The 56,271-nt window shown below is 63.6% G+C and carries 50 protein-coding genes, 2 tRNA genes, 1 pseudogene and 1 riboswitch (1 of these 54 only partly in view); of the genes and pseudogenes, 27 read left to right on the forward strand and 26 right to left on the reverse strand.

Features of this window, described 5'->3' with window-relative positions; genetic code table 11:
* The first annotated feature begins 298 nt into the window (after window positions 1–298).
* Window positions 299–1,141 carry a methyltransferase domain-containing protein gene (locus tag ABVK50_RS01655; protein ID WP_353643094.1) on the forward strand — a complete coding sequence of 281 codons (843 nt, stop codon included), beginning with the start codon at window positions 299–301 and terminating at the stop codon, window positions 1,139–1,141.
* A 449-nt stretch (window positions 1,142–1,590) separates the two neighbouring features.
* Here ABVK50_RS01655 and ABVK50_RS01660 read toward each other — a convergent pair whose 3' ends face one another.
* Both ABVK50_RS01660 and ABVK50_RS01665 read right to left on the reverse strand, forming a co-directional pair.
* Window positions 1,591–2,226 carry a hypothetical protein gene (locus ABVK50_RS01660; RefSeq protein ID WP_353643093.1) on the reverse strand — a complete coding sequence of 212 codons (636 nt, stop codon included), beginning with the start codon at window positions 2,224–2,226 and terminating at the stop codon, window positions 1,591–1,593.
* A 631-nt stretch (window positions 2,227–2,857) separates the two neighbouring features.
* Window positions 2,858–2,933 (reverse strand) — tRNA-Thr (locus ABVK50_RS01665).
* Between the two features lie 253 nt (window positions 2,934–3,186).
* On the opposite strand from ABVK50_RS01665, the gene ABVK50_RS01670 reads away from it, so the two are divergent.
* On the forward strand, window positions 3,187–4,404 hold the full coding sequence (locus ABVK50_RS01670) for a hypothetical protein (protein WP_353643092.1): 1,218 nt from the start codon (window positions 3,187–3,189) through the stop codon (window positions 4,402–4,404).
* Between the two features lie 184 nt (window positions 4,405–4,588).
* Here ABVK50_RS01670 and ABVK50_RS01675 read toward each other — a convergent pair whose 3' ends face one another.
* From ABVK50_RS01675 to ABVK50_RS01685, 3 genes are all read right to left on the reverse strand, one after another.
* Entirely contained in the window at window positions 4,589–6,190 is a 1,602-nt protein-coding gene (locus ABVK50_RS01675) for a cisplatin damage response ATP-dependent DNA ligase (protein ID WP_353643091.1), read from the reverse strand.
* Window positions 6,191–6,239: 49 nt separating this feature from the next.
* Complete coding sequence (locus tag ABVK50_RS01680; protein ID WP_353643090.1) at window positions 6,240–7,250, reverse strand: ligase-associated DNA damage response exonuclease; 1,011 nt, start codon at window positions 7,248–7,250, stop codon at window positions 6,240–6,242.
* Window positions 7,251–7,341: 91 nt separating this feature from the next.
* Complete coding sequence (locus ABVK50_RS01685) at window positions 7,342–8,412, reverse strand: IS630 family transposase (RefSeq protein WP_353643089.1); 1,071 nt, start codon at window positions 8,410–8,412, stop codon at window positions 7,342–7,344.
* Between the two features lie 165 nt (window positions 8,413–8,577).
* Between ABVK50_RS01685 and ABVK50_RS01690 the strand changes: the two genes are divergently transcribed.
* The 3 genes from ABVK50_RS01690 (at window position 8,578) to pdeM (ending at window position 12,794) form a co-directional block, all read left to right on the forward strand.
* A complete protein-coding gene (locus ABVK50_RS01690) occupies window positions 8,578–9,489 on the forward strand; it encodes a methyltransferase domain-containing protein (RefSeq protein WP_353643088.1) in 912 nt (303 codons plus the stop codon).
* 94 nt (window positions 9,490–9,583) lie between these two features.
* Complete coding sequence (locus ABVK50_RS01695) at window positions 9,584–12,079, forward strand: ligase-associated DNA damage response DEXH box helicase (protein WP_353643087.1); 2,496 nt, start codon at window positions 9,584–9,586, stop codon at window positions 12,077–12,079.
* A gap of 1 nt (window position 12,080) precedes the next feature.
* Complete coding sequence (pdeM, locus tag ABVK50_RS01700; RefSeq protein ID WP_353643086.1) at window positions 12,081–12,794, forward strand: ligase-associated DNA damage response endonuclease PdeM; 714 nt, start codon at window positions 12,081–12,083, stop codon at window positions 12,792–12,794.
* A 54-nt stretch (window positions 12,795–12,848) separates the two neighbouring features.
* On the opposite strand, the gene ABVK50_RS01705 is transcribed toward pdeM, so the two are convergent.
* From ABVK50_RS01705 to ABVK50_RS01715, 3 genes are all read right to left on the reverse strand, one after another.
* Window positions 12,849–13,640 carry a TIGR02186 family protein gene (locus ABVK50_RS01705; protein ID WP_353643085.1) on the reverse strand — a complete coding sequence of 264 codons (792 nt, stop codon included), beginning with the start codon at window positions 13,638–13,640 and terminating at the stop codon, window positions 12,849–12,851.
* Window positions 13,637–14,563, reverse strand: a complete 927-nt coding sequence (locus ABVK50_RS01710) for a sulfite exporter TauE/SafE family protein (protein ID WP_353643084.1) — start codon at window positions 14,561–14,563, stop codon at window positions 13,637–13,639. The genes ABVK50_RS01705 and ABVK50_RS01710 overlap by 4 nt, the downstream gene beginning before the upstream one ends.
* 180 nt (window positions 14,564–14,743) lie before the next feature.
* On the reverse strand, window positions 14,744–18,514 hold the full coding sequence (locus ABVK50_RS01715; protein ID WP_353646050.1) for a peptidoglycan-binding protein: 3,771 nt from the start codon (window positions 18,512–18,514) through the stop codon (window positions 14,744–14,746).
* A 446-nt stretch (window positions 18,515–18,960) separates the two neighbouring features.
* On the opposite strand from ABVK50_RS01715, the gene ABVK50_RS01720 reads away from it, so the two are divergent.
* From ABVK50_RS01720 to ABVK50_RS01755, 8 genes are all read left to right on the forward strand, one after another.
* Window positions 18,961–19,437 (forward strand): MerR family DNA-binding transcriptional regulator, encoded by a 477-nt coding sequence (locus ABVK50_RS01720; RefSeq protein WP_353643083.1) that lies wholly within the window; start codon window positions 18,961–18,963, stop codon window positions 19,435–19,437.
* Window positions 19,438–19,844: 407 nt separating this feature from the next.
* Entirely contained in the window at window positions 19,845–21,638 is a 1,794-nt protein-coding gene (locus ABVK50_RS01725) for an acyl-CoA dehydrogenase C-terminal domain-containing protein (RefSeq protein WP_353643082.1), read from the forward strand.
* Between the two features lie 31 nt (window positions 21,639–21,669).
* Window positions 21,670–22,839 (forward strand): acyl-CoA dehydrogenase family protein, encoded by a 1,170-nt coding sequence (locus tag ABVK50_RS01730; protein ID WP_353643081.1) that lies wholly within the window; start codon window positions 21,670–21,672, stop codon window positions 22,837–22,839.
* 30 nt (window positions 22,840–22,869) lie between these two features.
* The gene (locus ABVK50_RS01735) at window positions 22,870–24,078 is read left to right on the forward strand and encodes an acetyl-CoA C-acetyltransferase (protein ID WP_353643080.1); all 1,209 of its coding nucleotides are present in this window, start codon (window positions 22,870–22,872) and stop codon (window positions 24,076–24,078) included.
* Window positions 24,079–24,094: 16 nt separating this feature from the next.
* Window positions 24,095–26,314: a 3-hydroxyacyl-CoA dehydrogenase NAD-binding domain-containing protein gene (locus ABVK50_RS01740; protein WP_353643079.1), complete on the forward strand. Its 2,220-nt coding sequence runs from the start codon at window positions 24,095–24,097 to the stop codon at window positions 26,312–26,314.
* A 13-nt stretch (window positions 26,315–26,327) separates the two neighbouring features.
* The gene (locus ABVK50_RS01745) at window positions 26,328–26,870 is read left to right on the forward strand and encodes a thioesterase family protein (protein ID WP_353643078.1); all 543 of its coding nucleotides are present in this window, start codon (window positions 26,328–26,330) and stop codon (window positions 26,868–26,870) included.
* Between the two features lie 117 nt (window positions 26,871–26,987).
* Window positions 26,988–27,638, forward strand: a complete 651-nt coding sequence (locus ABVK50_RS01750) for a helix-turn-helix transcriptional regulator (protein ID WP_353643077.1) — start codon at window positions 26,988–26,990, stop codon at window positions 27,636–27,638.
* Window positions 27,605–28,408, forward strand: coding sequence for a thermonuclease family protein (locus ABVK50_RS01755; RefSeq protein ID WP_353643076.1), 804 nt, complete (start codon window positions 27,605–27,607; stop codon window positions 28,406–28,408). Before ABVK50_RS01750 ends, ABVK50_RS01755 begins: the two co-directional genes overlap by 34 nt.
* On the opposite strand, the gene ABVK50_RS01760 is transcribed toward ABVK50_RS01755, so the two are convergent.
* Entirely contained in the window at window positions 28,371–30,023 is a 1,653-nt protein-coding gene (locus ABVK50_RS01760) for a lysine--tRNA ligase (RefSeq protein ID WP_353643075.1), read from the reverse strand. The genes ABVK50_RS01755 and ABVK50_RS01760 overlap by 38 nt on opposite strands.
* A gap of 217 nt (window positions 30,024–30,240) precedes the next feature.
* Here ABVK50_RS01760 and ABVK50_RS01765 point away from each other — a divergent pair, with 217 nt between their 5' ends.
* Window positions 30,241–30,654, forward strand: coding sequence for a tellurite resistance TerB family protein (locus ABVK50_RS01765; protein WP_353643074.1), 414 nt, complete (start codon window positions 30,241–30,243; stop codon window positions 30,652–30,654).
* Window positions 30,655–30,660: 6 nt separating this feature from the next.
* Entirely contained in the window at window positions 30,661–31,503 is an 843-nt protein-coding gene (locus ABVK50_RS01770; protein ID WP_353643073.1) for a sterol desaturase family protein, read from the forward strand.
* Here ABVK50_RS01770 and ABVK50_RS01775 read toward each other — a convergent pair.
* Entirely contained in the window at window positions 31,490–32,332 is an 843-nt protein-coding gene (locus ABVK50_RS01775) for a transporter substrate-binding domain-containing protein (RefSeq protein WP_353643072.1), read from the reverse strand. The two genes, ABVK50_RS01770 and ABVK50_RS01775, sit on opposite strands and share 14 nt — an antisense overlap.
* A 379-nt stretch (window positions 32,333–32,711) precedes the next feature.
* Between ABVK50_RS01775 and ABVK50_RS01780 the strand changes: the two genes are divergently transcribed.
* Window positions 32,712–34,763, forward strand: a complete 2,052-nt coding sequence (locus tag ABVK50_RS01780; RefSeq protein ID WP_353643071.1) for a glycosyltransferase family 2 protein — start codon at window positions 32,712–32,714, stop codon at window positions 34,761–34,763.
* On the opposite strand, the pseudogene ABVK50_RS01785 reads toward ABVK50_RS01780, so the two are convergent.
* Window positions 34,735–35,081 (reverse strand): annotated as a pseudogene (locus ABVK50_RS01785) (VOC family protein). The gene ABVK50_RS01780 and the pseudogene ABVK50_RS01785 sit on opposite strands and share 29 nt — an antisense overlap.
* On the opposite strand from ABVK50_RS01785, the gene ABVK50_RS01790 reads away from it, so the two are divergent.
* Window positions 34,983–35,186, forward strand: coding sequence for a hypothetical protein (locus tag ABVK50_RS01790; protein WP_353647056.1), 204 nt, complete (start codon window positions 34,983–34,985; stop codon window positions 35,184–35,186). The pseudogene ABVK50_RS01785 and the gene ABVK50_RS01790 overlap by 99 nt on opposite strands.
* Window positions 35,187–35,267: 81 nt before the next feature.
* On the opposite strand, the gene ABVK50_RS01795 is transcribed toward ABVK50_RS01790, so the two are convergent.
* The 3 genes from ABVK50_RS01795 to ppk2 all read right to left on the reverse strand — a co-directional run bounded on the left by ABVK50_RS01795 (window position 35,268) and on the right by ppk2 (window position 37,909).
* Window positions 35,268–36,548, reverse strand: coding sequence for an RNA polymerase sigma factor (locus ABVK50_RS01795; protein WP_353643070.1), 1,281 nt, complete (start codon window positions 36,546–36,548; stop codon window positions 35,268–35,270).
* Window positions 36,545–36,910 carry a YciI family protein gene (locus ABVK50_RS01800; protein ID WP_165031950.1) on the reverse strand — a complete coding sequence of 122 codons (366 nt, stop codon included), beginning with the start codon at window positions 36,908–36,910 and terminating at the stop codon, window positions 36,545–36,547. The genes ABVK50_RS01795 and ABVK50_RS01800 overlap by 4 nt, the downstream gene beginning before the upstream one ends.
* 72 nt (window positions 36,911–36,982) lie before the next feature.
* Complete coding sequence (gene ppk2 / locus ABVK50_RS01805) at window positions 36,983–37,909, reverse strand: polyphosphate kinase 2 (RefSeq protein WP_353643069.1); 927 nt, start codon at window positions 37,907–37,909, stop codon at window positions 36,983–36,985.
* Window positions 37,910–37,992: 83 nt separating this feature from the next.
* Here ppk2 and ABVK50_RS01810 point away from each other — a divergent pair, with 83 nt between their 5' ends.
* Together ABVK50_RS01810 and phoU are read left to right on the forward strand one after the other, a co-directional pair.
* A complete protein-coding gene (locus tag ABVK50_RS01810; protein ID WP_353643068.1) occupies window positions 37,993–39,270 on the forward strand; it encodes an ATP-binding protein in 1,278 nt (425 codons plus the stop codon).
* 145 nt (window positions 39,271–39,415) lie between these two features.
* The gene (gene phoU, locus ABVK50_RS01815) at window positions 39,416–40,138 is read left to right on the forward strand and encodes a phosphate signaling complex protein PhoU (RefSeq protein WP_353643067.1); all 723 of its coding nucleotides are present in this window, start codon (window positions 39,416–39,418) and stop codon (window positions 40,136–40,138) included.
* A 35-nt stretch (window positions 40,139–40,173) separates the two neighbouring features.
* Here the strand turns inward: phoU and ABVK50_RS01820 are convergent, their stop codons facing one another.
* Window positions 40,174–40,692: a GcrA family cell cycle regulator gene (locus tag ABVK50_RS01820; RefSeq protein ID WP_353643066.1), complete on the reverse strand. Its 519-nt coding sequence runs from the start codon at window positions 40,690–40,692 to the stop codon at window positions 40,174–40,176.
* A 341-nt stretch (window positions 40,693–41,033) separates the two neighbouring features.
* Here ABVK50_RS01820 and ABVK50_RS01825 point away from each other — a divergent pair, with 341 nt between their 5' ends.
* The 3 genes from ABVK50_RS01825 (at window position 41,034) to ABVK50_RS01835 (ending at window position 44,267) form a co-directional block, all read left to right on the forward strand.
* On the forward strand, window positions 41,034–42,230 hold the full coding sequence (locus ABVK50_RS01825) for an aspartate aminotransferase family protein (RefSeq protein WP_353643065.1): 1,197 nt from the start codon (window positions 41,034–41,036) through the stop codon (window positions 42,228–42,230).
* A 17-nt stretch (window positions 42,231–42,247) separates the two neighbouring features.
* Window positions 42,248–43,159, forward strand: coding sequence for an ornithine carbamoyltransferase (gene argF, locus ABVK50_RS01830; RefSeq protein ID WP_353643064.1), 912 nt, complete (start codon window positions 42,248–42,250; stop codon window positions 43,157–43,159).
* 115 nt (window positions 43,160–43,274) lie between these two features.
* Window positions 43,275–44,267, forward strand: a complete 993-nt coding sequence (locus ABVK50_RS01835) for an Hsp33 family molecular chaperone (protein WP_353643063.1) — start codon at window positions 43,275–43,277, stop codon at window positions 44,265–44,267.
* A gap of 65 nt (window positions 44,268–44,332) precedes the next feature.
* On the opposite strand, the gene apaG is transcribed toward ABVK50_RS01835, so the two are convergent.
* Window positions 44,333–44,722: a Co2+/Mg2+ efflux protein ApaG gene (gene apaG / locus ABVK50_RS01840; RefSeq protein WP_353643062.1), complete on the reverse strand. Its 390-nt coding sequence runs from the start codon at window positions 44,720–44,722 to the stop codon at window positions 44,333–44,335.
* Window positions 44,723–44,863: 141 nt separating this feature from the next.
* On the opposite strand from apaG, the gene ABVK50_RS01845 reads away from it, so the two are divergent.
* The 3 genes from ABVK50_RS01845 to ABVK50_RS01855 all read left to right on the forward strand — a co-directional run bounded on the left by ABVK50_RS01845 (window position 44,864) and on the right by ABVK50_RS01855 (window position 46,724).
* Complete coding sequence (locus tag ABVK50_RS01845; protein WP_353643061.1) at window positions 44,864–45,475, forward strand: CDP-alcohol phosphatidyltransferase family protein; 612 nt, start codon at window positions 44,864–44,866, stop codon at window positions 45,473–45,475.
* Window positions 45,451–45,807, forward strand: coding sequence for an MmcQ/YjbR family DNA-binding protein (locus tag ABVK50_RS01850; RefSeq protein ID WP_353643060.1), 357 nt, complete (start codon window positions 45,451–45,453; stop codon window positions 45,805–45,807). Before ABVK50_RS01845 ends, ABVK50_RS01850 begins: the two co-directional genes overlap by 25 nt.
* 71 nt (window positions 45,808–45,878) lie before the next feature.
* Window positions 45,879–46,724 (forward strand): histone deacetylase, encoded by an 846-nt coding sequence (locus ABVK50_RS01855; protein WP_353646049.1) that lies wholly within the window; start codon window positions 45,879–45,881, stop codon window positions 46,722–46,724.
* On the opposite strand, the gene ABVK50_RS01860 is transcribed toward ABVK50_RS01855, so the two are convergent.
* Window positions 46,708–46,971 carry a DUF6460 domain-containing protein gene (locus tag ABVK50_RS01860; protein WP_008835770.1) on the reverse strand — a complete coding sequence of 88 codons (264 nt, stop codon included), beginning with the start codon at window positions 46,969–46,971 and terminating at the stop codon, window positions 46,708–46,710. The genes ABVK50_RS01855 and ABVK50_RS01860 overlap by 17 nt on opposite strands.
* Window positions 46,972–47,097: 126 nt before the next feature.
* Here ABVK50_RS01860 and ABVK50_RS01865 point away from each other — a divergent pair.
* Window positions 47,098–47,171, forward strand: a tRNA-Gly gene (locus tag ABVK50_RS01865).
* Window positions 47,172–47,218: 47 nt separating this feature from the next.
* Here ABVK50_RS01865 and ABVK50_RS01870 read toward each other — a convergent pair.
* From ABVK50_RS01870 to ABVK50_RS01905, 8 genes are read right to left on the reverse strand one after another with little or no spacing between them, the layout of a single operon-like run.
* Window positions 47,219–48,103: an amidohydrolase family protein gene (locus tag ABVK50_RS01870; protein WP_353643059.1), complete on the reverse strand. Its 885-nt coding sequence runs from the start codon at window positions 48,101–48,103 to the stop codon at window positions 47,219–47,221.
* The gene (locus ABVK50_RS01875) at window positions 48,100–49,272 is read right to left on the reverse strand and encodes a VWA domain-containing protein (RefSeq protein ID WP_353643058.1); all 1,173 of its coding nucleotides are present in this window, start codon (window positions 49,270–49,272) and stop codon (window positions 48,100–48,102) included. Before ABVK50_RS01875 ends, ABVK50_RS01870 begins: the two co-directional genes overlap by 4 nt.
* A complete protein-coding gene (locus tag ABVK50_RS01880; RefSeq protein ID WP_353643057.1) occupies window positions 49,272–50,126 on the reverse strand; it encodes a MoxR family ATPase in 855 nt (284 codons plus the stop codon). The genes ABVK50_RS01875 and ABVK50_RS01880 overlap by 1 nt, the downstream gene beginning before the upstream one ends.
* 13 nt (window positions 50,127–50,139) lie before the next feature.
* A complete protein-coding gene (locus ABVK50_RS01885) occupies window positions 50,140–50,448 on the reverse strand; it encodes an EthD family reductase (protein ID WP_353643056.1) in 309 nt (102 codons plus the stop codon).
* Between the two features lie 19 nt (window positions 50,449–50,467).
* On the reverse strand, window positions 50,468–51,478 hold the full coding sequence (locus ABVK50_RS01890; RefSeq protein WP_353643055.1) for a molybdopterin cofactor-binding domain-containing protein: 1,011 nt from the start codon (window positions 51,476–51,478) through the stop codon (window positions 50,468–50,470).
* Window positions 51,465–52,841, reverse strand: a complete 1,377-nt coding sequence (locus ABVK50_RS01895; RefSeq protein WP_353643054.1) for a molybdopterin cofactor-binding domain-containing protein — start codon at window positions 52,839–52,841, stop codon at window positions 51,465–51,467. The genes ABVK50_RS01890 and ABVK50_RS01895 overlap by 14 nt, the downstream gene beginning before the upstream one ends.
* 9 nt (window positions 52,842–52,850) lie before the next feature.
* A complete protein-coding gene (locus tag ABVK50_RS01900; protein WP_353643053.1) occupies window positions 52,851–53,345 on the reverse strand; it encodes a (2Fe-2S)-binding protein in 495 nt (164 codons plus the stop codon).
* A 34-nt stretch (window positions 53,346–53,379) separates the two neighbouring features.
* Entirely contained in the window at window positions 53,380–54,189 is an 810-nt protein-coding gene (locus ABVK50_RS01905) for an FAD binding domain-containing protein (RefSeq protein WP_353643052.1), read from the reverse strand.
* A 157-nt stretch (window positions 54,190–54,346) separates the two neighbouring features.
* Between ABVK50_RS01905 and ABVK50_RS01910 the strand changes: the two genes are divergently transcribed.
* On the forward strand, window positions 54,347–55,036 hold the full coding sequence (locus tag ABVK50_RS01910; RefSeq protein ID WP_353643051.1) for a GntR family transcriptional regulator: 690 nt from the start codon (window positions 54,347–54,349) through the stop codon (window positions 55,034–55,036).
* Window positions 55,037–55,051: 15 nt separating this feature from the next.
* On the opposite strand, the gene ABVK50_RS01915 is transcribed toward ABVK50_RS01910, so the two are convergent.
* Window positions 55,052–56,149 (reverse strand): 2'-deoxycytidine 5'-triphosphate deaminase, encoded by a 1,098-nt coding sequence (locus ABVK50_RS01915; protein WP_353643050.1) that lies wholly within the window; start codon window positions 56,147–56,149, stop codon window positions 55,052–55,054.
* Between the two features lie 79 nt (window positions 56,150–56,228).
* Window positions 56,229–56,271: riboswitch (SAM riboswitch) on the forward strand; it runs 35 nt beyond the window's last position.

Here is a 56,271-nt window from a genome sequence, read left to right on the forward strand (position 1 = left end):
CCGGCATCGACCGCATCACAGGGATTAAGCGAACGTCTGCCCATCGAACGAATTAATCGCTCGTTAAAGTCCGACGGGGTCTCGAGCGCTGGCTGAGTCCAAAGTCGGCTTTCGGAAGGAAAATCGGTCCGGGAAGGTCAGGAATGGGTCAGGTCACGACGATGCCCAAGCCGACCCGAATGTCCGCAATCAAAGATCTGCGGCCGGGAGCTGCCAGTCCGCTAGCGGCCGCCCAACGGACGGACGGCAAACGCTTCAAGGCGCAAGCCGCAACCAGAGTGACATTCGGGAGCCTCTGTTGCAGGATGATGTCGGCTCCAGCGATGGGACGAGTTTTGCAATGCCTGTGCAGGATCGAAAACTCTGGGGTGCAAGCGACGCCTATGAACGTTACATGGGCCGATGGAGCCGCCGGATCGCTCGCATCTTTACCGAGTGGCTCGATGTTGGTCCTGGCGAACGGTGGCTCGATGTGGGCTGCGGGACGGGTGTTTTAAGCTCCGCCATCCTGGCTCGAAGCGAACCAGCCGAGATCGTCGGCATCGACAGTTCCGAAACGTTCCTGAATTCCGCTCGCACAATGCTTTCAGATGAGCGCGTCCGTCTCATGCAAGGTGACGCGCAGGCGCTCCCTCAACCTGACAACAGCTTCGACGCTGCCGTATGCGGCCTCGTGCTCAACTTTGTACCGAACAAGGAGGCAGCCCTCCGGGAGATGGTCCGCGTCGTCCGGCGCGGCGGCATCACAGGCCTGTATGTGTGGGACTACGCTGGGCACATGCAGGTGATGCGGACGTTCTTCGACGTCGCCACACGCCTCGATCCAGGAGCCTCGGAGTACGATGACGGCGTCAAGGCGCCAATCTGCCGCCCTGGACCGCTGCAACAGCTGTTTGAACGTGCTGAATTGGATGAGGTCGAGGTGCGGGCAATCGACATCCCGGCTGCATTCCAAGACTTCGATGACTATTGGTCGCCATTCCTCGGCGGCACCGGCTCTGCGCCGAAATACTGCCTCTCGCTTGACAGCGACACACGAGAGCGGCTCCGGGACGAGCTTGAGCGGCGACTTCCGACGGGACCTGACGGAGAGATCCTGCTGGCGATAAGAGCCTGGGGCGTCAAGGGACGCGTTCGGTAGAGCCTTGGCGGTACGCCTTGGGGAGCAACGTCCTTTGACCGCATGATCGATGTCAAAGCAGTCAATCCGGTAGCGGCCCTCGTTCTGGCGTACAAGCCAAACTGAACGAACAGCAAGTTTCGGGCGTTGGGGGGGAAGTATCCGGAATGGCCAATAAGGGGTCGCTTGCTGCCCGACCCGTCTCGGGTCGGCGACGGCCGGGAATGGTGGTATCCCGCCCGACGGCTTCTGGGCGGCGAAGCTGGGAAAGCGGCTGTTCAGGTGGCCCGCCGCATTTCGACGGCAACGCGCCTCATGTCGGTCGTTCAGGCCGTCATCAGCATTCTCTGAAAGCAGAGACCGACGATGCTTGCGGGTCGGCTGGACAGTTGATGCAGTTGATGTCCTTACCACGAGCTGTGACAGGCCGTTTTGGCCCTGTAGTGCCCCCCGTTTCGCCGGACACCCGGCTACTGGGTTTGGGCTCGGATGAACTCCCGTGGGGAGCGCATTCGGAGCGCTGAGTGAGGATGGATCTCGTTGTACAACTCAACGACGGAACGCCCACGGGACCGGCCAACGCGAGCTTCTTTATCCATGGCCTCCTTGGGCGGGTTGACGAAGTCCTTGAGGTCTTCCTGATTAAGGTCTCGAAGTCCTTTTAGTGAATATGTCGAAATTCGTCCCCGTACGATATCGCGTATGTATTCTTGAGAGGCGGTATCCGTTGATATGCGTTGATACTCTTTTACCGAAATTATAAAAGAGGCAATAAGTGTCTCAATATCTTCCATTCCAAAACTGACAATCTCCTTAGAGTTAATGTCCTCGCGCGCTGTGATCTGGGTCTCTTGGATGCGAGTTCTAAAGCGTTCCTCAATGTCGGGAAAGATTGAGTGAATGTCCTTTTCGATACGGCGATATGTGGGCATATATAAGACGCGGCCAAGGCCCAAAGACTTAAGCATATTGTCGACGGATAAGGCATTCGAGCTTAATCCGATCTCGCGGCTGAGTAGCCTCTTAAAATGCGCCACGTCAGTAGACGGAATGCTCAGAACCTCCGAAATTACATCCCGATCCAGCTTCGTGAGTGTGGGTTTCAAAAGGCGATCTAGTTCATTGCGCTCGGACAACAGACTGAAGTAAGGTACGCAACCTTGGAGTTGAGCGGGGCAAGGCGTCTAAGGAGTTGATGTCCGAGCGCGTTACAGAGAGTTCGCCAAAGTCATAGACTAGGGTGAGCCGTATGAAGTCATACTCTGCCAGACGACTCCATTGGCGGCTAAGAAAAAGATAAAATAGACTTAGAAAAGTGCTCTTGCCGGTCCCATTTGGGCAGACGATGATCGAGGCCATCTGGCTGATGTCAAGGTGATAGGTTGTACCGCCCAATATTCCCTCGGCCCTAAAAGCTCGAAGTCGCGGCGGTTCGTTTTCAGCCATTTCGTTTGCCCCCTAGTTCGACATGAATGGGGGCTCCGGCACTGCCATGTCAAGGCATGTGTTTGTCGGGGGGTCGACGCTTTATCCCTCACGGGGAGGACAGTGTGGTGCAGCATCGCATGTCAACCAATTCTTGCGGTTCTGTTCGAATGGGTAAAAAGCTGTTCGAATGAGCCCTGTTCGAACAGATTTTCGTCATTCTGCGTAAGCTGATGTATGTCGCAGTAAGGTCTATTTAGGAGCGTAGTCCTAGACCGTTTCGGCTAAACCATTGATTTCTTGGAGATTTTTTGGTGCCGCTTGCGTGACTCGAACACGCGACCCCATCATTACGAATGATGTGCTCTACCAACTGAGCTAAAGCGGCAGCCGTGGTCGCGACTTGGCGGCGCGGCCGAATGTGCGCCTGATAGCTTCATTGCGCGGCGAATTCAAGCCGCGTCGCGGCGAAATCGCAGGCATTGGTTTACGGAAGCGCGGGCCCACAAGTCGCAGGCATTGGTTTCCCGGAACTGCGTGGGCTGTGCCGGCCGCGCCGAATGTCGGATGCTGGCTGTTGATTGATGCCGCCGCTGCGGCTAACGATCATGAAATGCTGGCCGCATCAAGGGGATAACGGATTGGACGCGATTGAAAAGGCGATCCGTAACGCCTTCGAGAAAGGGAATGCCGAGGACCGGGCGTTCCGCGAGAAAGTCTATCGCTCGGCATTCGCCGCGCTCGACCGCGCCCTTCAGGCCAATCCGAGCCTGACGGTCGAGGCGGCGATCAATCGCCGCAAGGCCATGCAAGCCAAGATCACCGAGATCGAATCCGAATTCCAGCCGGCGGCCGCCGCCCGTGCCGCGCCCGAGCCCTCGGCCGGCGTTGCTCCTGAAGTTGCGGCGGACGGCAGTGTCGCGCCGGAGCCCAGGATCGACGGCGCGCCGGACCGTGCCGCAAGAACTGACTCGGAACCGATAGCGGTCGCTAAGCCTGGCGGCGAACCGAGATTCGACGTCAGCGTCGAGCCGGAGCGCCGCGGGGCGGCCGAGCCCTCGGCCAGAGCGCCCGAAGTGTCGTTCGATCGGCGCGCGGAGCCGCGGGTTTCCGCGCCCACGCCCGACATCGGCGGGGCGCGCTCGCCGACGCTTCCCGGCGACGCCGCCGCCGAGGTGGCGCCCGACCGCGACGAGCGGCGCGCTCGCAGGCGCCGCCTGCCTTTCGCCCAAATGTTTCTTGCAGCGACGGTGCTGGCGGCCATCGGCATAGGCGGCTGGTGGGCGTTCCAGACCGGTCTTTTGAAAACGCCGGCCGAACGCGACACGACCGTGCCAAACCCGCCGGCGACGGTCGAGAGCGAGGATTTCATTCCCGAGGCGGAAGCGCCGCCGCTACTGCCCGGCCAGGCCGACGCTGAGCGCGACTGGATCACGGTGTTCTCGCCGGAAAACGCCTCGCAGGTTGCGGCGCCGGCCGACACCAGCGCCGAGGTGATGGAAGACGATTCCGGCAGTTTCCTGCGCATCCGGTCGGGCGAATCCGGCTCGGCGATCGTGTTCGACGTTGGTCAGGGCATTCTCGAACAAATCGCCGGCAAAAAGGCGACTTTCGACATCGTCGCCCGCGCCGAGGAAGGCCAGGAGACGGAAATGTCGGTAGACTGCAATTTCGGCGAGCTGGGCGATTGCGGCCGCAGGCGCTATGCCGTGGGCTACCAGCGCGGCGACTATCTGTTCGAACTCGATTTTCCGAACGCCAGTCCGGGGTCCGGCGGCACCATCGCCATCAACTCGGATTTTTCGAACCAGGGCAAGGCCGTCGACATCTACGCGATCCGGGTGTCGGTTGCGGAGTAGGCGTGCGTCCTTCGACAGGCTCAGGATGAGGACCGCGGGTGGTGACGTCAGCCAGTTAAGTTGGCGCTACCTGCAGCTGTTGCCCCAACGATTGATCTGTCGTTTGAGGTCGCACAAACCGTCCTCATCCTGAGCCTGTCGAAATCCTGAGCCTGTCGACGGGCGCACCAGGCATCGGCAGCGCTCAGTCCAGCAACGCCTGCAATGTCTCGATCCGGTCGGCCTCGTGGGTGGGTTTGTCCCAGCGCAGCCGCGAAATGCGCGGGAAGCGCATCGCCACGCCGGATTTGTGGCGCGTCGAGCGGTTCAGCCCCTCGAAGGCGATTTCGAGCACCAGGCCGTGGTTGCGGTCGGCGCGCACCGAGCGCACCGGACCGAAACGCTCGATCGTGTTGTCGCGCACGAATTTGTCGATCTGCTTGAGCTCCTCGTCGGTGAAGCCGAAATAGGCCTTGCCGACCGGCACCAGCTCCTCGGCGCCCTCCGGTCCCGACCAGACGCCGAACGTATAATCGGAATAGAAGCTCGAGCGCTTGCCGTGGCCGCGCTGCGCATACATCAGCACCGCGTCGACCGTGTGCGGATCGCGCTTCCATTTGAACCACGGACCTTTCGGCCGCCCGGCGAGATAGGGGGAATCGCGGCGCTTCAGCATCACGCCTTCGATCACCGGATGCGGCGGATGCCTGCGCATCTCCTCCAGCGCCGCCCAGTCGGCGAAAGGCGCGAGCGGCGACAGGTCGAAGCGCGAAGGGTCCAGCTGGGCGACGAAGGCTTCCAGATGGCCGCGCCGCTCGATGAAGGGCAGGGGACGCCTGTCCTCGGCGCCGTCCTGCAGGATGTCGTAGCAGCGCACGAACACCGGGTATTGCTCACGGATCTTGGCCGAGACCGCCTTGCGGTTCAGCCGCTGCTGCAGTTCTGAGAATGTGCCCGTCGCCTTCAGCGGGTCGCCGACCAGCAATTCGCCGTCGAGGGCACCGTCGAAATCCATGGCGTCCACCAGATCGGGAAACGCCCCGGAGATGTCGTCGCCGGTGCGCGAATAGAGCCGCCGGATGCCGCCTTCCGAAACTGCCTGGACGCGGATGCCGTCCCATTTCCATTCGGCGGCGTAGTCGGCCGGGTCGAGCTTTTCGAGGTCGCCGTCGCCGAATGGGTTGGAGAGCATGACCGGACGGAACAGCGCCCTGGCCGATTTTACCGGCTTGTCGGCTTTGCCCTCCAGCCAGGCGAACAGCTCGATGTAAGGCGGCGAGAGCCCGTGCCAAAGCTCCTCGATCTCGCCGACCTCGACCTTGCCGAAATCGGCGAGCGCCTGCTTCGCCAGCCGCGCCGAGACGCCGATGCGCAGGCCGCCGGTGACCAGCTTGATGATGGCGTAGCGTGCCGAAATGCCGGCATTGTCGAGGAGCCGCGCCAGCACCTTCGGCCCATCCGAGCGGCTGGCCGCCTGCAGCGCCGCAACCGTCTCGCCGAGCGTGAGCGCATGGTTGGGCTTGAGATGCGCCGGCGGGTCGGGCCAAACCAGCGATACGGTCTCGGCGAGATCGCCGACATAGTCGTAGGAATAGCCGAACAGCACCGGGTCCATGCGCTCCATGACTAGCATGCGCAGCATGGCCGGCTTGACCGCGGCGATACTGAGATCGCCGGTGATTGCGGCGAGCGCCAGCCCGCGGTCGGGATCCTCGACGCTGCGGAAATAATCGGTCAGCAGAATTAGCTTGCCGTTGCGCGACGGCATCATGACGAGGCGGTCGAGCAACTCGGCGAAGCGGTTCATGGGGCGGCTCGTGCGGAGGCCGGGCGAGGGGGCGCTTGCGAAATCAAAGCTAGTCCCCCTCGTCCTCGTAGCCGACGAGGTGCAGCGGGCGGGCGGAAATACCGGAAAGCTCGCACCAGCGCACCAGCGCCTCCTCGCGGCCGTGCGTCACCCAGACCTCGCCAGCGCCGGTCTCGGTAATGGTGTCGGTCAGTTCGTCCCAGTCGGCGTGGTCGGAAATGATCAGCGGCAGTTCGACGCCGAGTTGCTTGGCGCGCTGGCGGATGCGCATCCAGCCCGAAGCGTAGCAGGCGATCGGATCGGGAAAGCGCCGCGCCCAACGGTCGACGAAGGCGGACGGCGTGCCGACCACGATGGCGCCGGCGAAATCGGCCTTCGAGCCGGTCTCGACGGTCGCCGGCTGCAAATCGCCGAGCGCGACGCCTTGGCTCTCATAATATTCACAGAGCCTGGCCAGTGCGCCGTGGATGTAGATGGTTTCATGGTAGCCAGCGTCGCGCAGAAGGCGGATGACGCGCTGCGCCTTGCCGAGCGCGTAGGCGCCGATCAGGTGGGAGCGCTCCGGAAATTGCCTGGCCGATGTGAGCACGCGGGTGATTTCCTCGATGTCCGATGGATGCCTGAACACCGGCAGGCCAAAGGTCGCCTCGGTGATGAACACGTCGCATGGGATCGGGACAAAAGCCGCGCAGGTCGCGTCCGGCTGGCGCTTGTAGTCACCGGAGGCGACGATGCGGAGGCCGCCATATTCGACCGCGATCTGCGCCGAGCCGAGCACGTGGCCGGCCGGGTGGAAGGTCACGTCGACGCCGTTCACAGTGATGGTTTCGCCGAGCCTTGCAACCTGCGTCGACCCCGCGAAATCTTCACCGCAGCGGATCGCCATGATGTCGAGCGTCTCGCGTGTGGCCAGCACCGAGCCGTGCCCGGGGCGGGCATGGTCGGAATGGCCGTGGGTGATTAGCGCGCGCTCGACCGGGCGGACCGGATCGATGAAGAAATCGCCGGGGGCGCAATAGAGGCCGCCGGGTTTCGGGCAGAGCAGGTCGCGGGCGCGCATGGCTCCAAGATAGGCATTTGTTCCGTTGTGGAAAGCCTGTTGAAATTCGCTGCTGACAGGCCGATAGAGCTAGAGGCAAAGGGGGACAGTTTTACCCGGTCTGGCCGATAACCCGAAATTGCTCGGGTCGAACGATAACGAAATTGTCGTTGACGGTATCGCGGATGGTCTTCCAGTTCCGCGGCAGGGTGGATTTGAAGAAGCGCATGATGGCGTCGGCGAAGGCGCGGAAATTGTCGTAGTAGCGGTTGTGGGTGACATGCTCGTGCATGACTTTCCACAATCGCTCGATGGCGTTGAGATTGGGGGCGTAAGCGGGCAGGAAATGCAGCCGGATGCGGCATCCTGGCCGCGTCAGCCAGCCTCTGACGGCCTCGCCGCGGTGAACCGGCGCCCGGTCGAGGATAAGGTGGATCACACGTTTGTTTGGGTTGGCGCGCTCCAGCTTGGCAAGCAGATCGATCGTCGTCTGTGTCGACATCTTCAGTGTTTCGATCAGCTGCAGGTCGAAGTTCTCCAGGCACAGTGCGCCCATGAGGTTCATGCGTTCACGGCCCTTGCCGCGCTTGACGGCGAGCTTGTCGCCGCGCCGGATCCAGCCATAGGCCGGCCGGCTTTGATACTCGGGATGCACGGCATCGCTGAAGTAGACGATCTCGTCGGGCTCGAGCCGGTTGAGCAGCTTATCGTAGCAGGTCACGAAAGCTTCCTGCGCCGCCGCGTCGGCCTTGGCCGGCAGCCCCTTGGGCTTGCGGTAATCGAAACCCAGCCGGTGCAACAGCTGGATCATTCCCGGTTTGGAATAGGCGATCCCGTAGCGCCGTTCGACATGCGCCATCACCGCCGCCGTGCTCGGAAAAAGCTTGGCCGACAACGTCTCGACCAGTTCGGCTTCCTGGCAGCGCGACAGCTTGCTCTGGCTGCCCTTCCAGCCGAAGCTCCGCAACGCTTGCGTTCCGTCGGTGGTAAAAGCCTTGTGCCAGCCGCGCACCGTGTCGTCGTCGAGGTAGAGCGCCCGCGCTACATCTTCACAGCTCCAGCCGTCGTCCAGCAGCAGGATGGCGTTGGCACGGCGCGCAACCCCGTGCCTCTCCGTCGGCCGCCGCACCACCGCCTGCAGATAGGCACGCCCTTCCTCGCTGAGAAAACCGCCGCGAATCATGCGGCCAAAAGAATCGACCCCAAACTACCTGTCAACCTCTTCTTCGCGTTGTCAGCGAGTCGGGGTATTACTTTTTGCCCCCTGCGCGACCTGTAGACGGCCGCGCCCTTCCCGGGCAACAAAGTAAACTGTCCCCGGCACTGCTCCACCAAGGACTATTCCATTTTGAAACCGCTAGAAACCTGTTCCGGCGACCTTCTGGCCGACCGCCGCGCCGACTATGCCGAGATGCTGTTCGGCTCGGGTGAGCACACGCAGGCGGCCGAACTGATGCTCGGCGCGCTCGAACTCGCGCCCGGCTGGGCGATGGGCTGGTTCCGCCTCGGCGAATTCCATGAGGCGGCGGGCGCACTCGACCAGGCGTCGGAAGCCTGGCGCATGGTGCTGAAGCTCGATCCGGCTGACCGGTCGGGTGCGGCGCTGAAGCTCGCGCTGACCGGCGCTGCGCCCGCGGCCGACGCGCCGCCGAGCGCCTTTGTCGAGGCGCTGTTCGACCAGTATGCGGAGAAATTCGATGACGCGCTGGTGCGCGGTCTCGAATACCGCGTGCCGGACCTGCTCGCGGAGGCCATCCGCACCGTCGGCCGGGAGCACTTCGGTCTCGTCCTCGACCTCGGCTGCGGCACCGGCCTGATGGGCGAGCGGCTGCGGCCGGTCGCTGACGTGCTGGAAGGCTACGACATTTCCGCCGAGATGTTGAGGAAGGCGCGCGGCAAGGGCGTCTATGACCGGCTTATGAAGGCAGACCTGCAGACGATCCAGCTTGCGCCGGCGAGCGCCGATCTCGTCACAGCGGCCGACGTGTTCATGTATCTCGGCGCCCTGGACAGGATTGCCGCCAAGGTGGCGGTGGCGCTACGCAGCGGCGGCCTGTTTGCCTTCTCGGTCGAGCGCCATCCCGGCACGGAAGATTTTATCCTGCGCGACACCCGCCGCTATGCGCATTCGGAGGCCTACATCCGCGACCTGATGGCGCGAAATGGATTCGCGGTGCCGTCGCTGGAGATGCACATTATCAGGCAGGACCGCAGCGAGCCTGTTGAAGGGCTGATCGTGGTGGCTGAGCACGTTGACTGATCGATGGCTGATCACGGTTTGTTCACAAAATCGCTTGGCGGCTTGAGCGGTCCGCGCTAGTTCTTGGCGCGTGAACACGCTGACCCGCCCCCAGATGCAGCATGAAACGGCCGCGCTACTGCCGGAGCGGTTCGTCAAATGGTTTGCCGAGCGCGGCTGGTCGCCCCGGCCGCATCAGCTTGATCTGCTCGGCAAGGCGCAGGCGGGAAAGTCGGTTCTGCTGATCGCGCCGACCGGGGCCGGCAAGACACTGGCCGGCTTCCTGCCGACACTGACGGACCTGGAGCACCGGCCGAGGCGAAGGCCGGGCGAGGCGCGCCGCGGCATTCACACGCTCTACATCTCGCCGCTGAAGGCGCTGGCCGTCGATATCGAGCGCAATCTGGGAAAGCCGGTCAGCGAGATCGGCCTGCCGGTGACGATGGAGACACGCACCGGCGACACGCCGGTGCACAAGCGCCAGCGCCAGAAGCTCGCCCCGCCCGACATTCTCATGACCACGCCCGAGCAACTGGCCTTGCTGATCGCCGCCTCGGATGCGCAGCGCTTCTTCGAGGACCTGCGCTACGTCGTGCTCGACGAGTTGCATTCGCTGGTAACCTCGAAACGCGGCCACCTGCTCTCGCTCGGCCTGGCGCGGCTGCGCCGCTACGTGCCGTCGCTGCAGGCCATCGGCCTGTCTGCGACCGTTGCGGAGCCGGACGAACTGCGCTGCTGGCTGGTCGGCCAGAACCCGCCTGGCGACATGGCCGACCTGATCACCGTCGCCGGCGGGGCGAAACCCGAAATCACCATACTCGATTCCGAAGAGCACGTGCCGTGGTCGGGACATTCGGCGCGCTACGCCACGCCCGAAATCTACGATGCGGTCAAAAGGCACAAGACGACGCTGCTCTTCGTCAATACCCGCAGCCAGGCCGAATTGCTGTTCCAGGAGCTCTGGCGCGTCAACGACGACAGTTTGCCGATAGCGCTTCATCACGGCTCGCTTGATGTCGCCCAGCGCCGGCGCGTGGAAAAAGCGATGGAGACCAACAGCCTGCGCGCCATAGTCGCCACCTCGACGCTCGACCTCGGCATCGACTGGGGCGATGTCGACCTCGTCGTCCATGTCGGCGCGCCGAAGGGGGCGAGCCGGCTGGCGCAGCGTATCGGCCGCTCCAACCACCGCATGGATGAGCCGAGCCGCGCGATGCTCATTCCCGCCAATCGCTTCGAGGTGCTGGAATGCCGTGCGGCGCTGGATGCAAATTATCTCGGCGCGCAGGACACGCCGCCACTGGTCGATGGCGGGCTCGACGTCCTGTCCCAGCATGTGCTGGGCTGCGCCTGCGGCGCGCCTTTCTTTGCGGACGAGCTGTTCGAGGAGGTTAGGAGCGCAGCGCCCTACGCCAACCTCGACCGGGCAACTTTCGACCGCGTCGTAGAATTCGTCGCCACCGGCGGCTATTCGCTGAAGAGCTACGAGCGCTACGCCCGCATCAGGCGCACCAAGGACGGCGCGTGGCGCGTTTCCAACCCGCGCGTTGCGCAGCAGTACCGGCTGAATGTCGGAACCATCATAGAGGTGCCGGCGCTCAACGTGCGTTACGTCAAGGCCGGAAGCAAGGGTTCGGTCTCGCGCGGGGGGGCAGTGCTCGGCAAGATCGAGGAGGCGTTTCTCGAGACGCTGACCTATGGCGACACATTCATGTTCGCCGGCAAGGTGCTGCGCTTCGAGGGCATTCGCGAGAACGAGTGCTTCGTCTCGAACGCGCCGGGCGCCGATGCAAAGGTGCCGTACTATGGCGGCGGCAAGTTCCCGCTCTCGACCTATCTGGCCGAGCAGGTGCGCGCCATGCTGGCTGATCCTGACCGCTGGAAGAATCTGCCGAACCAGGTCGCCGACTGGCTGCGCATACAGGCGGAAAAATCCGTTCTCCCGCGACGCCAGGATCTGCTGATCGAAACCTTCCCTCGCGGCGAGCGCCATTACATGGTCGCCTATCCGTTCGAGGGACGGCTGGCGCACCAGACGCTGGGCATGCTGCTGACACGCCGGCTGGAGCGGGCCGGCGCGCGCCCGCTCGGCTTCGTGGCGACCGACTACGCCATGGCGATCTGGTCGCTCGGCGACATGGGCCACATGTTCAAACGCGGCCAGCCGAGCCTGGGCCAGCTCTTTGACGAGGATATGTTGGGCGACGATCTCGAAGCCTGGCTCGCCGACAGCTGGCTCCTGAAGCGCACCTTCCGCAATTGCGCGCTGATCTCAGGCCTGATCGAAAAGCGTCATCCCGGCCAGGAAAAGAGCGGCAGGCAGGTGACCGTGTCGGCCGATCTCATCTACGATGTGCTGCGCAGCCACGAGCCCGACCACATCCTTTTGCAGGCGACGCGCGCGGATGCGGCGACCGGCCTTCTCGACGTCAGGAGACTTGCCGAGATGCTGTCGCGCATCCGCAGCCGAATCGTGCATAAGGATCTAGAGCGGATTTCGCCGCTCGCCGTGCCGATCATGCTCGAGGTGGGCAAGATGCCGGTCCATGGCGAGGCCGGGGATTCGCTGCTCACCGAAGCCGCCGATCTGGTCGAAGAGGCGATGGGTTAGAATGAACGTAGCGCTGAGGCCTGTTGCGGCCGGGAAAGACGGGACGATCCTGATTGCGGGCGAGCGAGCTGTCTGCGACCAGCGCGGCGTGCTCTATTTTCCCGAACTGGACCTTCTGGCCGTCTCGGACCTGCACCTGGAGAAGGGCTCGTCCTTCGCGCGGCGCGGCGTTCTCCTGCCGCCCTACGACACGGCCGCGACCCTTTTGCGCCTGCAGACGATAATTAACGCTTATCGTCCCCGGACGGTGATCAGCCTCGGCGACAGCTTTCACGACGGCGAAGGTTCAGCGCGCCTGCCCGAGCCATTCCGCAATTTTCTTTGCGCCATGATGGCAGGCCGCGACTGGTTCTGGGTCGCCGGAAATCACGACCCCGATGCGCCCGCCGGCCTGCCGGGCGAGACGGTGCGCGAAATCGCGATCGGCGGGCTGGTGTTCCGCCACGAGCCGTCGGCGGTTCCGGTGGCTGGCGAGATCGCCGGCCATCTTCACCCCTGCGCACGGATCGTGCAGCGCGGCCGCTCCGTGCGCCGCCGCTGCTTCGCCAGCGATGGCGACAGGCTCGTCATGCCGGCCTTCGGCAGCTACACCGGCTCGCTGAACGTGCTCGATCGCGCCTATGCCGGCCTGTTCCGCTGGGAAGCCTTCGTCGCCTACATGCTGGGATCAAGCCGCATTTTCGCCATCTCCGGCGCGATGCTGCGGCCGGGATAAATCAAGCACTGCCGGCCGGCAAAAGGGAGGCCTTCTGCGCTTCTTGACCCAGCCTCAATCCCTGCGGAAGATGAGGCGCCCGAGCCAGCCGGTCACCATTGCGAGGCCGACCGCGACAAAGCCATAGAAGGTGGCGTGATTGCTCGACAGGCGAAAGAGCATCTGCTCGAAGCCGGACTTCAGTATGGCCAGTTGCGCCGAGGTTTCCCTCACGAACACGCCGTTGCGGAACAGGAAGGCGCGCGCCTTGTGCGTGCCGACGGGGATGTTCGGCGCCAGCGTCACCGTCGCGCGGAAGAGGTTTGCCGATAGGAATTGGACGCCGCCGATGCGCTCGTTGTAAAGGCCGGTCGCCTTCTTGCGCTCGCGCAACGCGGCCTCGAACTGCTCGAGCGTTGCCGGGCTGCTGTCAGGATCGGCTGGCTGAATGTGAAGATAGTCGGCGCCGAGGGCCAGTTGCCGGTAGTTGGTCGGGCCGGTGATGTCCTGCGGCATCCGCGTCGTGGCGACAGAATAGGATTGCGGCACGTTGACGAACGTTTCCGACTGCATGTTGACCCAGACGCCGAGCACGCGGTCCTTGCGCCGCACAACCACCGGCCGTGCGGGCCCCTCCAGCACGACTATGACATCATAGCGGCCCTGCCGGCTGATCAGCGGATCGGCGTTCTCGATGGAGCCGAAGATGGTCAGGTTGGCGCCGGAAAAGTCCGCGGTGATCTCGATACGGTCGGTCGACAGGCCGATCTGGATCCGTTCCGGGTCAGCTTGCGCCAGCGCGGCGGAGGGCAGGCAGCAGAGCGCGGCCAGCAGCATCGCGGCGAGCGCTTTTGTTCTGCCGGTCATGGCTCCCCCGTCAGCCCTGTGAGTGAATAGAGGCTGGGTGGCGGCAGGAAAAGACCGAAGGCAAGGCGTACTGCGACCGCCAGCACCAGCATCCCAAGCAGCGCCCGCAACTGCTCGCCGCGCAGCTTCTGGCCGGCTTTCGCGCCATATTGCGCGCCGGCAACGCCGCCCAGCATGAGCACGAACGCCAGGACAATATCGACCGTCTGGTTCGTGGTGGCGTGGACGATGGTGGTGAATGCAGCAACGAAGATGATCTGGAACAGCGAGGTGCCGACGACGACGTTTGTCGGCACCTTCAGCAGATAGATCAAAGCCGGCACCATGATGAAGCCGCCGCCCACGCCCATGATCGAGGACAGAAAGCCGATGCCGGCGCCCAGCGCCAGAACCGGGATTACGCTGACGAAGAGCTTAGAGGCGCGAAAGCGCATTTTCAGCGGCAGGCGGTGGATCCAGTTGTGCTGGCCGGGTTTCTTCAGCGTCGGGGCCGCGCCGCCTTTGGCGCGCCTGATGGCGTTGACGCTCTCAACCAACATCAAGCCGCCGACGAGGCCGAGAAAGACGACGTAGAGCAGGGATATGAACAGGTCGAGCTGGCCGAGGGCGCGCAGCAGCGTGAACGCATAGATGCCGATCGTGGATCCGACGATGCCGCCGGCCAGAAGCACCGTGCCGAGCTTGAAATCGAGCGTTCCGCGCTTGAAATGCGCTAGCGCCCCGGAAAAGGACGATGCGATGACCTGGTTGGCGCCGGTGGCGACCGCAATGGCGGGAGGGATGTTGTAGAAGATCAGGAGCGGCGTGATCAGAAACCCGCCGCCGACGCCGAACATGCCCGACAGGAAGCCAACCGCCGCGCCCATCGCAAGCAGCACCAATACATTAACGGACATTTCAGCGATCGGGAGATAGATGCCCACCCGTCAAACTCGATTGTATGTGCCTGTCGGCGAAGACCGTCCCTTGTCCTCGGGTTATACGGCTCTTGCGCCGACAATGCGGCGAAGTCAAACTTCACCGCATTGTCGAAATAAAAACCATCTCAACAGGTTATCATCGAATCCGTAACCAAAGCGTTCCGGTAGCGACGCTTGGTAGGATCATTTGCGCGCAATCAGCGCGCGAACCAGCTTTTCGTCGATCTCGCCGGTCGCCGCCATGTCGTTGTCCTTCTGGAAAGCGATGATCGCGTTCTTGGTCTTCTTGCCCATGACGCCGTCGGCGCTGCCGGCATCATATCCGTTCTTGTTCAAGATGGACTGGATATTCTGCACCGCCTTCTTCATATCGATGCCGGCGGTGGTGTCGGCGCTTTCCCGCCAGGAGTCGGGTATGTCGACGACGTTGGCCTGCGGGTCGAGCGGCTTGGCCTTCCACAGTTCGGCCGCCGCGCGGGCGCGTTCGAGCTGTTCGGGGCGCAGCGCATTGGCAATCTCGTCGCGCTTGGCGGAGGCGTCGCGGTCGCCCGCCTTGGCCACCAGTGCGAACCATTTGTAGGATTCCTCGAGGTTCTGCGTCATGCCGACGCCCTTGGCCGCGAGGATGCCGAGGTTGAACTGGCTGTCCTTGACGCCGAGTTCGGCCGCGTCGGTGAACCAGCGTGCCGCCGATTCATTGTCGGCCGTGCCGTCTGCGCCCATGGCGAACAGCACCGCGAGATTGTGCATGGCGCTGGCGTTGCCCTGTGCCGCCGCGAGCTGGTACCAGGTCTTCGACTTCTGCACGTCGCGTTCGACGCCAACGCCTTTCTCATAGAGGTTGCCGATGCGGTACTGTGCCGGCGCGAAGCCGAGTTCTGCTGATTTCTCGTACCATTTCGCCGCTTCTTTCATGTCGGCGGTCACGCCGCGGCCGTCGGCATAGCGCGAAGCAATTTCGAACAACGCCTTGGCGTCGCCGGCATCCGCCGCCTCGCGAAGCGCCACCGGTCCGGCCTCGACAGGCACGGTTATCGCAGGCATTGCAGTGGAGGGTACGGCGGTTGCCGTTAATACGGGGTCCATCTCCGGCTGCGGTTCGGCAGTCGGTGCGGTTGAGGGAGTTTCGTCCGCAGAGGCCGGCTCGGTCGGCTGTACGCCTCCGGCCTGAGCGGCCGGTTCTTCCGGCGAAGTCTCGGTAGCGTGGGTGTCTTCCCACGCCTCCTGGGGGGAGTCGGATGGCGTTTCCTCGTCGACCTTGCGCACCGCGATCTCTTCGTCCGGCGCGACGCCTTCCAGTTCAGCGTCCGGTGCGGTTTCCTCCAGCGCCACCTGCGGTGAGGCGTCGTCCTGCGCTGGCTCCGGGGTCGAGGCTGTTTCGATCAGCTGCTTGGCGACGAGCGGGACAGCCGAAATTTCCGCGATCTCGCCACCGTCCGCCAGGAATGCCTTGCCGAGTTGAAGGCCGGCAAGCGCGATGACAATGCCGGCGCTGGCCATCAGGATGGTCTTGCGCCGCTTCTTCAAGAGGTCGCCGATCCTGAGCGCCCGCACCGGTCCGCCTAGATCGGCGTTGCGCTTCAGCACTTCGGCCTCAGCCGCCGCCGCCTGTGCAGCGCGGCGCGCAGCCGCGATGAAATCGGATTTGGCCGCGTCGGGCTCGTTCGGCTTGGCGGGTTGGCCTCGTTCGTCGCGCACGCGCTTCATGATCGCGTTGAGGTCGGGGCCGCCCGAACCGGGCTCCAGCGGACGGTTGGCAAGTTTGGGGTCGAGCGGTTCGTCGAGATCGACGCTGGGGGCTTCGCTCGCGGCAGCGGCCGGGGCCGAACCCGCCAGCGGCGGCGTTTCCTTGTCCTTGCGGCCGGTCAGCGCGCGCGCGATGCCGCCAAACATGGAGCGTCTGCCGGAAGGCTCGTTCTCTGCGATGCTATCGGAACCGAGGGCGGCCTCCGCAGCCGCTGCGGCGGCTTCGGCGGGCGTCAGCTGGCCGCGCCCTGCGGGAGCGACGTCCTCCGCGGCATGAAGCGGCATGGCGTCATCGAAATCGAGAGACGGCGCGTCCTGCAGCGACAGCTTGCGCTGCGGCGCCGGCTTGGGAGCGGCCGGGGCTTCGTCGGAATTCTCCAACGAGCCGAGGCGGTCGACGATCTTGATCAGCGTGTCGTGAATGGCTTCGAAAGTCTTGGTGTTGCGTTCATCGGAACGGCGGGTCAGCGCTTCCAGTGCTTTCAGATCCTGGGCGAGGCCGGTGACGGCGGCCGTGTGCGTCTGCGAGCCGTCGAGCGAGCGCACCGCATTCTCGGCGGCCTGCCGCGCAGCTTCGAGGATCGATTCGCGGCTGCCGGCGATCGACTTCTCGATATCGTCGAGACGCGGCCCGATGTCGTCGAATTCCGGCAGGGGCGTTCCGGGGCGAGTGAGGTGGTTGGAAAGCCCGGCCACCTGCGCTTCCAAGCTGCGGATCAGTTCCGGATCGATGCCGGCGAACTGCGACGATGAGGCATCGAGCCGGCTCGAAATGCTCTCCAGCCGCGCTTCCAGCCCGCGTATGGCATCGCTGCCGGGCTCGCCGGCTCCACCCGAGCCGATCTTGTCGGCCAGCGCTGCAAAACGCGCATCGATAGCGTTCATGATCGCGGCGTTGTCAAAGGTTGCGTCCGGCACCCTCTGGTCGAGCCGGTCGGCCACTTCGTCGAGGCGGCGTTCGAGGTCGCGGAACAGCATGTTGCCCTGTTCCAGCGCGTCGCCCTGCCGGCGCTCGATCATGCTGGACAACAGGTCGAAGCGCTGCTCGATGCCCTGAAAGATGTACTCGGCATCCGGCGTCGTCGGGACGCGGTCGATCTTCTCGGCGATCCCGGCGATCTGCCTTGCCAGCCGTTCCACCACCTGATCGGGCACGTTGGCGTGCGCGGCGAGTTCGTCGACGCGCTGCGACAGGAAGTTGATGCGTTCGATGACCTCGCCGGACGGGCGCTCCTCAGCGACTTCATCGATCTGCCGCGCCAGCGCCGAGATACGGGCCTCTATGCGCTCGAATGGCTCGGGGTCGAAGTTGGGCATTTGCGCGGCGGCCGTCGAAGCGACGATTGCGCGCGAGATCTCGTCGAGACGCTCCTCGATCAGGGCAAACGTCTCGGACCCGCCATGCTCCTGCTGGCGAGCAAAATGATCGACGGCGCCGGCCAGCGTGCGCACTTTCTCTTCGAGCGAGCGCAGCGACAGCGATTCGGGAAGATTGTTGACCGCATCACTGATCTGCTCGAGCCGCGCTGTCAGCGCCGCCAGGCCGGGCTCTCCGGCCCGCTGACGCGCGTCGGCGCGATCCTCGAAATCGCTCCAGCGACGGTCGAATTCGTCCCAGCGGCGGTCGACCGAAAGCACGGTCTCCTCGCGCGCCAGCGTGTCGAGAGCCGCCTTCACCTGCTCCAGTTCCAGCCGGAGCATGTTGATGCTCTTGTCGTCGCTGCGTTCCGAAAGCGTCTGGATAGCGGTCGAGATGCGCTCGAACTCACGGCCGAGTTCTTCGCCCACCCGCGTTGCAGCGCCTGACGAATAGGCCCGCTCAATGTCCTTGCGAAGGACCTCGAATTCACGGCGAATGCCGGAAGTGACCTGCAGGCGCAGTTCCTCGCGCAGCGCCTTCAACTCGCCTGCGATCTTGCCGGCCGCGGCGATCCCGTCCTCCTGCCCGCGCAGGCGGTCCATGTCGCGTGCGATCGACTGGTAAGGCTGCTCGCGCATACGCGACGAGTGGGGCGTGTTGGAGTCAAGGCGCGCCTGTGGGCTCGTGCGATCCGTTTCGCCACGTGCATAATCGTCGGCGCGTTCGGGCGAGCGGCCCAACCGCTGCTCGAGCGTTTCCAGCGAGCGGTTCAGCTGCTCGAGCGTGGTATGCGGCCTGCGCTGTCTTCCGGCATTCAGTGTGTCGAGATATGACCGCTTGCTGTTCATCGAAACGCCCATCTGCCAGTTTCTCCGGCCGCCTGGGCCGGTTTGGAATCCGTTGCCGAGTGCGACCGCAGCGAAGCCACGGAAACGAAGCGTGGCTGCGCCGCGCTCCGGAAACCGTGAAGAACTAGGTACAAAATAGCCACGGAAGACCGACACGCGCACAATTCGCCCAACGTGGTAAACAAGCCGTTAACCAAGCTTAAGATCGGGCAAGGATTGTTTAAAAACGATGGTGCATTCGGCGCGGCGGTGCGACACTCTATCAGCGAAGACAAGGCTTGCGCGGCCAAGTTCGCCCGATTATATCATTTACGTAAACGTAAAAGTGCGGGAACCCGCTCAGCTTACGCACCCAACAGTTGAAACCATAGCTGGAAGCCAACGCCCCGAATGCTTCCGACCGGCGCAAAGCGGCCCGACCGCAGCGCCCCACACGGGGAAAGCAAATGACGATGAAACCCATGAAAGCCGGCGACAATGCTGGCGCTACAGACAACATGTTCGTCGATTCGGGCGAGGCCGGGGACGGCTTTCTCAGGATCGGCGAGATGGCCAAGAAGTTCGGCGTGACGCTGCGCACGCTTCGTTTCTACGAAGACAAGGGACTGCTGCATCCTCAGCGTGACGGCAGCACCCGGCTCTATACCCGGCGCGACAAGGCGCGGCTGAAGCTGATCCTGCTCGGCCGCAAGGTCGGCTTCTCGCTGCGCGATGTGAAGCAGATGATGGATCTCTACGATCCTTCCGGCACGAACACCAAGCAGCTTCGCCTGGCGCTCGACAAATCCGAAAAGCAGCTCGCCCGCCTGCAGAAGCAGAAGCAGGTGATCGAGGACGCTATCGATGAGTTGACGGCTTCGATGACCCTCGTACGCAAGATGCTTGCCGAGCGGCCCAACGCCCAGACGAACAGCGCCGCCTGAAGGTGTGTTGATGTTCAGGGATACCGGCCTGCAAATGGCGGCTTTCTACGCTTCCGGTGCTCACGTACTTAAATGTACGCTCCGCTCCGGTTCTCGAAATCCGCCATTTTCGTCGCTGCGCGCCCTCTTCGATTCCGGCGCGGCCTGACCTGAATCGCAACACATTTAGGCGACGGCAAATTGTAGACGAGAAGGCGCGGGTTTCCCGCGCCTTTTTCGTTCGCATGGACGCGTACGGTGCAATCCGGCGCCTGTGATCCGCTTGTCCACAAGACATTCCATCCGTGCATGACGGCAATTGACGTTTACGCAAACGTCAATTATTGCTATGACCGTTCGATCGAGGCCGCCAGCGCCCGGCAGGCGCTTTTCATGGCCGTCAGAAATCGCGTGCTGGAGGAAGAGAGATGCCGACATACAAAGCGCCGGTTCAGGACACGCTTTTCGTGCTGAACGAAGTGCTGGGCTACGAGCGCTACAGCAATCTCCCCGGTTTTTCCGATGCCACGCCCGACGTGCTCGAGGCGATACTCGCCGAGGGCGCAAAGCTTGCCGAGAACGTCATCCTGCCGACAAACCGCGTGGGCGACATAGAGGGCTGCGTCCGCCACGAGGACGGCTCCGTCACGACGCCCAAGGGCTTCAAGGAAGCCTTCGACCAATATCGCGAAGGTGGCTGGATGGGTCTGGCGGCGCCGGCCGAATATGGCGGGCAAGGCCTGCCTTACACCGTCCATTCGGCTGTCGGCGAATATCTCTCCTCCGCCAATATGGCGCTGATGATGTATCCCGGCCTCACCCAGGGCGCCATCGCGGCGATCCTCGTCCATGGCTCGGACGAGCAGAAGCAGTCGTTTCTGCCAAAGATGGTAGAAGGTCTCTGGACCGGCACCATGAACCTGACCGAGCCGCATTGCGGCACCGATCTCGGCCTGCTGCGCACCAAGGCGGTTCCCAATGGTGACGGCGGCTATAAGATTTCCGGCCAGAAGATTTTCATCTCGGCCGGCGAGCACGACATGGCCGAGAACATCGTCCATCTGGTGCTGGCCCGTATCGAGGGCGCGCCTGAAGGCGTCAAGGGCATCTCGCTGTTCATCGTGCCCAAGTTCAAGTTGAAGGACGGCGGGTTGGGCGATCGCAACGGCGTGTCCTGCGGCTCGATCGAAGAGAAGATGGGCATCCACGGCAACTCGACTTGCGTCCTGAACTATGACGAGGCCGAGGGCCATCTGCTCGGTGAGCCGAATGGCGGCCTGAAGGCGATGTTCACGATGATGAACGAGGCGCGTCTATCGGTCGGCATGCAGGGGTTGTGCATCTCGGAGATCGCCTACCAGAACGCCGTCGCCTATGCCCGCGACCGCATCCAGGGCCGCTCGCTGACCGGGCCCAAGGCGCCGGACAAGAAGGCCGATCCGATCATCGTCCACCCCGACATCCGCCGCAATCTGATGACTATGAAGGCGTTCAACGAGGCCGGCCGCGCGCTGATCCTGTGGACAGCGATCAAGTCGGATCTCGCGCATCGTTCCGGCGACGACAAGGAGCGCCAGGCGGCCGACGACCACATGGGCCTGATGACGCCGATCATCAAAGGCGTGCTGACCGACAAGGGTTTTGACCATGCCGTGATGGCGCAACAGGTGTTTGGCGGGCACGGCTATATCGAAGAGCACGGCATGAGCCAGTTCGTGCGCGATGCTCGCATCGCCATGATCTATGAAGGCGCGAACGGCATCCAGGCGCTCGACCTCGTCGGCCGCAAGCTGGCACAGAATGGCGGCCGCGCGGTGCAGGCCTTCTTCAAGGAGGTCGGCGAGTTCTGCGAGGAGAACCGCGCCGACGAGAAAATGACGCCGTTCACCAAACAGCTCAAGAAGGGGCTCAACGACCTGCAGGCCGCGACCATGTGGCTGATGCAGAACGGCATGCAGAACCCCGACAATGCGGGCGCGGCCTCGACCGACTATTTGCATCTCTTCGGCCTGGTCTCGCTAGGCTATATGTGGGCGCAGATGGTCAAGGTCGCGCAGGGCAAGCTGGCGAACGGAGCCGGCGAAACCGCGTCCTTCTACGAAAACAAGCTGGTCACCGGCCGCTATTTCATGGAACGTGTGATGCCGGAAACGTCGGCGCACCTGGCCCGCATTTCAAGCGGCGCGGGATCCATGATGGCGCTGCCGGCCGAAGCGTTCTAATCCGGCTGTACCGACGGGAGAGCAAACAGCAATGACCAGCCCCGCCGAAATCCTCTCTCTGCCCAAGCCCGAATGGGCCGGCGACGATGTCGCCATGCTCTACGACATGGCGACGCGGTTTCTCTCCGAAGAAATCGCGCCCCGCTACGATGAGTTCGAGAAGGCAGAGATGTTCGACCGCGAAAGCTGGGAAAAGGCCGGCGCGGCGGGCCTGCTCTGCGCCTCGATGCCGGAGGAATATGGCGGCTCGGGCGGCACCTTCGCGCATGAGAGCGCCATCATCGAGGCGATCAGCCATGTCGGCGTCGACGGCTTCGGCATCGGCCTGCACAATTCGATCGTCGCGCCTTACATTCTCCACTACGGCTCAGAAGAGCAGAAGAAGAAGTGGCTGCCGAGGATGGCCACCGGCGAGTTGATCGGCGCCATCGCCATGACCGAGCCGGGAGCCGGATCCGACCTGCAGGGCGTGAAGACCTCGGCCAAGCGCGACGGCAACCAGTATTCGATCAATGGCTCAAAAACCTTCATCACCAACGGCCAGCTCGCCAATTTGATCATCGTCGTCACCAAAACCGATCCCTCGAAGGGCGCCAAGGGCACCTCGCTGATCGTCGTCGAGACCGACGAGGTCGAGGGCTTCGAACGCGGCCGCAACCTCGACAAGATCGGCCTGAAATCGAACGACACGTCGGAGCTTTTTTTCAAGGACGTGCGCGTGCCGACCTCCAATCTGCTCGGCCACGAGGAAGGGCAGGGATTCATCCAGTTGATGCAGCAATTGCCGCAGGAGCGCCTCCAGATCGGCACCACCGCAATTGCTGCTGTCGAGCGTGCGCTGGCCCTGACCATCGATTACGTCAAGGAGCGCAAGGCCTTCGGCAAGGCGATCCTCGAATTCCAGAACACCCAGTTCAAGCTTGCCGAGCTCAAGACCGAAGCAACTATCGGCCGCGTCTTCTACAATGATTGCGTGGCACGCCACATCGATGGGGGGCTCGATCCTGTAACCGCCTCCATGGCCAAGTACTGGCTGACCGATTTGCAGGGCAAGGTGATGGACGAATGCCTTCAACTGCATGGCGGTTATGGCTACATGAATGAATATCCGATCGCCCGCATGTTCCGCGACGCCCGCGTCCAGGGCATCTATGGCGGTACCAACGAGATCATGAAACTGCTGATCGCACGCTCGCTCTAGCAGCGGTCCCGGCATTCGAGGAGAAAGATGATGGCCGAAGCCTATGTTTACGACGCCGTGCGCACGCCGCGCGGCCGCGGCAAGAAGGACGGGGCGTTGCACGAAGTGCCGGCGGTTCGTCTCGGCGCGAAGGTTCTGGAAGCGCTGCGCGACCGCAACGGACTCGACACCGGCACTGTCGACGACATCATCTTCGGCTGCGTCGACCCGGTCGGCGAAGCCGGTTCGGTGATCCCGCGCTCCTCGGCCTTCGAGGCAGGCTACGCAATGACGGCGCCCGGCATCCAGATCTCGCGCTTCTGCGCCTCGGGGCTCGATGCGATCAATCTGGGTGCGGCCAAGATCGCCCAGGGCTCGGACGAGATCGTCATCGCCGGCGGCGTGGAATCCATGTCGCGCGTCGGCATGGGCATGTCGGGCGGCGCCTGGTTCATGGACCCGTCGGTTGGCCTGCCCGCCTATTTCATGCCGCAGGGCGTTTCGGCCGATCTGATCGCCACCAAATACGGCTTTTCGCGCGACGACGTTGACGCCTATGCGGTCGAGAGCCAGAAGCGCGCCGCGAATGCCTGGGAGAAGGGTTACTTCAAGAACTCGGTCGTGCCGGTGAAGGACCAGAACGGCCTGACCATCCTCGACCGTGACGAGCACATGCGCCCGACGACCGACATGCAGTCGCTGGCCTCGCTCAACCCCTCCTTCACCATGCCTGGCGAGATGGGCGGCTTCGGCGCCGTCGCCGTGCAGCGCTATCCGGAAATCGAGGAGGTCAACTACGTCCATCACGCCGGTAATTCTTCCGGCATCGTCGACGGCGCCGCCGCTGTCCTGCTCGGCTCAAAAAAAGCCGGCAAGACCATGGGGATGAATCCTCGCGCCCGCATCCGCGCGCTGGCCAATATCGGCTCTGAGCCGGCGATCATGCTGACCGGCCCGGTCGACGTGACCGAAAAGCTGCTGATGCGCGCCAAGATGAAGCTGTCGGACATCGACCTGTTCGAGCTCAACGAGGCCTTTGCCTCGGTGGTGCTGCGCTACATGCAGGCCTTTGACATTCCGCACGACAAGATCAACGTCAATGGCGGCGCCATCGCCATGGGCCATCCGCTCGGCGCGACCGGCGCGATGATCTTCGGCACGGTGCTCGACGAACTGGAGCGCCGCGACCTGAACACCGCGTTGGTGACACTCTGCATCGGCGCCGGCATGGGCACCGCTACCATCATCGAACGCGTCTGACCGGGGAGAAGAAGAAATGGCTTACAAGAATTTCACGGTCGAGACCGACGGCGACGGCATCGCGCTGGTCACCTGGGACATGCCCGACAAATCGATGAACATCTTCACCGAGGAGGTGATGAACGAGCTCGAGGCCATCGTTGGTCAGGTGGCGTCGGATGCGGCGGTAAAGGGCGCGGTGATCACCTCGGGCAAGGAGAGTTTTTCCGGCGGCGCGGACCTCACCATGCTGAAGCGCATGCTGACGCTGTTCCATGAGGAAGAGGCCAAGGACCACGACAAGGCGGTCAGGATGCTGTTCGACGGCGCAGGCCGGATGGGCGGGCTGTTCCGTAAACTAGAAACCTCCGGAAAACCGTGGGTGTCGGCGATCAACGGCACCTGCATGGGCGGCGCGTTCGAGATGTCGCTGGCCTGCCATGGCCGCGTCGCTGCCGATTCCGACAAGGTGAAGATGGCGTTGCCGGAAGTGAAGGTCGGCATCTTCCCGGGCGCCGGCGGCACCCAGCGCGTTCCCCGCCTGGCGCAGCCGCAGGAAGCGCTGCAGATGCTGACCTCCGGCCAGAACCTCACTCCGCAGAAGGCCAAGGCGATGGGCCTGATCCACGAGATCGCGCCTCCCGAAAAACTCATCGAAGCCGCCAAGGCGATGATCAAAAACGGCCTGAAGCCGGTCCAGCCCTGGGACGAGAAGGGTTTCAAGCTGCCCGGCGGTCCCGTCTATTCGGCGGCGGGCGCGAATCTCTGGCCGCCGGCGATCGCCATCCTGCGCCGCGAGACCTACGGCAATTATCCGGCCGCGTCCGCCATCCTGAAATGCGTATATGAAGGCCTGCTGGTGCCGTTCGACACGGGGCTCAGGATCGAACAGCGCTATTTCACCGAGATCATGCAGACTACCGAAGCGGCGATGATGATCCGCTCGCTGTTCGTATCGCTGCAGGAACTGAACAAGGGCGCGCGCCGCCCGGTTGGCGTTCCCGACACGAAGTTCAAGAAGATCGGCGTGCTTGGCGCTGGCTTCATGGGCGCGGGCATCGCCTATGTCACGGCAAAGGCTGGCATTCCGGTCGTGCTGCTCGACCGCGACATGCCGTCCGCCGAAAAGGGCAAGGCGCATTCCGAAAACCTGATTTCCGAACAGGTCAAGAAAGGCCGGGCAAAGCCGGAGGAGAAGGAAAAGCTGCTTTCCCTCATCACGCCGACGGCTGACTATGCGGCGCTGGACGGCTGCGACCTCGTCATCGAGGCGGTGTTCGAGGATTCCGAGGTGAAGAAGACGGCGATCGAAAAGGCCGAGGCAGTGCTGAAGTCCTCCGCCGTCTTCGCCTCCAACACCTCCACCATTCCGATCACCGGGCTCGCCAAGAATTCGGCGCGGCCGAAGAACTTCATCGGCATCCATTTCTTCTCGCCGGTCGACAGGATGATGCTGGTCGAGATCATTCTCGGCAAGAAGACCGGCGACAAGGCGCTGGCCATGGCGATCGACTATGTCCGCGCCATCAAGAAGACGCCGATCGTCGTCAACGATACGCGCGGCTTCTACGTCAACCGCTGCGTGCTGCGCTACATGTCGGAATCCTACAGGATGCTGATCGAAGGCGTGCCCGCGCCGATGATCGAGAATGCCGCGAAGATGGCCGGCATGCCTGTCGGCCCGCTCGCGCTGACCGACGAGACCGCGATCGATCTCGCCCAGAAGATTATGAAGCAGACCATCCGCGATCTCGGCGAGAAAGCCGTCGATCCCGAGCAGATGAAACTCATCGACACGATGGTCGACACGCACGGGCGCCACGGCCGGAAGAACGGCAAAGGCTTCTACGATTATCCCGCCAAACCCGCGAAGAAGAAGCTGTGGCCCGGCCTGAAGGATCTCTACCCGCAGCTTGCCCCGGAAAAGGTCGATGTCGAGGAACTGAAGCAGCGTTTCCTCGTCACCATCGCTTTGGAAGCGGCGCGCGTGATGGAGGAGGGCATCGTCACCGACCCACGCGAGGCCGATGTCGGCTCCATTCTGGCCTTCGGATTCGCGCCCTACACCGGCGGTGCGCTGTCCTACATCGACGGGATGGGGGCGAAGAAATTCCTCAAGTTGGCGAAAGGCCTGCAGAAGAAATTCGGCGCGCAGTTCAAGGCGCCGAAACTGCTCGTCGACATGGCGGACAAGGGCGAGACGTTCTACGAGCGCTTCGATCCCTACAAGAAGGACGAGGTGCGAAAGGCGGCCTGACCGGACGCCCCGCATGTATGTCTGGGCTCGTTTTGCTCGAATGGCCGCGACGGTGAAAAGCCGCGGGCCTTACCGGCTGGGCGGGACGAGCCGCCTGGCCTTCCGCTGCTTGCCGACCGACATCGATTTCAACATCCATCTGAACAATGCGCGCTATCTCATGCTGGCCGATCTCGGCCGCATGGACATCTTTCTACGCTCAGGCCTTCTGAAGCTGATGCGCGAGAAGAAATGGGCGCCGATGATGGGCGGCGTGCAGTCGGTCTTCGTCCGCGAGATCAGGCTGTGGAGGCGTTTCGAGGTGGTCTCTTCGATCGAGACCTGGGACGGCACGCAGGTCATCGGCCGCCATCAGTTCATCCTCGACAATGGCGAGACTGCCGCGCTGGTGATGACGACGGCGGGCATTTACGAGCCCGCCAACCGCCGCTTCATCGAGATCGACCAGGTGATCGCCGCCCTGGGCGTAGAGACCAAGCCGCGCCAGCCGAGCGAAGCCGAACGGATATTCATGGCTTCGCACACCGGGCTGAGGGCCTTGGCGAAGGAGGGGTGACGCCTCCCGCCCGCAACGGAGTTTGGAGCAGCGCCGGGTCAACTCGGCTGGACAACTCCCACACCACGCGCTAGAAAGTTAAAAAGGTATTTTTTCCTGTCTGGCACGGAGAACGCCATGCTCTCGCATGAACGTGTCTGGGCCGCCATCGACGCGCTGGCGGCGCGCTATTCGCTTTCGGCGTCGGGTCTTGCCAAGCGCGCGGGCCTCGATTCCACGGCCTTCAACAAGTCGAAGCGGCTGTCGGCAGATGGCCGGCCGCGCTGGCCGTCGACGGAATCGCTCGCCAAAATCATCGAGGCGACGAACTCCTCGCTCGACGAGTTCCTCGCGCTGATCGACGGCAAGTCTGGCCCTAAAGACAAGCCTTTGCCGGTGCAGGCCTCATCGGTGCCGCTGCTCGGTTTCGCGCAGGCCGGCGCAGGCGGCTTCTTCGACGATGCCGGCTTTCCGGTCGGGCAGGGTTTTGACCTGATCGAACTGCCGTCACGGGCCGGCGACAATTCCTATGCGCTGAAAGTGCAGGGCGATTCCATGCTGCCGCTCTATCGCGACGGCGACGTGCTGATCGTCGAGCCGGGGGCGAGGGTGAACAAAGGCGACCGCGTCGTGGTCAAGACCGGCAGCGGCGAGGTGATGGCCAAGGTCCTGGCGCGCCAGAGCGCGAAGGAAATCGAGCTTCAGTCGATAAATCCCGATCATCCGGACCGAGTCGTCGCCGCAAAGGACGTCGAATGGCTGGCCCGCATCGTCTGGGCAAGCCAGTAGCCGCGCCGATGCGTGCGGGCATCGCAGCGGGTGCGTTCCTGGGCCTCGTCGGCCTGGGTTTTGCCATCATGGCCGGCGGGCACACGCTGATCCCGCGGGAAATGCCGCCTGAGGCCTCCAGTATCGCATCGCCCGACGGACCCAAGACCGCGGCAGTTCCAAAGATCGACCCGCCGCGTCCGACCATTCGGCCGCGTGGCGCGGGGCGGGACGGGCAGACGGGTCCCGAAGAGTTTGAGCGCATCTCCCCGCGCGCGCCGCTCGGCGAAATTGGCCTCGCGCTGCCGCCGAAACCGGCAATGCCCAGTGATTGGGAGGGGACCATCCTCTATCGGCCGGTCGCGCCGGCGGCCGGGCTGGTCGAGGCGATGGGGCACACGGTTGCCATAGCCGGGGTGGATGCAGTCGCAGCCGATGAAACCTGCTCGTTCGAGGGCAAGGAATGGGCCTGCGGCATCAGAGCCCGCACCGCCTTCCGCCTTTGGCTGCGCGGTAGGGCGGTCACCTGCGCGGTGACGCCCGAGGCCGGCCCGAAGACCGTCACCGCCGCCTGCCGGCTCGGCAAGCAGGACGTCGGCCAGTGGCTGGTGTCCAATGGCTGGGCTCGTGCGGCCGAAGGCGGTCCCTATGGCGAGGCCGGGGAAAAGGCCCGGGCCGCGAAAAAGGGCATATTCGGCCGCCCGCCGGACAAGGATTCCTTGCCGCCGCCTCCGTCCGCAGTCAGCACATTGCCTAAGCCGCCAACTGCCCCGACAGCGCCCTCCGAATGAGCGCGCGTGTTTCGTCGATGCCGTAGAGCGCCACGAACGAGCCGAAGCGCGGGCCGCGCTCCTGGCCGATCAGCACCTGATAGATCATCTGGAAGAAGGCGACCGAAACGCCGGGTCCGCCTTCCGGGCTCTTCTTGTTGTGGTCCTGATAGCGCTCGATTTTGCGCGCGACATTGAGCGAGGCGTTCTGGATAGCTTCGCCGTCGGCATCGGCCGGCAGCGTGCCAAGCGCGTCCGACAGCGCCTGAAGCGCCTCGCGCTCCACTGCGTCGGGAGATCTGTAGACCTTGGCCGGCTTCACGAAATCGTCGAAGTAGCGGATGGCGTAGCCGGCGAGCCGGTCGAGTTCTGGATGCGACTGCGGCGTCACGCCAGCGACATGGCGCGAGATGAAGCCCCACAGCACGCTCTTGTCGTGGGCGTTGGATGCGCTGACCAGATTGAGCAACAGGGCGAACGGCACCGGCAGTTCGATCTCCGGCGGGTTGCCGTCGTGCATATGCCAGACCGGATTGCCGAGCCGCGTCTTCCAGTCCTGTTTCTGATAGGCCGACAGGAAGGTGTAGTACTCGTCGACGGCCTTCGGGATGACGTCGAAATAGAGCTTCTTCGCCGTCTTCGGCTTCTGGTACATATAGAGGCCAAGGCTCTCGGTCGGCGCATAGGCGAGCCACTGGTCGATGGTGATGCCGTTGCCCTTCGACTTCGAAATCTTCTGCCCGTTCTCGTCGAGGAAGAGTTCGTAGACGAAGTGTGCCGGCGCGCGTCCGCCGAGCGCCTCGCAAATGCGGTCATAGACGCCCATGTTCGGTCCGTGGTCTTTGCCGAACATCTCGAAGTCGACGCCGAGCGCCGCCCAGCGCGCTCCGAAATCCGGCTTCCATTGCAGCTTGACCCTGCCACCGGTGACCGGCAGCGTGGTTTCCGTGCCATCCTCGTCGTAGAAGGTGATGGTGCCGGCGGCGGCATCGACATGCTTCATCGGCACATAGAGCACCCGGCCGGACTTCGGCGAAATCGGCAGGAAAGGACTGTAGGTTGCCTGCCGTTCCTCGCCCAGCGTCGGCAGCATGATCGCCATGATCGTTTCGTAGCGTTCGGCCACGCGCTTCAGAATGGTGTCGAAGCGACCCGACTTGTAGTAGTCGGTCGCACTCGCGAATTCGTAGTCGAAGCCGAACGTGTCGAGGAAGCGCCGCAGCATCGCGTTGTTGTGATGCCCGAAGCTTTCATAGTCGCCGCCGAACGGGTTCGGAACCGAGGTCAGCGGCATGTGCAGATACGGCTCCAGGAACGCGCGGTCAGGCACGCTATCGGGAATCTTGCGCATCCCATCCATGTCGTCGGAGAAGCAGAGCAGCTTGGTGGCGACCTTGTCTTCGGTCAGGATGCGGAAGGCGTGGCGCACCATGGAGGTACGCGCCACCTCGCCGAACGTGCCGATATGCGGCAGGCCGGACGGGCCGTAGCCGGTCTCGAACAGCACCGTCTCGGGAAAATCCCGCCCCTTGTAGCGGTCGACGATCTTTTTCGCTTCTTCGAACGGCCAAGCCTTGCTTTCGGCGGCGGCCGCTAGGATTTCGGGGTTGAGATCGATCACGTTTGATCTCGCCATTGTGCCTGTCCTGTATTCCTGCCGGCGGTCGTTGCTGCTTCAGTGCTTGCGGGGATGCTCGGCAATCCCGGCCATGCGTTCGCGCGTACGTCGCCGGCCGAGTTTGCAGGTGGTCTCTATGCGGGCGGGCCGGGGGCGTCAACATTGGCCCGGTTTTTCCTTGCGAGGGCACGGCCGCGTTCCTACCTTCGCTGCAACGAAAATGAAGGGGGCAGCAATGGCTTTGCCGACCGCGCACGAGGCGCTTATCTATCTGATGGTGGTAACCTCCGCCTCCGACCGCGACATGACCGATGTTGAACTGGCGCGGATCGGCAATGTGGTGCGGTCCTGGCCGATCTTCGAGGGTTTCGACGACGAGAAGCTCATCGAAATCGCGCAGGACTGTCAGCAGATGCTTCACCATGACGGCGGTCTTGGAGGCGTCCTTTCGACAGCACGCAAGGCCATACCGAAAAATCTTCACGACACTGCTTACGCCTTGGCTTTCGAGGTGGCGACAGCCGATCTCGAAATGCGCATGGAAGAGCTTCGCGTGCTGCAGCTTCTGCGCCTGCATCTCGCCATCGATGCCGCGACGATCGCGGCGATCGAGCGGGCGACGAAGGCGCGTCACCGGACGCTGACATAGGATGGAATGATGGGCGAAGGCGCTGTTTTTCCGGAAGCCTGGATTCGAGGGGCCGTGTTCCTTGCGGTCTTCGGCTCGCTGGCGGTGCTGGAGCTATGGTCGCCGCGCCTCGAACGTGACGAGTTGCGCGGCGCGCTGAAATCGCGGCGTTGGTTCACCAACATCTCGATGGTCGTCCTGTCGTCGCTGGTTTTGCGGGTAATCTTTCCGGCCGCCGCCGTCGGCGCAGCGCTCTGGGCGGAGGCGCGGGGATGGGGATTGCTCAGGCTCGCCGGCGTGGATGGCTTTGCAAGCGGGCTGATCGCGTTCGTCGTGCTCGATTTCGCGGTCTGGCTTGAACACGTCGCCAGCCACAAGATATCGCTTCTGTGGCGCATCCACCGGATGCATCACGCCGACACCGGTTTCGATGTCACGACGGGGCTGCGGTTTCATCCGCTCGAGATCGTGCTGTCCATGGTCTGGAAGGCCGCCGTCGTGGTGGCGCTCGGCCCGCCGGTGCTCGCAGTGCTGGTTTTTGAGATCATACTCAACGCCGGCGCGATGTTCAGCCACTCCAATCTGCGCATCGGATCCCGCGCGGATCGCTGGCTGCGCCGTGTCATCGTCACGCCGGACATGCACCGCGTCCATCACTCCAACGATCTGGCCGAGACGGACTCGAATTACGGTTTCAATCTCTCGTTGTGGGACAGGCTGTTCAGGACCTATGTCGACCAGCCAAAAAAAGGCCATGACGGCATCGCGATAGGGCTTTCGGGCTATTCCGCGAGCGAGGCCGCGCGGCTCGGGCGCTCGCTAGCCCTGCCGTTCGTTTCACGGCCGAACGCCTATATCAGAAGAAGCTGACCGGGAAATATCGCAGGTAAAGCTCGGCGAATACGCCCTTCACCGCGATCTGATGCAGGGCTGCGTCGAAAGCGGCGGCCAGGGCCGGCTCGCCGGCTCGGGTGGCGATCGCCAGCCCCGAGCCCAGATATTCCGGCGCGAGATAGGCGCCACCGGCAAACCGGCAACATCCGCCGGCTTCGTTTCCCGCCAGCCAAAAGCCGAGCCGCATGCCGTCGCCAAAGGCGGCGGCGATCTCGGCGGCTTTCAGATCCTGGAGCATCCAGTCCTGCCTGGAATAGGTGACGACTTTCACGCCCGGAAAATTGGCGCGCAGCAGGCGTTCGTGCGCCGAGCCGGCGATGACGCCGACACGCTTGTCCTGCAGCTTGTCGAATACCGGCTCAGACACCGCCGTCGTCTTCGGCATGACGAAGCGTGCGGGAAAACGCAGATAGGGCCGCGAAAACGCATATTTAAGCCGCGCTTCCTGCGTTATGGCGACGCCGGCTATGATCGCCTCGCCTTGCCCGCTTTGCAGCATGCCGTCCAGTTCCGCCCAGGGGACAGCCTGCATCTGGCATTTGTCGGAAATGTTGAACTCGGCGCATATGGCCCGCGCCAGGTCGATGTGGAACCCCGAAATGCGGCCCTCGCCATCCAGAAAATTGAAGGGCGGGAAATCCGTCGTGGTCAGGAACCGCAGCCTGGTCAGCCCGGACAGGTCGGGCTTCGGCAGACGCTCCTTGGCGTCCCAGAACATCGGCACCTGCGGTTCGGCCGCTTGGGCGGTGCCGCAGGCAAGGGCCGATGCGCAAAACACGGCCAGCAGGACAGCACGAAATTTCATTTTGACTCCGGGCGAGGGACGGAAGCTTGTTTCTAGCGCCGGTCGGATGCGATGCCCAGCCATCCGTCGGCGGGAGCGCTCCGGCAAGGCCGAAACTCGCTTGGGCGGCTTTATGGTTACCCAATTCCTACCCAAACCCAACAAATTTTTCTCGATGCAACCCAGGGTTAATGGCGGCAATCCGATTGCGCGCATAACATCGCTCAATTGCAAGTGGCAACGGGGGGTTGCCGGTGGGGTGCGGTTTCTTGCAGCCGCCGCTTTCATGCGGCGGTATTCCGGTGCCTGATATCTTTCTTTTCGGCAATGCCGGCAGGCGTTGGCCCGGATGCCGGCTGTGCCGTGAAGCGCAGTTCTCTCCATCATCGTACGGCGTGTCATGGGCATCCTAGACGTCGATTTTCCCAGACATCATTCCAGCGCGATAGGCAGCGTAGCCGTCGGTTTTTCGGATATCGATGCTCCCGCAGGCGAGGCAGGCATCAGCCTCTTTGCCGCTCTTCTCCTTCCGGAACTTGACGACCGGCAGCCCGTTCTCGACCGTGTCGGGGTACCGTTCCAGACCGCGGTGCGCATCGCATCGAGCGCCGGCTCCCATGGAACCACTTTCCTCGGCGAGTTGCTGGCTTCGGGCGTGGTCGAAGAACGAGTGCTCTATCAAGCCATCGCCCATGAACTCGGCGTGCCCTTTCAGTCGACCGTCGACACCGATAGATTGCTCATTCGCGACGCGGATTGTCTGGCCTCGCTGCGCCGGCCCATTTCAAAGCTCTTGCTGGCGCGCATGGAAGAAAAAGCAGGCGCGACCACGCTTCTGGTTGCGCCGGACAGGGCGAGCTTTGCCACCCTTCGCCGTCGCTGCGGCAGAAATACCGAACTGAGGCGGCGGCTCCGCATCGTAGCCCCTTCGGTGTTGCGCAAGGCCTTGCTCGAGCGCGCCGCGCCGCATCTCGCCCGAGCCGCCCTCACCGAACTGTCCGACCGCCACCCCGACTGCTCAGCGAGAACGGTTGTCACGGGGTGGCAAGGCTATGCGCTCGGTGTGGTTTCGGTAGCGGTGCCAGTGGCGTTTATGACCTTTCCGTCCGGCACCCCGCTGGCTCTGCATATCTGCTTCTCTCTGCTGTTTCTGGCCTGCGTCGGCCTCAGGGTCGCGGCGACCTCCTGGACCTCGCCGCCGCCGCGCCGTTATCAGGAATGCACCTCGCCCGACTGCCCGGTCTATTCGGTGCTGGTCGCGCTCTACCGCGAAGCCAATGTGGTTCCCGATCTTCTCCTGGCGCTGAGCCGGCTGCAATGGCCGCGCAGCAAACTCGAGATAAAGCTGGTCTGCGAAGCCGATGACCTTGAGACGATCGAGGCGATCAATGCCCACCCGCTGAGGTCCTATGTCGAAGTGGTGGCGGTGCCTCCCTGCCAGCCACGCACCAAGCCGAAAGCCTTGGACTACGCGCTGCCGCTGGTCTCGGGAGAGTTCGTGGTGCTTTACGATGCAGAGGATCGTCCGCATCCGCAGCAACTGATGGAAGCCTGGCAGAGATTTCGCGCCAGCGGTCCTGAACTGGCCTGCCTGCAGGCTTCGCTCGAAATATCGAACCGCACCGAAACCATGGTTTCGCGCATGTTCGCCTTTGAATATGTAGCGCTTTTCCGCCGCCTGTTGCCGTGGCTTGCGGCGAAAGGCGTGGTGTTTCCGCTCGGCGGCACGTCCAACCATTTCCGCGCCGCCGCGCTTGCCGACGTCGGCGGCTGGGATCCCTACAATGTGACCGAGGACGCCGATCTCGGGCTTCGCCTCGCCCGCTTCGGCTACCGCGCCGAGACGATTTCGTGCCCGACCCTCGAAGATGGGCCTGAGGATTTCAAGACCTGGCGGCCGCAGCGCACGCGCTGGTTCAAGGGTTGGATGCAGACCTGGCTGGTCCATATGCGCAACCCGCGTCGTTTGGCCGGTGAACTCGATCCCAAATCCTTCTGGGCCGGGCAGATATTGTTTGCCGGAATGGTTGCGTCCGCGCTCGCCCATCCGATCCTGCTGGTCACGCTGGCATGGCTGACGATGAATATTGCGGCGGGCGTCACGCTGAGCACCTGGCAATCCAGCATGCTCTGGATCGATTCCGTTAACATCGCGCTTGGATACGCTTCTTTCATGGCGCTCGGATCAATGGGCCTTGAGCGCCATGAAAAAGACGGGCTGTGGAAGGTCTATCTGTTCACGCCCGTTTACTGGGCAATGCTTTCGATCGCCGCCTGGTGGGCTCTTTTCCAGCTCTTTCGCCGGCCGCACCATTGGGACAAGACGCCCCATCGCAGCGCCCGCCCCAGGATCGTCGTGAGGGGCGAGGCGCATTCGCTGGCGTTGGCGCATGGCCGACCCGCAAGCGGCCCAGCCAGAATTCCTAAGCCGGCGCGACCATCGCCCAGGTGACGCCGAACGGATCGCGAAGCTGCCCGTAGCGATCGCCCCAGAACATAAGCTGCACAGGCATCGTGACCTCAGCGCCCGCCTTCACCGCGCGATCGAACCATGCATCGATATCGTCGACCATCAGGTGCATCGTGAAGCCCTGCGATTCCTTCAACGGGTGGCCGTATTCCGGATAGGCGTCGCAGAGCATGACCGAGCTGCCGTTGATGTAGAGAGGAGATGCATAGTGCGGCCCTGCTCGTCGACCGGGTGCCTGCCCACCTCCCTGGCGCCGAAGGCGCGTTCATAGAACTCTGCGGCCTTGGTGGCGCCGTCCACGGTGAGGTAAGCCACGACGCCGCCAAGGACGCCCGGATTTCCTGCACTTCAGAGGTTGCGGCTGCTGCTGATGTGGTCGCCATGTCTTTGCTCCTGTTCTCATGAAGCCCTGCGGTTGTGGCGGGCTGTTCCCAGGACGAACGGGAGAGCGGCGAACCGACAACGCGCCGAAATTTTTTGCGCGGTTCAGACGCCGGATTTAACGCTCGTGGCGTCGGCCGCGCTGTTGTCCTTCATCAGGCGATCGAGATGCATCCTGATGTGGGCGGCCTCCGCCGCGGTATTGGCCTTCGCGATCGCCTGGCCGAAGGCCTCGCGGGCCTCGTCGGCGCGGCCGAGTTGCATGAGCAGCGCGCCTTTCACGCCGAAGAAATGGAAATAGCCCGAAAGCCTCGGCGCGAGCGGCTCGATCATCTCCAGCGCCGCCGCCGGCCCGCGCACCTTGGCGACGGCGACGGCGCGGTTGAGCGTCACCACCGGCGACGGCTGCAATTCCTCGAGCGCGGTATAGAGTAGGTCGATCTGCGCCCAGTCCGTGTCCTCGGGACGGGCGGCCCGGGCATGCAGCGCCGCTATCGCCGCCTGAATTTGATAGGGGCCGCGCCGCCGGTGGCGTATCGCCTTGTCGATCAGCGCCAGGCCCTCGGCGATCAGCTTGCGGTTCCACAGCCCGCGATCCTGGTCTTCGAGCAGCACGACCGCACCCGACGCGTCGAAGCGGGTCGGGGTGCGCGAATGCTGCAGCAGCAGGAGCGCGGTCAGCCCCATGATCTCCGGCTCGGTCTGGAACAGGCGCAGCAGCAATCTTGCGAGCCGGATCGCCTCGTCGCAGAGCGGCGCGCGCATTGGAGCGGAATCGCCGCTGGCCGAGTAACCCTCGTTGAAGACCAGGTAGATCATGGCCGACACCGCCGCCAGCCGCTCGGCCCGTTCCGGCGCGCCAGGCGTCTCGAAGGGAACATCGGCCTGCGCGATGCGGGCCTTGGCACGGGTGATGCGTTGCTCCATTGCGCTTTCGCCGACCAGGAAGGCGCGCGCGATCTGCTTGACCGAAAGGCCCGAGACGATACGCAGCGCCAGCGCGATCTGCTGCGTCTGCGGCAGCTCGGGATGGCAGCAGATGAACAGGAGGCGCAGCACGTCGTCGCGGTAATCCGAGCCGTCGAGCCGCTCCGCCAGGTCGCTCTCCGCGTCGTTGAGGTCCGAAACCAGCTCCTCGGCGGGCAGCGGTTCCTGCTTGCTCCGCCGCCTGACGGAATCGATCGCGGCGTTGCGCCCGACGAAGATCAGCCAGGCGGTGGGATCGCGGGGCGGGCCGTTCTTGGGCCAGGCTTTCAGCGCCCGCAGACACGCTTCCTGAAAAGCCTCTTCGGCAGTGTCGAGGTCACGAAAATAGCGCAGAAGCGCGCCGATCGCCTGCGGGCGGGCGGCGGTCAGCGCCGCGTTTATCCAGACCATGTCGCTCACGTAACCCCGCTTCCTGGAAGGAAAAGGGAAATCGGACGCAGCTCATAGGCACCGCCGGGATTGGCGCGCGCCAGATCGCGGGCCACCTCCAGCCCGGCCTCAAGTCCCTCGACGTCGACGACATAGAAGCCGAGCAACTGCTCCTTGGTCTCGGCATAGGGCCCGTCGATCACCAGATCCTGGTTTTTGACCAGCGTTGTAGCCGCAGTGGTGGGCAGCAGGCGCAGCGACGGACCGAGCCGCTTTTCCTTCAGCAGCTTCTGATGGACCACATCGAGCTTGGCCATCACCGCGTCATCCTCCTCCTTGGTCCAGGAGCAGACGACATCTTCGGAGTTGTAGCAGAGGATCGCGTACAGCATGATTTTCCTTCCTGTCTCAAGGACGAACGGGATCATTCGATCCCGACATAGTGGCGGATTTTTTCTCCGGATTTAACTCTTCAGGAAACCCGGTCCCTCGCCGATAATTTTCGGGTCGGGCTTGCCGATGGCCGAGAGGTCGCGGCCGGAGTAGGGCAGGCTGGCCAGCACCCGGCGGATGGCGGCGATGCGCGCACGCCTCTTGTCGTTCGAGCGTACGACGATCCAGGGCGCGTGGGACGTGTGGGTCCGCTCCAACATCAGATCGCGCATCTCGCCGTAGGCGTCCCACTTCGTCATGCCGGCAACGTCCATTGGTGAGAATTTCCAGCAGGTCAGCGGGCTATGGCGGCGGTCGTGAAAGCGTTTCAGCTGCATCTCGCGGCCGAGATCGAGCCAGAACTTGAAGAGATGGATGTCCTCATTGACGATCATGTGCTCGAAGCGCGGCGTCTCCTCCAGGAAATGCGCGTGCTGCTCGGGCGTGCAGAAGCCCATGACCGGCTCGACGCCGGCGCGATTGTACCAGGAGCGGTCGAAGGTCACCAATTCGCCCGCCGTCGGAAACTGCGCGATGTAGCGCTGAAAGTACCATTGGCCCCGTTCGGTCTCGGTAGGCTTGGGCAGCGCAACGTTGCGGGCGTTGCGCGGATTCATGTATTCGCGGATCGCTTTGATCACGCCGCCCTTGCCGGCCGCATCGCGGCCTTCCAGCAGGATGAGCACGCGCTTGCCGTTCGCTTGCATCCAGGATTGTAGCTTCACCAGTTCGATCTGCAGGCGGTCCAGAGTTTTCTCATATTCCTTGCGCGGCATCTTTTCGTCGTATGGGTAGCCGCCGGAGCTCAGGGTCCGCTTTTTCAGCCAGTCGGGAAGCTCGGGATTGTCGATGTCGAACGTCCGTTCTTCGTCGCCGGCCTTGAGCTTCAGGAGCGGCGGCGCGTTCGCCGGTTCGACCGACGGGGACTGTTCAATCTTGCGGGCATTGCCATTTTTCATCGCCACACCTTCCTCGTTGCGCGGCGCATGCTATTGGGTGGTCATTGGCCGGTCAAACGGCTGGCGGTGCTCGGGAATTGCGGATGACCGAAGCGAAAAGGGAACGTCAGGGGCGACGATGGGGGTGTCTCGTCGCCGGCAGGCTCAGCCAGAACCGGTGGATGCTTGCCGCCAGCATCCTTGCCGTGCTGGCGGTCTACACCATCGCCGAGGAATCGACATTCTTCGTCCTCGTCTGTATCGCGGCGCTATTCGTGGCGGCTGCGGTGGCGCCACGACGCACAGGCCGCCAGCGGCGCGCAGAAGCGGCAGCAGTCGGCGAGCGGTCGGCGCTGGAGAGGCTGTCTGGCGAAAACCTGGCGGCGGCGGTGGCCGATCCGCTGATCCTGTTCGACGGTGCGGGCACGGTCGTCCACGCCAACGATGCGGCGCTCGCCGCCTTCGCCGCAGTCGGCCCGGGAATTTCGCTGCAGTTGAAATTCCGCGCGCCCGAAATGCAGGAGCTGATCGCCGCGACACTTGCCGGCAACGGTTCGCCGCAGGTTGCCGACTATGTCGAGCGCGTTCCGATCGAGCGCGTCTACCGCGTCACCGGCTCGGCGATCGGCAGGGGTACAGGTCTTTACGTGCTGGTGTTCAAGGACCAGAGCGAGGCCCGCCGCATCGACCGCATGCGCGCCGATTTCATCGCCAACGCCAGCCATGAACTGCGCACGCCGCTCGCTTCGATCGCCGGCTTCGTAGAGACCCTGCGCGGCCCCGCCAGGAACGACGCCTCGGCGCGAGACCATTTTCTCCAGATCATGCAGAACCAGACCTCGCGGATGGCACGGCTGATCGACGACCTGCTGTCGCTGTCGCGGCTGGAGATGAAGCCCTACCTGAAACCCGGAGCCAAGATTGATTTGCGCGCTGTCGTGCAGAGCGTGGTTGATTCACTCAATCCGCTCGCAGCGGAATCGGGCGTCGGGATCGAGACCGATATGCCGGACCATGCAGTCGAGGTGCCGGGCGACCGGGACGAACTGTTCCAGGTATTCGAGAACCTTCTCGAAAACGCCTGCAAATACGGCCAGTCCGGGGGGCGCATCACCGTGTCGATGGAAGATGTCGAGACGGGACCACAGCGGGAAGTCGCCGTCACCATCCGTGACTTCGGACCGGGGATTCCCGAGGAGCACATCCCCCGTATCACCGAGCGCTTCTACCGGGTCGATGTCGAGACAAGCCGTGCGCAAAAGGGCACGGGTCTGGGCCTATCGATCGTCAAGCACATCCTGACCCGCCACAATGGCCGTCTGTCGATTAAGTCCAAGGTCGGGGAGGGCGCGGCCTTTACGGTGCATCTGCCGGCCGGCTGAAAACCCAGGCAGGCTTTGCCGCGGGTGCATTTGGTCTGCCCGGCCCGCCCAGGCTAATGGCGGTTTCTTTTTTTCGTCATCCGGTTAGCGTATCGGTCGGGATTCAGGGCGGCGATTCACGCCCGGCGGAAAAGCGGTATCGACCATGCAGTCGCATCACATCGTCAGCGCTTATGACGAGGAGCTCAAATTCCTCACGCGCAAGATCGCGGCAATGGGCGGCCATGCCGAACGCATGGTCGACCAGTCGATAGCGGCTTTGGTCAGTTCGGATATCGCTCTGGCGCAGAAGGTTATCCGCGACGACGCCGTGCTTGACGAGGGCCAGCGTGAGATCGATGACAAGGCCATCCTGATAATCACCAAGCGGCAGCCGGTGGCGGGCGACCTGCGCGAGATCATCGGCGCAATCCGCATCTCGGCCGATTTGGAACGTGTCGGCGATTTGGGCAAGAACGTCGCCAAGCGCGTCGGGGCTGTCGCCGAGGGCCGCCATCCGGTCAGCCTGTTTCGCGGCCTCCAGGCGCTCGCCGAACTGGCGCTGACGCAGCTCAAGGAGGTGCTCGACGTCTACGCCTCACGCTCGGTCGAGCGCATCGCGTTCATGCGCGACCGCGACGACCAGATCGACGCCATGTACACGTCGCTGTTCCGCGAGCTCCTGACCTATATGATGGAGGATCCGCGCAACATCACACCCTGCACGCATCTTCTGTTTTGCGCCAAGAACATCGAGCGCATCGGCGACCACGCCACCAACATTGCGGAAGCCATCTACTACATCGTCACCGGCGAGCAGATGCCGGTCGACCGGCCGAAAGAGGACAAGAGCCATCGGGTGACGATGGTCAAGACGACAGGCGAGTAGCCCGCCTGCCGAAGTCGAGTTGTCGACGGATTGCTCTACCTGCTCCTGCGCCGCTCGGAAGCCGGCTGGAACGCGATCTTGGCGTGGTAGGTGCAATAGGGGCCGGACTCGGCGGAGTCGTTTCCGCAGAAATGGAAGTCCTCAGACAACGGATCACCGTTCGGCCATTTGCACGTCCGCTCGTTGAGCTGGACGAGCTGCAGGCGCCGAGAGATCGGCACCACCACATTCTCCACCGGGCGCAGATACTGCCTCGCCACCGGCTCGGCATCGAACTGCTGCTGCAGCGCCGTTGCGCCAATCGAAGTGGTGACGCTACGCGTCACGGTCGCAGTGCGGGTGGCGCTCTTGGCACCGCCGGCTCCTTGTGACGCCTTCTTCTGGCGCGTCGGGGCAGCTGTCGCGCGGCCGCGGCTCGACAGTTTCAGGCGGTGGACCTTGCCGATCACGGCGTTCCGGCTCACCCCGCCCAACTGCGCAGCGATCTGGCTTGCGCTGAGGCCTTCGGCCCACAGTTTGCGGAGGGTTTCAACGCGCTCGTCGGTCCAATTCATGAGATCATGCTCCTGATCAGCGTGCGGGGAGTCAGAATCCATTCCCGTCCCGGCACTGCCGGGTTCGACACCACATCTATTCGGTTGATTATGCCGCCGCACGAAATCTAGTTATTTCTTGACTACAAACTACTCTATCCGGTGACTCCGTGACAAGAGTCCGGAATGCAACACGAATCGGATTTTTCGGTTTTCCCCAACTTGCCCGCGTAAAGCCAACAGTTTGCCTTCATGGTTCAAGCTGACGTTTCCGTTGACTTCACGGCCGAAAAACCCAATATGCCGGCATGGCCGCCGCTTTGGCGGCTTTTTTGATTTTTCCGGTACCGGAGACGCATATAATGAGCGGTTCGGCGCTTTTCGAGACTTTCGCCCGTGCACCCCTGGCGTTCGACCGGGGCGAGGGAAGTTGGCTGATCACCGAGGACGGCCAGCGCTATCTCGACTTCGCCGGCGGCATCGCCGTCAACTCGCTAGGCCACGGCCATCCGAAGCTGGTCGCTGCTCTCACTGAGCAGGCCGGAAAATTGTGGCACACCTCCAATCTCTACCAGATTCCGGGCCAGACGCGGCTTGCCGAAAGGCTGGTCGCCAACAGCTTCGCCGGCAAGGTGTTCTTCACCAATTCCGGCGCCGAGGCGTTGGAATGTGCGATCAAGACCGCGCGCCGCTATCAGTACGTCAACGGCCACCCTGAGCGCTTCCGCGCCATCACCTTCGAGGGCGCCTTCCATGGCCGGACGCTGGCGACGATAGCCGCCGGCGGCCAGCAGAAATATCTCGAAGGCTACGGGCCCAAGGTCGAAGGTTTCGACCAGGTTGCGTTCGACGACATCGATGCGGCCGAACGGGCCATCACCACTGAGACGGCCGCGATCCTGCTCGAGCCGGTGCAGGGCGAGGGCGGCATCCGCGAATTCCCCGCACAGTCACTGAAGCGCCTGCGCGAACTATGCGACGAACACGGCCTGCTGCTGATCTTCGACGAAGTGCAGTGCGGCGTCGGCCGCACCGGTAAGCTGTTCGCCCATGAATGGGCCGGCGTTTATCCCGACCTGATGGCTATCGCCAAGGGCATAGGCGGAGGCTTCCCGATGGGCGCGTGCCTTGCCACCGACGAGGCGGCGGCCGCGATGACGCCCGGCGTGCACGGCACCACCTTCGGCGGCAATCCGCTGGCGATGGCGGTCGGCAACGCCGTTCTCGATGTGGTCCTGGAGGAGGGCTTTCTCGAGGAGATCAGCCGCAAGGGCCTACTGATGAAGCAGGGGCTCGCGGCAATCGCAGACGAGTTTCCCGAGGTCATCGAGGGCACGAGGGGCATGGGTCTGATGCTCGGCCTGAAGTGCAAGGCGCCCAACGCCAAGGTGGCAGCCGCTTTGCGCGAACAGAAGCTGCTTTCCGTCCCGGCCGGCGAAAACGTCCTGCGCCTGCTGCCGCCGCTGACCGTCACCGACGCGGAAATCCGCGAGGCGCTGGACCGCATCCGCTCCGGCGCGGCGAATCTTGCGCCGGCTGCTGCCGCGGCCGCGACCTGACCGCCTGGAGTTCCGACATGACCATCCGCCACTTCACCGATCTTTCAGCCGTTCCGGCAGCGGAATTGCGCGGCATGCTCGACGATGCCGCCCGCCGCAAAGCGCGACTGAAGGCGGGCGAGCGCTCGCGCCCGCTGGAAGGCAAGGTGCTGGCGATGATCTTCGACAAGCCGTCGACCAGGACGCGGGTTTCCTTCGATGTCGGCATGCGCCAGCTTGGCGGCGAGACCATCATGCTGACCGGGACGGAGATGCAACTCGGCCGTTCGGAAACAATCGCCGATACGGCCAAGGTGCTGTCGCGCTATGTCGACGCGATTATGATCCGCACTACTACGCATGACCGCCTGCTGGAGCTGACCGAGAACGCCAGTGTGCCGGTGATAAACGGCCTGACAGACGAAACCCACCCGTGCCAGCTCATGGCCGATATCATGACTTTCGAGGAGCACCGCGGCAGCGTGGCCGGCAAGACTTTCGCCTGGGTCGGCGACGGCAACAACGTGCTCCATTCGCTGATCGAGGCTTCGGCCCGCTTCAGTTTCAAGCTCAACATCGCCGTGCCGGAAGGCTCGGCACCGGAGCAGAAATATGTCGACTGGGCGAGGCAGAATGGCGGCACCGCGGCGTTCGCTGCTTCCGCGCCTGAAGCTGTTTCCGGCGCCGATTGCGTCGTCACCGACTGCTGGGTCTCGATGGGGCAGGAGCACCGCGCCCGCGGCCACAATGTCTTCATGCCCTATCAGGTCAATGCCGGCCTGATGAAGCATGCCAGGCCGGATGCGCTTTTCATGCACTGCCTGCCGGCGCATCGCGGCGAGGAAGTGACGGACGAGGTGATCGACGGTCCGCATTCGGTGGTTTTCGACGAGGCCGAAAACCGGCTGCATGCCCAGAAGGCCGTGCTCGCCTGGTGCCTCGGCGCTTGAACCGAGGGGCTGAAGCCCCTATCTGCGCCGCATCACACCCTCTTTGGTTTTGAAGGCGGCTTTTCCCGGCGGCAAATTCGCGCGTCCCGGACGAGCATATGAAGGATTTGGCACGGTGATCGACAGGCAACGCAAGCTTGGTGAATTCGGCTTTACCGGCGACGACGACGTCGTGCCGTTCGAGGTCGGCGCGCTCGATGTGCGCGGCCGAATGGTTCAGCTCGGGCCGCTGCTCGACCAGATTCTTGCCCGCCATGATTATCCCGAGCCGGTCGCCCGGCTTCTGGCGGAGGCGGCGCTTGTTGCGGTACTGCTCGGCACGTCGCTGAAATTCGAGGGCAAATTCATCCTGCAGACCCGCACCGACGGTCCCGTCGACATGCTGGTGGCCGACTTCTCGACACCTAAATCGCTACGCGCCTATGCGCGGTTCGATGCCGATCAGCTCGCCGCTGCCGTCGAGGCGGGCGAGGCGACGCCTGAAAAGCTGCTCGGCAAGGGCGTCCTTGCGCTCACCATCGACCAGGGCGCCGACATGCAGCGCTACCAGGGCATCGTAGAGCTCGATGGCGTGACGCTGGAGGAGGCGGCCAAGACATATTTCCGGCAGTCGGAGCAGATTCCGACCGACATCCGGCTATCCGTGGGCAAGCTTGTCCTGCCCAGCCCCGGCGGCAGCCGTGAGCATTGGCGCGCCGGCGGCCTCATGGCGCAGTTCCTGCCCAAGGCGCCGGAACGCCTGCGCATGCCCGACCTGCATGGCGGCGATGGCGATCCGGGCCAGCCGCCGCACGAAGTCGCCGACAATGCCTGGCGCGAACTGGTTGCGCTGGTTGCGACAGTCGAGCACAACGAGCTTCTCGATCCTTCGGTCGGGTCGGAAAGGCTGCTCTACCGGCTGTTCAACGAGCATGGCGTGCGCGTCTTCGAAGGCACGCATGTCGAGGACGAGTGCTCCTGCTCGCGAACGAAAATCCGCGGCATCCTCGAAGGCTTTTCGGCCGAGGAGATCGAGGAAAGCACGGAAGACGGCGTCATCCGCGTCAATTGCGAGTTCTGCTCCAAGGCCTATGAGTTCAAGCCGGCGGAGTTTTCGGCGGAAGCCTGATCGGATTGAGCTTCGCTGACTCCCCTCCCTCGTTGTGAGGGAGGGGGAGCCGTCTTGATCAACGGCTAATTCACCCGCCGCTTGCCCGGCAGGTCCAGTGAAAACGCCGGGATCTCGACTTCGAACGTCTCGCCCCCGCGGTTTCGCATCGTGTAATGGCCAACCATGATGCCCGAGGGCGTCGAAAGCGGACAACCCGACATGTACTGGTAGCTGTCCCCGGGGTTGAGCTCCGGCTGTTCGCCGACCACTCCGGGGCCACGCACCTCTTCGACCCTTCCGGCTCCGTCCGTGATGCGCCAATAGCGCGACAGGAGTTGCACGAACTGGTCGGACTGGTTGGCGATCGTCACCCGATAGGCCCAGACATAATGGTTCTGCGAAGGATCGGACCGGTCCTCGAGGTAGAACGGCTCGACATTGACCTCGATATCGCGCGTGACGGCCGTGTACATTCCACGCACCCCTTCAACGCAAGAATCTGCCGGCAAGGGCGGCAGGTCAACCTTGTTTGGGCTGAGCAAACCGGATTGTGATTTCCGCTTGACGGGATTTTTCGTTTACTGCGGACATTACGACGGCTCAGGAGGCAAGGAATGCTGGATGGCTGGGCGCGCAGGCGTCTCGATCCGCCGCTTGACGGCTTCGGTGCGCTGATGGCCAAGGCCGGCATTTCGGCCAATGTCGTCACCATTGCCGCCTGCATCCTGGGGCTGGCGGCGGCGACGGCGATAGGATGCGGCCTTTTCTGGCTGGGTCTTGCCTTGCTCCTCGTCAGCCGTCTCGGCGACGGGCTCGACGGTGCGGTCGCGAAGGTCAACGGCAGGACCGATCTCGGCGGCTATCTCGATATCGTGCTCGATTTTGTCTTCTATGGGGCGATACCAATTGGCTTCGTACTGGCCGACCCGGCAGCCAACGCCGTAGCGGGCGCGGTGCTGGTGTTCTCCTTTTACGTCAACGGATCGAGTTTTCTCGCCTATGCGATCATGGCCGAGAGACGAAAGCTGGTGACAGATGCGCGTGGCGCGAAATCGCTCTTCTTCACGACGGGTCTGGCCGAGGCCAGCGAAACCATCGCCGTTTTCGTCATCTTCTGCCTGTTCCCGGACTGGTTTCCGCCGCTGGCCTACGCCTTCGCCGCCTTGACGTTCTACACCGCCCTGTCGAGGATCGTGCTGGCATGGCGGACCTTTGGGGGATCATGATGACGGCGGACGAGTTTCGGGCGCTGGCGCTGAGCTTTCCGGAAGCTGCCGAAGGAAGCCATTTCGACACCGCGGATTTCCGAGTCGGAAAGAAGATCTTTGCCACATTGCGCGAAAGCGACGGCCGCGCGGTGTTGAAGCTTTCGCCCGACGAACAGCAGCTCCTGAAGGAAACCGGACGCGGCATTTTCGCGCCGATCAAGGGCTCGTGGGGCCTGAAAGGCTGGACGCAGGTCATGCTCGACCGTGCCGACATGGAGACCGTACGCCATGCCATGACATTTGCCTGGAAATCGGTCGCGCCGAAAAAGCTGGCGAAGGCCCAACCATAGACGTGGCAGCGCTCCCGATCGTCCACCATCCAGGCTATGATGCCGGCTTTGCCGCGGAGCACAGGTTTCCGATGGGCAAATACAGCGCCCTGATGGAGCAACTCGATGCGTGCGGCCTCGCCACGCCGTCAAACCTGTACCAGCCCGTTCCGGCCGAACCCGGCTGGCTGAAGCTCGCGCATGACCCAGCTTATGTCGACCAGGTGATCGCTTGCACGGTTCCCGCGAGCATCGAACGTGAGATCGGCTTTCCGATTGGCGAGAAAGTGTCGCGTCGCGCGCTACTCGCCGCTGGGGGAACCATTCTCTCGGCGCGGCTGGCGCTCGCGAACGGCATCGCCTGCAATACGGCCGGCGGCAGCCATCACGCCAGATACGCTCATGGCGCCGGCTTCTGCACCTTCAACGACGTGGCCGTTGCGGCGCTTGGGCTGATCGCCGAAGGGCTGGCCGCGAATGTGCTGGTCGTCGACCTCGACGTACACCAGGGCGACGGCACGGCCGATATCCTCGGAAACGAACCGCGTGCTTTCACCTTCTCGATGCATGGTGACCGCAATTACCCGGAGCGCAAGATCGCTTCCGATCTGGACGTCGCCCTGCCGGACGGCACGGGTGATGACGCCTATCTGGAGAGGCTCGGCGATATCCTGCCGATGCTTTCCGGCCGGGCGGCCTGGGACATCGTCTTCTACAATGCCGGCGTCGATCCGCATGCCGACGACCGCCTCGGTCGGCTCTCCTTATCCGATGATGGGCTGCGCGCCCGTGACAGGCTGACGATCGGCCATTTCAGGGAGTGCGGAATTCCGGTCTGCGGCGTCATCGGTGGCGGCTATTCGCGCGACATCCAGGCCCTCGCCGCGCGCCACACCATACTGTTCGAGGTTGCGGCCGAATTCAGCGGCGGTAGCTGAACAGCCTCAACAGGATGAAGGCCGGGACGACGATCGCCGCGCCGAGCAGCAGGTAACCCAGGAAGCGGTCAATGGTCGCGAAGCCCATGTACCACATGCGCAGGAAGAAATCCCGGATGCTTTCGAGGATGTCGAAAGGCGACCAGCCGAACGTGCTCATCACGATACCGACGAGGAATGAGACGACGAGGAGTTTCAGAAATACCCGCAGCGGGCTGTCGCCGAGGAAGCGCGTAAGTCCGGACAAGTCATTTCTCCCACGATTGGCACAGCGCCGACATACGCAGTCGCGGCGGCGTGTTCAAGTCTTGGCCGGATATCGCTACCTTTGCGATTGCCGATCGGCACGGGACCGTGATATTCGAGCGGCTGCGCGGGTATGATGTAATGGTAGCCTGTCAGCTTCCCAAGCTGAACGCGCGGGTTCGATTCCCGCTACCCGCTCCAGCCAAGCCAGTGCGGAATAACTTTCCGGCATCGGCGCGCCTCGCGGCTCATAGCCGGTAAACCCTAATGGCGGTGTCGCGCAGGACCGCTTCCTGATCTTCCCGCGAATATGAGGCGAGCGCTGCTCGATGCGCTGCGACAAGATCGGCATAACTTGTCCAGAGTTTTTCGATCGGAAAGTTGCTGCCGAACAGGCAGCGGTCAGACCCGAACATGGCGATTGTTTCGGCAACGACATCGGCCACATGCGCCGGATAGTTGCGGTGGATGAAGGTTCCCAGTCCGGACAATTTGCTGACGACATTTTCCTCCGCCGCAAGCCGCTTCATGCCCTCGCGCCACGCTTGCCTGCCAACTGGAGACAGATCCTCCAGCATACCCGCATGCTGGAGCACGAAGACTATGTCGCGATTGTCGGCCGCCAGTCTCGCCGCATCGGCCATTTGCGAAGTGAAGACCTGCAAGTCGAACGACCAGCCATGATCGGCGAGGACGCGGATGTACTTCCGCAGCCGGGCATCGTTCATCAGGTCCGGCGAGGCGGCGAAGCGGTACATCTCGTTTTCATGCCAGTGAAGCTGCATGCGGACGCCGCGCATCAGCGGAAAAGCCGCCTGGCGCTTCATGGTTTCTCTTGCATCGTCGCACAGGAGATCTGCATAACCCACGATGCCGTGCGGCCAGCCGTGCCGGTCGGCAATGCCTTGAACCCACTCGACCTCCACGACGGCCTGCGGTTTCGCCCAGTTCGTCTGCACGTAGACGGACTTTCCGACGCCTGATCCGGCGATGTCGGCCAGAAATTCCTCGATCGGATAGTCGCGGCGGATAGGCTCGTAGGGACCGAAGATGCGCGGAACCATCGGCCCCTGCAGCCAGGGAAGATCGGCCTGCCGCCAGATGTGATGGTGGGCGTCGACGATGCCGATCATGCCGCAATCCCAGTGGTGGAAAACCGCCGCCCCGCCTGGCCGCGCGGCCCGTGTTCGACGGCATCTAGGCGTGCGGCCAGCCGCTCCAGCGCGCCCAAGCCGCCCGCATCGCAGAGGTCATCGAGATGCGGCAGGATTCCGGCCATGGCTCGGGTAAGGGGCCGATAGCGAGGGTCGGCGGCCAGTGGCGTCGCCCAGACCAGACGGTGGCTGAGCCGCGCCATGCGCTCGATCGCGTGGATCATTTCCGCTGGGTCGCCGCGTTCGAGCCCGTCGGACAGGATCACCGTCACCGCGCCTCGGACCAGCGCTGCATAACGTGACACCGACAGGAATTCATCGAGCGACGAGCCGATGCGGGTGCCGCCGTCGAAATCGAACACCATGTCCGCCAGGCGGCCGAGCGCCTGATCGGGGTCGCGATGCCTGAGCATGCCCGTCACCCGGCTGGGGCTGGTGCCGAAGCAGAAACACTCGACCCGCGGCCGCGCGCGCACGAGCAGATGTGCAAAACGCAGATTGACTTCCGACTGCGCCTTCATCGAACCGGAGACGTCGATCAGGAGCAGCAGCTTGCGCGGACGCTCCGGCCGCGCCATCCGCATCATGCGCAGCGTCTCGCCGAACGTGGCGCGCGCGGCCCTGCAGGTGCGGGCAAGGTCGATCCGTGGTCCGGCTGGCGACCGCGCCCAGTTCCGGCTCGTCATATGAGGCAGGGAGGCGATCCCGCGCCGGATGCGAGACAGCGTTTCGGCGTCGTTCATGCGGCCGAAAGTCTTGCGTCCGCGCAACAAATCGTCGGCCGCGGCCTTGCCGGCAGCGTCGCCGTCCAGTGGGTCCAGGGGAGGCTGATCGCCTTTTGGCGGCGACGGTTTGGCGGCCTCGTCATCTTCGTCCGGTGCGGCCTCGATCACGGCCACCTGACCGAACCACGCCTCGAACACCGCGTCGTAGATCGGGAAATCCGCCGGCGAACCTATGAGCGTGACACGACCGATCCTGGCAAGATCGGATATGCGGCGAGGCGGAGCTGCCCGCACCGCCTGGAGAAAGCAAACCGCCCGGCCCGGATCTGCCGCAAGGCCAGCCTCCCTCAACGCCGCCGGAAAGCCGGCAAGCAGTTCGGCCGCCATGAACGCCGGCCGGGAGCGGGGAGCAGTATTTGCCATCACAACACGCCCGCCTTCTGGATGGCGGCAAAGTCCTCCTGATCCTTGACGAGCAGGCCGAGCGAGCGTTGCAAGGCTTCGGGCCACGCGGCGCCGTCGCGGTGGAGTACTTCCGCCGCGCGCGCCCAGTCGATACTTTCCGAGATGCCCGGCCGCTTGATCAGCGGCAGCCGCCTGATGCTCGCCACCGCATCAACTAGCATTTCGGCTGCTTCCGCGGCGACGCCCGGCGCGTGGCGCTCGATGATGGCGCGCTCGCGCGCCCGCTCGGGATAGTCGATCCAGTGATAGAGGCAGCGGCGGCGCAGCGCGTCGTGCAGTTCCCGCGTCCGATTGGAGGTCAGGATCGCCACCACAGGCTGAGCGGCCCGCACGGTCCCGATCTCGGGAATGGAAATCTGGAAATCCGACAGGAATTCGAGCAGGAAGGCTTCGAAGGCGTCGTCGGCGCGGTCGATCTCGTCGATCAGCAGCACCGTCGCGGAGGCATTGCGCAGCGCCTTGAGCAGCGGCATTTCTATCAGGAATTTTTCCGCGTAAAGATCCGATGTCTCGACCTTGCCGCTACGCTCCGCGACCCGCACGTGCAGCAATTGCCGTGCGTGATCCCAGTCGTAGAGCGCCTTTGTCGAATCGATGCCCTCATAGCATTGCAGCCTGAGGCATTCGCGGCCGAGAATGGCGGCGAGCGTCTTTGCCACCTCGGTCTTGCCGACGCCTGGCACACCTTCGAGAAGCAACGGCTTGCCGAGCTCGAGCGCGAGATAGAGCGCCGTCACCAGTGTCTCGTCGGCCAGATAGCCGGCGGCGGCAAGCTCGGCGTCGAGCCGATCCTGTGTCAGGGGCGAGGGCAAGCCTTTGATCCGCTCAAAATTGCTGCTTCTCGTCGCACACCATGCGGAAGCGATTGGAGCAATGGGCGGCGGCGTCGCCGCCCGCCTCCTTGCCCGCTTCCGTGCTGAACGCCGCGGCCATTGCCGCTTCGTCGTCGAAGTACATTTCGGACATGCCATCGAACGGAGCGTCGGCATTTTCGGCGCGCAGCACGTTCGATGTATACTTCCTCAGGCCCGGCAGGTTGCGCGCAAACGCAACGTGGTCTTCGAGAATCCATTTCCTGAAATCCTGGAAGCTCATGCCATCCTTGCGCTTCATCAGGGCCATCACTTTGATCATGTCATTGTCCTTCGCTGGTTCAATTTGTCTGGGCGCGCAGGGTGTCGAGCCCGCGCAATATCTTTTCCGGCGTGATCGGCATCGAAGTGACGCGCACGCCGCAGGCGTCGAAGATCGCATTGGCGATCGCCGGGATGGGTGAGTTGGCGGTCATCTCGCCTATTCCCTTGGCGCCATACGGCCCGTTCGAGGCCGGGCGTTCAATGATCACCGAATCCATTTCGGCCAGGTCGCCGGGGCCGGGCATCAGATATTCGGAGAAGTCGAGCGGCCCGTGCGAGCGGTCCGGGTAGTAAGGTTCGGTGGTCTCGTAGAGCGCGTGGCTGATGCCCATCCATGCCCCGCCGACGATCTGCTGGTGAGCCAGTGCGGGATTGACGGCGCGACCGATTTCATAGGCATTGGTCATCTTGAGAACGGTGACCTCGCCGGTCTCATCGTCCACTTCCACCTCGGCGACGGTGCAGGCATGCGCCTGGCATGAATCCGGGTCCATCTCGCCGGTCTCCGGAACGACCTCGCTCTTCGGTTTCAGGAAGATGCCGCGGCCGGAAATGGTCTTGCCGTGCTTGAAGTGGGCGGCGAGCGCGACATCCAGCACGGCGATGCCTTTGTCCGGCGCGCCGTTCACATGGATACGGCCCTTCCCGTCGGTGACGAGGTCCCCGGCATCGACCTCGAGTTCGGTAGCCGCGATACTCATCAGCACCTCGCGGGCTTCACAGGCCGCCATGATGACAGCGTTGCCGATGCGGTGCGTGCCGCGCGAGGCGAAAGTGCCCATGCAGTGAGGCCCGGTGTCGGTGTCGGCGGTGTCGACCATGACGGTGTCATAGGGCACGCCGAGCGTTTCGGCGCAGATCTGCGCCGCGACGGTCTTGATGCCCTGGCCGAGATCGACGCTCGACAGCGTGATGACGAAACTGCCGGTGGTGGTTGCATGGACCAGCGCCTGGCTCGGATCACCGCCGAGATTCATGCCGGTAGGGTAGTTTACGGCGGCGACGCCGCGTCCCCTAAGCCTGGCCATGGCTTGCCTCCCGCTTCAGCGAAGACATCGATGCGAATTCCTGCGGTAGCGAATGTCCGGTCTGTTTCGCGGCCGCCTGGATGACCTCGACGAGGGCCGCTCCTTCCACCTTCTTGCGATGCGCTTTCATATCGCCGTCGCGATAGGCGTTGATGAGCCGGAACTGCATCGGATCCATGCCGAGGAAGCGCGCGACCTGGTCCATCTGCGATTCCAGCGCGAAGTCGCCGATAGTCACGCCGAAGCCGCGCATGGCCGAGGACGGCGTGCGGTTGGTGTAGACGCAATAGGCATCGACATGAACGTTGGGGATCGTGTACGGCCCCGGCATGTGCGCCGCAGCCTTGGTGGTGCCATAGGTCGAGTGGCGGCAATAGGCGCCGGCGTCGACATAGAGCGTAACTTTGCGGGCGACGATGCGCCCGTCCTTCATCACGCCGTCCTTGATGTAGATGCGTTCGGCGGCGCGCGGCGACGACACCTGCATCTCCTCGGCGCGGCTGTAGGCATACTTCACGGGCCGGTTGGTGAGCATTGCCCCCAGCGCCGCGATCGGCTCGACCATGACGTCGACCTTGCCGCCGAAGCCGCCGCCGACAGTGCCGCCGACGAGGCGCAGCTTGTTGAACGGCACGCCGAGGATCAGCGCCATGTTGTCGAGCGTGAAGTAGAGCGCCTGCGTATTTGAATGGACGGTGACGCGGCCGTTGCCTTCGGGCTTGGCGATGCAGCCGGTCGTTTCGGTCGGCGCGTGCTCGATCGGTGAGGATTCGTAGCGATGCTCGATGATGTGGTCTGCTCCGGCGAACGCCTTATCGACGTCGCCGAAGCGGATGCGCCGGCAATTGTGGCCCTCATAGACGAAATAATTGGTGCCGTGCTTCTTGAAGGGCGTCGATGTCATCGCCTCCTCGACGTCGAATACCGCCGGCAGGTCTTCATAATCGACGACCACGCGGCGGGCGCCTTCGAGCGCCGCCTGCGGCGTCTCGGCAAGCACGGCGCAGATCTGCTCGCCCCTAAACAGCACTCGATCTTCCGGCAGCACCGGCTCATCGTCCGGCTCGACGCCGATCAGCTTCAGGATCGTGTACCAGTTGTTGGGCACGTCCTTATGGGTCAGCACCCGCACCACGCCGGGCACTTGCATGGCCGGCGCAACGTCCAGATTGCGGATCAGCGCATGGTGACGGGTGGAGCGCACCATTTTCAGGTGCAGCATGCCGGGAAAGCTGAAATCCTCGTAGAACTGCGTGCGACCGGTGACGTGACCGCGCGCGTCGGCGCGCTGGACGCTCGTGCCGACCACGTCGAGTTCGGCCTCGCGCTCGGCTGAAAAGAAGCTAGCGTCGATCTTTTCCATGGTACTTCCTCAAGCTGCCCGGGCAGAGCCGGCAGCGCCCACGCGTTTGGCTGCGTCGAGCACTGCGTCGATGATCGCCTCGTAGCCGGTGCAGCGGCAGACATTGCCGGAGATGGCGCGGACGGCGTCTTCCCGCGTCGGGTCGGGGTTTTTCGCGAGCAGGCCGGCGGTCGCCATGATCATGCCCGAGGTGCAGAAGCCGCATTGTGTGGCGAAGCCTTCCAGGAATGCCTCCTGGATCGGGTGCAGCCCCTGCGCCGGCGTCAGCCCCTCGATCGTGTCGACGCGAGCGTCGTCGACGGTTTCGACAGGCACCATGCAGGACATCACGGTCCGACCGTCCAGCAGCACGGTGCAGGCGCCGCAAGCGCCCTGGTCACAGCCGCGCCGCGTACCGGTCAGCCCTTGGCTCTCGCGCAAGGCGTCGAGCAGGGTGGCGCCCGGCGCGACCAGCATCTGCCGCTCGGCACCGTTGATGGTTAGCGATACGACTGCGTGCTTCATGGCTTCCTCCCGGTGACTCTGTCTTCGATGCTGCCTAGTCGCCGATCAGCGCGCGCCTGATGTGGACCGGCGTCACGCGTCTGCGGTACCAGGCGCTGGCATAGGCGTCGTCGAATGGCTCGATGTCGTTGCCCGCCGCTTCGGCTGCGGCCATGACGCTTGCGCGGTCGAGGGTCTGCCCGAGCAATTTTTCCTCCACCGACTTGGCCCGCACCGGATGCCTGGCAACGCCGCCCAGCGCGACGCTGCAATTGGCAACCTTTCTGCCTTCGACCCCGATCACTGCCGCCACCGTGACGATCGAAGCGGAATTGAAGGCGCGGCGCGTAGCCTTGACGAATTTGAAGGTTCCCGGCGCAGGCAGCGTGAAGGAAATCTTGGTGACGATTTCGCCTTTCGCGACGCCATGACGGACAAGGCTTTCGACAGGCTCGAAGCGCGCCGCGCCGCCATCCGCGACGGCGGCGGTGGCGCCGAGCGCAATGAGGCAGACGGCAAGATCGCCATAGGGTTGCTCGACGAAAAGGTTGCCTCCGACGGTGGCCATGTTGCGGATGGTCGGGGATGCGATCGTGTCGATCGCCGGCCCCAGGAAGGCGAGCTCCGGCCTCTCCTGCAATTCGCTAAGTGAGGTGGCCGCGCCGATGGAGACCTTGCCGTCGCTGACAAAGATTCCGGAGAGACCGGCCTTGCGGAGACTTACCAGCGTATCGAAGCTGTCCGTGCCGTAATTCAGAACCGGCATCACTACCGTACCGCCGGCCATCAGCGCCGCGCCGGGATGCTTGGCCAGTGCTTCCTGTGCGAGGGCGAGCGAGCCCGGCACGATTACCGCCTGCAACATCGGTGTCCTCCCAGACGAGAGTGGGCTTTCCGCCTCTTGATTATCCATTATCGATAAACAAGAATTATTTTGTCAACCGCGATGGCGGGAAATATGATGCTGCATTGCGCAAGCGGCGAAGCGGCGACCTTGAAGGCGGAACGGGCGGACAGTGGGCATGAACCAACTGCGCAAGATCGGATCAGCGGATACAGCGCCGGAGGCGGCGTTCGTGAACGTTCCCCTGCGCCAGCGGCTCAAGGAGGCGCTGCTGCGGCGCATACTGGGCGGCCACTACCATCCCGGCGAACGGCTGGTGGAATTGCGGATTGCGCAGGAATTCGGGACGAGCCAAGGTCCAGTACGCGAGGCGCTGCGCGAGCTGGAGGCGACCGGCCTCGTCACCAATTTACCGCGGCGCGGGACATATGTCGCCGAGGTGATGGGCGAAGGGCTGCGCGAGATCTATGCGGTGCGCGGCGCGCTCGAGGAGCAGGCGACCAGGACCGCCACGGCCAAGCGGAGCTGCGATCTGGCTCTTCTGCAGCGCGAGGTCGACATGATGCATGCGGCCGCGCTGGCGGCCGATACGCATGGCGTGGTCGAGCATTCGGTAAAGTTCCACCGTGCCATCATGCAGGCGGCCGGCAACCGGCTGCTGCTCAACATCTGGCAGTCGCTGCAGATCGAGACCCGCACCACCATCACGATGCTGGTCGAAGGCCTCGACCTTGTCGAGATCGCCGACAGTCATCAGCCGATCGTCGACGCGATCGCGAGCGGCGACGCCGAGCGGGCGGCGTGCGTGGCGCGCGAGCACCAGGAATATTTCGAGCGGCTGCCGGTGCCGACGCGCACCGGATCCTGAGTTGCGCGTCCGGCGTCAGTCCGCCGGACGAAAATGCTTCGAGAGTTTCAGGCCCTGCGCCTGGTAGTTCGAGCCGAGATCGGTCCCGTAGAGCGCTTTCGGCCGCGACAGCATGTGCTCGTAGACGAGGCGGCCGACGATCTGGCCGTGCTCGAGGATGAACGGCACTTCGTGGCTGCGCACTTCCAGCACAGCGCGGCTGCCGGTACCGCCGGCGGCCGAATGGCCGAAACCGGGATCGAAGAAGCCGGCATAGTGCACCCGGAATTCGCCGACCAACGGATCGAAAGGCGTCATCTCGGCGGCGTAGAGCGGAGGCACGTGCACCGCCTCGCGCGACACAAGGATGTAGAACTCGTCCGGGTCGAGGATGAGTTCGCCCGCCCCGCCGCGATTGTAGAGCGGCTCCCAGAAATCATAGACGCCGTGGGCGGCGCGCTTGTCGACGTCGACCAGGCTGGTGTGGTGCTTGCCGCGATAGCCGATCAGGCGGCCGGCATCGCCGCTGAGGTCGATCGAGAGCGCTATGCCGCCGCCGGAAATGTTCGGCATTTCGGATGCGACCAGCGTTTCGCCAGCGTGCAGCCGGTGAAGCTCCGTTTCCGAAAGCAGCGCGTTGCCGATGCGGAAGCGGATCTGGGAAAGCCGCGAGCCGGTGCGCGCGATGATCGGGAAGGTGCGGGGGCTGACCTCCAGATAGAGCGGGCCGGAATAGCCGGCCTGGATCTTGTCGAATTCCTGGCCGCGATCGGTCATGACGCGGGTGAAGATGTCGAGGCGTCCGGTCGAGCTTTTCGGATTTGCCGAGGCCGACACGCCGGCCGGCAGGTTCAGGCTTTCGAGCAGCGGCACGATGTAGACGCAGCCGGTCTCGAGCACCGCGCCGTTTGTCAGGTCGATCTCGTGCAGCTTCAGCCGATCGAGCTTTTCCGAAACGCGACAGTTCGGTCCCGGCAGGAAGCTGGCGCGCACCCGCCAGGCTTTCTCGCCGAGCCTCAGGTCGAGGCTTGCCGGCTGGATCTGGTCCGCGTCGAGCGCTTTGGCAGACACCAGCGCGCCGGACTGAAACAGCCCCGCAATGTCCTGGTCCGGAAGAATGCCCGTCTGCCGCAAGCGCGTCCGCTCCTTTAAAATATCCGGCGAGGTTTAATGAAGCCGGCAATTGACGCAAGCCGGCCGTGGGTCTAATGGACATTTATCCCGTGGTGATTTGGCCGGTCGGCTTGCAGCCACGT

The organism is Mesorhizobium sp. WSM2240 (assembly GCF_040438645.1).
Lineage (GTDB): Bacteria > Pseudomonadota > Alphaproteobacteria > Rhizobiales > Rhizobiaceae > Allomesorhizobium.

Bases quoted from the DNA above. Each gene is read 5' to 3' on its own strand.
- ABVK50_RS01770 (WP_353643073.1), top strand. From the start codon at position 30,661: ATGATGGGCGAAGGCGCTGTTTTTCCGGAAGCCTGGATTCGAGGGGCC.
- ABVK50_RS01730 (WP_353643081.1), top strand. From the start codon at position 21,670: ATGACCAGCCCCGCCGAAATCCTCTCTCTGCCCAAGCCCGAATGGGCC.
- ABVK50_RS01745 (WP_353643078.1), top strand. From the start codon at position 26,328: ATGTATGTCTGGGCTCGTTTTGCTCGAATGGCCGCGACGGTGAAAAGC.
- ABVK50_RS01895 (WP_353643054.1), bottom strand. From the start codon at position 52,841: ATGGAAAAGATCGACGCTAGCTTCTTTTCAGCCGAGCGCGAGGCCGAA.
- ABVK50_RS01890 (WP_353643055.1), bottom strand. From the start codon at position 51,478: ATGGCCAGGCTTAGGGGACGCGGCGTCGCCGCCGTAAACTACCCTACC.
- ABVK50_RS01680 (WP_353643090.1), bottom strand. From the start codon at position 7,250: ATGCGCGCCCGCGACCTGCTCTGCCCGAAACCCGGCGGCCTCTATTGC.
- ABVK50_RS01790 (WP_353647056.1), top strand. From the start codon at position 34,983: ATGCATAGTGCGGCCCTGCTCGTCGACCGGGTGCCTGCCCACCTCCCT.
- ABVK50_RS01755 (WP_353643076.1), top strand. From the start codon at position 27,605: ATGGCTGGCCCGCATCGTCTGGGCAAGCCAGTAGCCGCGCCGATGCGT.
- ABVK50_RS01715 (WP_353646050.1), bottom strand. From the start codon at position 18,514: ATGAACAGCAAGCGGTCATATCTCGACACACTGAATGCCGGAAGACAG.
- ABVK50_RS01875 (WP_353643058.1), bottom strand. From the start codon at position 49,272: ATGGCAAATACTGCTCCCCGCTCCCGGCCGGCGTTCATGGCGGCCGAA.
- ABVK50_RS01905 (WP_353643052.1), bottom strand. From the start codon at position 54,189: ATGTTGCAGGCGGTAATCGTGCCGGGCTCGCTCGCCCTCGCACAGGAA.
- ABVK50_RS01760 (WP_353643075.1), bottom strand. From the start codon at position 30,023: ATGGCGAGATCAAACGTGATCGATCTCAACCCCGAAATCCTAGCGGCC.
- ABVK50_RS01800 (WP_165031950.1), bottom strand. From the start codon at position 36,910: ATGCTGTACGCGATCCTCTGCTACAACTCCGAAGATGTCGTCTGCTCC.
- ABVK50_RS01735 (WP_353643080.1), top strand. From the start codon at position 22,870: ATGGCCGAAGCCTATGTTTACGACGCCGTGCGCACGCCGCGCGGCCGC.
- ABVK50_RS01725 (WP_353643082.1), top strand. From the start codon at position 19,845: ATGCCGACATACAAAGCGCCGGTTCAGGACACGCTTTTCGTGCTGAAC.
- ABVK50_RS01750 (WP_353643077.1), top strand. From the start codon at position 26,988: ATGCTCTCGCATGAACGTGTCTGGGCCGCCATCGACGCGCTGGCGGCG.
- ABVK50_RS01855 (WP_353646049.1), top strand. From the start codon at position 45,879: ATGGGCAAATACAGCGCCCTGATGGAGCAACTCGATGCGTGCGGCCTC.
- ABVK50_RS01825 (WP_353643065.1), top strand. From the start codon at position 41,034: ATGAGCGGTTCGGCGCTTTTCGAGACTTTCGCCCGTGCACCCCTGGCG.
- ABVK50_RS01695 (WP_353643087.1), top strand. From the start codon at position 9,584: ATGCAGCATGAAACGGCCGCGCTACTGCCGGAGCGGTTCGTCAAATGG.
- ABVK50_RS01910 (WP_353643051.1), top strand. From the start codon at position 54,347: ATGAACCAACTGCGCAAGATCGGATCAGCGGATACAGCGCCGGAGGCG.
- ppk2 (WP_353643069.1), bottom strand. From the start codon at position 37,909: ATGAAAAATGGCAATGCCCGCAAGATTGAACAGTCCCCGTCGGTCGAA.
- ABVK50_RS01870 (WP_353643059.1), bottom strand. From the start codon at position 48,103: ATGATCGGCATCGTCGACGCCCACCATCACATCTGGCGGCAGGCCGAT.
- ABVK50_RS01775 (WP_353643072.1), bottom strand. From the start codon at position 32,332: ATGAAATTTCGTGCTGTCCTGCTGGCCGTGTTTTGCGCATCGGCCCTT.
- apaG (WP_353643062.1), bottom strand. From the start codon at position 44,722: ATGTACACGGCCGTCACGCGCGATATCGAGGTCAATGTCGAGCCGTTC.
- ABVK50_RS01845 (WP_353643061.1), top strand. From the start codon at position 44,864: ATGCTGGATGGCTGGGCGCGCAGGCGTCTCGATCCGCCGCTTGACGGC.
- ABVK50_RS01810 (WP_353643068.1), top strand. From the start codon at position 37,993: ATGACCGAAGCGAAAAGGGAACGTCAGGGGCGACGATGGGGGTGTCTC.
- ABVK50_RS01675 (WP_353643091.1), bottom strand. From the start codon at position 6,190: ATGAACCGCTTCGCCGAGTTGCTCGACCGCCTCGTCATGATGCCGTCG.
- ABVK50_RS01740 (WP_353643079.1), top strand. From the start codon at position 24,095: ATGGCTTACAAGAATTTCACGGTCGAGACCGACGGCGACGGCATCGCG.
- ABVK50_RS01780 (WP_353643071.1), top strand. From the start codon at position 32,712: ATGGGCATCCTAGACGTCGATTTTCCCAGACATCATTCCAGCGCGATA.
- pdeM (WP_353643086.1), top strand. From the start codon at position 12,081: ATGAACGTAGCGCTGAGGCCTGTTGCGGCCGGGAAAGACGGGACGATC.
- ABVK50_RS01765 (WP_353643074.1), top strand. From the start codon at position 30,241: ATGGCTTTGCCGACCGCGCACGAGGCGCTTATCTATCTGATGGTGGTA.
- ABVK50_RS01900 (WP_353643053.1), bottom strand. From the start codon at position 53,345: ATGAAGCACGCAGTCGTATCGCTAACCATCAACGGTGCCGAGCGGCAG.
- phoU (WP_353643067.1), top strand. From the start codon at position 39,416: ATGCAGTCGCATCACATCGTCAGCGCTTATGACGAGGAGCTCAAATTC.
- argF (WP_353643064.1), top strand. From the start codon at position 42,248: ATGACCATCCGCCACTTCACCGATCTTTCAGCCGTTCCGGCAGCGGAA.
- ABVK50_RS01885 (WP_353643056.1), bottom strand. From the start codon at position 50,448: ATGATCAAAGTGATGGCCCTGATGAAGCGCAAGGATGGCATGAGCTTC.
- ABVK50_RS01685 (WP_353643089.1), bottom strand. From the start codon at position 8,412: ATGATTCGCGGCGGTTTTCTCAGCGAGGAAGGGCGTGCCTATCTGCAG.
- ABVK50_RS01820 (WP_353643066.1), bottom strand. From the start codon at position 40,692: ATGAATTGGACCGACGAGCGCGTTGAAACCCTCCGCAAACTGTGGGCC.
- ABVK50_RS01705 (WP_353643085.1), bottom strand. From the start codon at position 13,640: ATGACCGGCAGAACAAAAGCGCTCGCCGCGATGCTGCTGGCCGCGCTC.
- ABVK50_RS01850 (WP_353643060.1), top strand. From the start codon at position 45,451: ATGGCGGACCTTTGGGGGATCATGATGACGGCGGACGAGTTTCGGGCG.
- ABVK50_RS01720 (WP_353643083.1), top strand. From the start codon at position 18,961: ATGACGATGAAACCCATGAAAGCCGGCGACAATGCTGGCGCTACAGAC.